We start from the raw sequence: 56,306 nt of genomic DNA on the forward strand, positions 1-56,306 counted from the left end.
ATGGTGCCGTGGTGCCTGCCACGCGACCACGCCGATATATCCAAAAACGATCCCTAACCAACCGGATAGGCAGGCATTTCGCCCGGATTAAGGCGAACGTGCCGCGATGCTAGCCGATCATGGTTACCAGGAGCTTCCCGGGGCAAGTCGCCGTCAAAGGCCAGCGACAGCAGATCCCTTCAGGACACGTCCGGCCCGTAGGCGGCCGCAATCCGGCCGCCGACAATGCCGCGACCGACCTCGCCCACCGGACGGGTGCTGCGACGCACCGCCTCACCCACGACCACACGCCAGGCAGTACGCTCGGCAAGCAGCGCGGTCAGGACGGCGTGGTTAAGCTTGTGGCCGCCGCGGACCGAACGGTAGGCGCCGAGCAGCGGCAGCCCGGCCAGCGCGAGGTCGCCGATCACGTCCAGCACCTTGTGACGGGCACATTCGTCGGCGTAGCGCAGGCCCTCGGTGTTGAGCAGCCGCTCCTCGTCGAACACGACGGTGTTGTCGAAGGAAGCGCCGAGGGCATAGCCCGCGCTCCAGAGCCGGGCCACATCGCACATCAGGCCGAAGGTCCGGGCACGGCCGATTTCGCGGCGGAAGCGCTCCGGATTGAGGTCGAGGGCGTAGCTTTGCTGACCAATGACGGGATTGGTGAAGTCGATCTCGATCTCGGCGCGGAACCCGTTGGCATAGGGCCGGATTTCGCCGAAGGAGTCGCCGATCTTGACCGAGACCGGCTTCAAGACCTGGATGAAGCGGCGCTGTGCGGACTGGGTGACGATGCCGGCCTGGTCGATGGCGGCAATGAACGCTGCGGCGCTGCCGTCCATGATCGGTACTTCGGGCCCGTCGAGCTCGATCGTGGCGTTGTCCACACCCATGCCCCGCAGTGCAGCAAGCACATGCTCGGCGGTGGAAACCAGCGGGCCGTTACGATCGCCGAGGACGGTGGCAAGGTCGGTCGCGATCACCTGCTCGGCGGTCGCCTGAACTTCGCGGTCGCTTCCCTCGAGGCCGGTACGGACAAAAACAAAACCCGCATCGATCGGTGCAGGCCCAAGTGTGAGAGTGACGGGAAGACCGGAGTGAACGCCGACGCCGGCCACGGTGGCTTGCGCACGAAGCGTTGTTTGCCGGCTAAATTTCATCAGGAACCCGCCCCACTACGACCCGTTGCGACTTATACTCGACCCGACCGATCGGCTGAGACCGTCGTGCGAATCCGTATCCCCAAGTCACGGCAAACCATAGTTGCTGCCTGAAACAGCGCCAACTCACGGTTTTTTACCGATTGTTACCCCAAACCTGCCGTATTCGCGCCAAGGCTTAACCAAATTGCCCCGGGGTTTTGGGCCGCTGCCGGCGGTTTTAGTGAATCACGTGGCCTAATCGCACGCGCGAGACTGAGGCAGAATGTTCTCCTCAGTGCAAAAGAGGAGCATGTGATGACGCTTTATGTTGGTTTGGACGTATCGCAAAAGGAAACGGAGATTTGTGTCATCGACGGTGACGGTCGGCGCACTTGGCGGGGCAAATGCTCCTCGGAACCGGAGTGCATCGCAATGGCGCTGCGCGAGCACGCTCCAGACGCAGTTCGGGTCGGCATGGAAACCGGGCCGCTGGCGATCTGGCTTTGGCATGGGCTGCGCGCTGTCGACGTTCCAATCGACTGCATCCACGCGCGCCATGTCGCGGCGGCGCTCTCGCTACAAGTTAACAAGACGGACGTGAACGATGCATTTGGGATCGCGCAAGTGGTGCGCTCCGGTTGGTACCGGCCCGTCGCCATCAAGAGCCTGCAGAGCTGTCGTATCCGAGCCCTGCTCTCAGCCAGAAGCGAACTCGTTGCGATTCGTACGACGCTTTACAATCAAATTCGTGGTCTACTGAAGACCTTCGGCGTGGTGCTCGCAGCCGGTAAGGGCGGAACGTTCGAGCGCGCAGTGCTCACGCGATGTCCGGCGGACCCCTTGATCCGAAGCGCCATTGACGCGCTGCTTGAGGCTTGGCGTGTTGCGGGAGAGCGCAGGCAGAGGCTCGATTCGCAACTTCTACGTCTCGCGCGCTCCCATGAGGCCTGCCAGCGCATGATAACGATCCCCGGTGTAGGCGCGATTACTGCATTGACGTTCACGACGGCCATCGACGATCCTAACCGCTTCTCCCGATCCACCGATGTCGGAGCGTTTCTCGGCCTGACACCTCGGCGCTATCAATCCGGCGAGGTCGATATCTCTGGCCGGATATCCAAGTCAGGCGACCGCATGGCCCGAAGCCTTCTGTTCGAGGCGGCCAACGCGCTCATGACGCGCGTGCGCAAAGATAGTGCACTCCGCCGTTGGGGGCAGCAATTGATGGCTCGGATCGGGTCGCGAAAGGCGAAGGTCGCCGTGGCGCGCAAACTCTCCATCATCCTGCATCGTATCTGGCTGGATGGCACGGAGTTCGCAGCTGCGCCGGCTACCTGAGCCTAGCTAGCTAAGCCAATATCTCTGTAGATCGTCCTGGAAGGACGCTGGCTGGATTATCCCGTAACTTCTTGGGCGGCTTCAGACCGCGGGAATCACATGGGGAGATCCACTGGCGAGGGCCATGATGAGGCGGCACATTCTTCCGACCTCGAAGACGACAAGGTCCGGTACCCAGGGCAGTTGACAGCCGTGTGCTCCCGGGAGAAAAGGAAAGGTCCCGGCAAGCGTGTCGCCGGGACCTTTTTTCGTCTGCCTTGTTGTAACAATCCTCAGGTCGCCTGCCGCCGCAGGAAGGCCGGGATGTCAAGATGGTCGTCACCCTGTGGCGCCGGTGCAACAGGTGCGGGGCGGCCATGCATGTCGAGGCCCTGCGGCGCGGGACGGCGGGCATACTCCGATACCGGCTCGCTGGCCGCGATCTGCTGCGCCACGGTCTTCTGCGGCCGGCGCTCGGGCAGTGGCGGCATGGCCGCGCTGGCGGTGCGGGTGGCCACCGGCGGCTCGCTCTCCTCCTCGCGGCGGCCAAGGCCGACATTGGCGAGGCGCTGCAGCAGCGACAGGCGGGTCTTCTGCGGGGCCTCTTCCTCCACCTCGCCGCGGGCCTGGCGAATCTCGGCCTGGGCGGGCATCGGCAGCTCCTCGATTCGCGGCATCCTGGGCGCACGGACCGGCGGGCGCTCAGCCTGTGGCGGGATGAAGTTTTCCGGCGTCATGGGCTCCTGCATTGCGACGGCACCCATATCAGGCTCCGGGAACAGGGTCGGCTTCTGCGCGATCGGCCGCACGGTGACGTCGCCATAGGTCTGCGGCGCGGGCGCCTGAGGGACTTCGGCAACGGCGGCCGCGATGGCGGCGAGCGCCGCGCGCTCGACGTTCGGCCGCGGCGCGACCGGAGCGGCCGTAACCGGCGCTGGCGCGCCAGCCGGGATCTGGGCTTCCAGCTTCTGGGCGCGCTCGGCCAGGCGCTGGTTGTCGGCGCGCAGGCGCGCGGTGAGGTCCGCCAGACGGCTTTCGGCAGCGGCGGCTGGAGCTGCAGGAGCCTGCTGCACCTGGGGCGCGGCGTTCGCGACCGGCGCGGAGGTCGCCTGGCTGTTGCGGGCGATCGCGGCCTGCTCGATGCCGGTGGCGACGACCGAGACGCGGATCAGGCCATCGAGGGCTTCGTCGAAGGTGGCGCCGACGATGATGTTGGCGTCCTGGTCGACTTCCTCGCGGATGCGGGTCGCAGCCTCGTCGACCTCGAACAGGGTGAGGTCCTTGCCGCCGGTGATGGAGATGAGGAGGCCCTTGGCGCCCTTCATCGACGAGTCGTCGATCAGCGGGTTGGCGATTGCAGCTTCCGCGGCGGTCAGCGCGCGCTTGTCGCCGGAGGCCTCGCCAGTGCCCATCATCGCCTTGCCCATCTCGCGCATGACGGCGCGGACGTCGGCGAAGTCGAGGTTGATCAGGCCTTCCTTGACCATCAGGTCGGTGATGCAGGCGACGCCCGAATAAAGCACCTGGTCGGCCATCGCGAAGGCATCGGCGAAAGTGGTCTTCTCGTTGGCGACCCGGAACAGGTTCTGGTTCGGGATGATCAGGAGCGTATCGACCACCTTGTGCAGCTCGGCGATGCCGGCTTCAGCGGTGCGCATGCGGCGGCCGCCTTCGAAGTGGAACGGCTTGGTCACGACGCCGACGGTGAGGATGCCCATGTCGCGCGCGGTCTTGGCGATGACCGGGGCAGCGCCGGTGCCGGTGCCGCCGCCCATGCCGGCGGTGACGAACACCATGTTGGCGCCCGAGAGATGGTCGCGCAGTTCGTCGATCACCTCTTCTGCCGCCGCGGCGCCGACGTTCGGCTGCGAACCTGCGCCCAACCCTTGCGTGACCGCCGTGCCCATCTGCACGATGCGCTGTGCCTTCGACATCGTCAGCGCCTGTGCGTCGGTGTTGGCGACCACGAAGTCGACGCCCTGGAGGCCCGCCGTGATCATGTTGTTGACGGCGTTGCCGCCGGCGCCGCCGACGCCGAACACGGTGATCCGGGGCTTCAGTTCGTGAATATCAGGAACGTTGATGCTGATGGTCATGGTTGCCTCTCGATCACGCGCGTGTGGGTTCGCCCCGGCCGGCGGCCGCGGGAGTTGGTGAAAATGGGAAATTGCGGAAAGGAGTCATCAAAAGCCCTCGCGTAGCCATCGTCCAACCCTTCCGAAATAACCGCCGGTCCCTGTTCTGATCTGCTGCCGCGTATGCCGCGGTTCGACATGTTCCTGGTGAACATATTGCGGGTAGACGAGCAGTCCGGTCGGCACCGCGAACGCGGCGTTCTTCGCCTCGTTGGGCAGCCGGCCGAAACCGAGGGGACGTCCAACCCGCACGGGCCGGCCGAGAATTTGCGTTCCGAGTTCGACGAGACCGGTCAGTTGCGAGGCGCCGCCCGACAGCACGACGCGGCCGTTGGGCTCTGACGCGAAGGGCGAATCCTTCAGCCGGTCCCGGACCATTTCGAAGATTTCCTCGGCACGGTGCTTGACGATGTTGGCGATAGTGGCGCGGGAGACGATCTGCGGCAGATCCTGCTCGTCACCGGCTGTCGGTACAGACATCAGCTCACGCGAGTCCGATCCGCCGGTGATGACCGTCCCGTATAAAGTCTTGATTCGCTCGGCGTCGGCAATGGTCGCCGAGAGTCCGCGCGCGAGATCCATCGTGATGTGTTGCCCGCCGACCGCAAAACCCGCCGCATGCACGAAGCGGCCGCCGGAATAGACCGCGATCGTCGTGGTGCCCGCGCCCATCTCGACGACGGCCGCGCCGAGATCGGCCTCGTCGTCGGTCAGCACCGACAAGCCGGCGACATAGGAGCTCGCCGCCATGGCTTCGACATTGATGTGGCAGCGCTCCACCGCGAGCATCAGGTTCCGCGCCACGGTGGCGTCGCAGGTGACGACGTTCATGTCGACGCCGAACTGGTGCGCAACCATGCCGCGGGGATCGCGGATGCCCTTGACGCCGTCGAGCGTGTAGCCGACCGGCAGCGCGTGCAGCACGGTGCGGCCTTCGCCGGTGGCGTGGCGCATGCCGGTGGAGGTGACGCGGCTGACGTCGGCCGGCGTCACGGCGCCGCCGCGGATGTCGGCGGCGGCTTCGACCAGCTGGCCGGAGAGCCGGCCGCCCGACACCGAGAGCAGCACGGACTCGACCCGCACCTTGGCCATCTTCTCCGCCAGCGCGACGGCCTGGCGCACCGCCTGCTCGCATTCACCGAGATCGATCACCGCGCCGGCCTTCATGCCGCGCGCCTGGATCTGGCTGTAGCCGATCAGCTCCACCGCGTGGGTGCGGCCGCGCAAGGCTTCGCTCGGCGCCGACGGCTTCAGCCGCGCGATCATGCAGGCGATCTTGCTGGTGCCGATATCAAGACAGGCGACGAGGCCGCCGCGCTTGTGCGGCATCGGGCGCGTCTTGGGGGTCTGGGTGCGATCGAGACCGGTCATGCGGCGTCCCCGGCCTTCTTTTTCTTCTTGTCCTTGAACTGCTCTTCGCGCGCCTTGGCGGCGTCGTCGGACAGCTGCACCACCAGCCGATCGGGCAGGCGCATGTCGACGGCGACGATGTCGCGGGAGAACAGCTTGTCTTCCTTGTCGAGCCTGGACAGCATCGAAAGCGCGTTGCCGACGTCCTGCTCGGGCAGGCGAATGTCGAGGCCGTCCTTCAGCCTCAGGTTCCAGCGCCGCTCGCCGACATAGACGGCGGCCTTGGTCACCGCATTGACCTGCGGATAGCGCGCCAGCAGCGCCAGGAAATCGCGGGCCTGGGTGTCGGCGCCCTTGCCGACCACGAGCGGCAGCGACAGGAAGCGGCGCGAGACGTAGGGCTCGAGCACAGCGCCGTCGTCGGCGATGACGGAGAGGCGACCCGCCTCCTGCCACAGCGCGAAGGCCTGGCGCTCGGTGATGTCGATCATCAGCCGGCCCGGATAGAGCTTCAGCACGGTCGCATCCGCGATCCAGGGATTGGCCTTGAGCTTCTCGCGCACGACGTCGGCGTCGAGGAACAGCAGCGAGGAGCGGCCGCTGACGCCGCCGATCGCGAGGATCTCGTCCTGGGTGAGCTGCTTGCGGCCGTTGATCACCACGGAGGTGATGCGGAAGCCGGCGGAATTGGCCATGGCGTTGCGGGCATCGCTGACCGCGGTGAGGAAATCCTGGAGATGGCCGCCCTTGACGATGCCGAAGCCGCAGCTTCCGAGCAGCAGCAGCACGGTCATGGTGATTCCGACCCGGCGCGGCGCATAGCGCTCGACCAGGGCGACCACGCGCGGCGGCGGCTCGCGCTCGACGACGGCTTTGGCCCTGGCTTTGGTCCTGATCCTGGCGGCCGCGCGCTTCTCCTCGCGCTTCTCTTGCACCCACTCGCGCAGAAGCACGACCGCTCCGATAGCGGCCGCCTTGAGGTCAGCTTGGGGCCTCAGCGATCTGAAAAGCGACCGGGTGAGGCTTCCTGCTCCATCCATTGCACGAGCTCGTCAACAGTTTGCCCGCGACATTGCGCGGATCCTGGCGAACATGACGTCTCGGTGCCGGGCCGGGTGCTGGTCTTCAGCAGAAGAAGCCTTCCCCCTTCAAAGCGTTCGCTCGGGGGTGACATCACCCGCCACAGCTCACGCGCCGGCAGCCAAAGCGCCATATGCGCCGCCAGCGTTAACCTTCGGATGTCCTGGTAAACAAAAGGTAAAATTCGTTAACACGGGACGCTTTTTGCCCAGCCATGTGAGGCATTTATGCCGCGATGTCCGGCATTTTACCGGATTTGGACCCGAAACCGGGCCGTTTCGCCCGCTCGGCCGTTAACCAGTCCTAACTATTTCCGCACGGCCCGCCCGGCGAGCTCGACCAGCCCGTGCAGGAAGTCGACGAATTCGATGCCCTCGGCTTTCAGCGCCTTGGGGTAGAGCGAGGACTTGGTCAGCCCGGGCAGCGTGTTGGTCTCGAGGTAGACGAGGCCTCTCTCCGAGACGATGAAGTCCGAGCGGGAATAGCCGGTGCAGGACATCGCCCGGTGCGCCAGCATCGCCTGCTCCCTCAGCGCCGCGGTGATCTCCGGCGAAAAGCGGCCGGGACAGATCTCCTGGGTCGACTTCAAAAGATATTTTGCCGCATAATCGAAGCTGCCCTCGCCCGGAATGATCTCGATCGGCGGCAGCGCGATGATCGAGCCATCGGTGCGCTCCAGCACGCCACAGGTTGCCTCGACGCCGGCGATGTAGGGCTCGATCACGTACTCTTCCTGCTTCGCCGCGTTGCGGACCGCGACGAGGTCCTGCTTCGCATTGACGAAAATCAGGCCATAGCTCGATCCGTCGCGCGCCGGTTTTGCGATCAGCCTGCCATATTCGGCGAAGGCCTCGTCGATGTCGTGGAGCGCCACGTTGGCCGGCGGCGTGACGCCGCCGAGCGCGGCGAAACGCTTGGCCGCGATCTTGTCGAAGGCGAGATGGGAGGAGGCCGAGCCCGAGCCGGTAAACGGCACGCCGCGCGCCTCGCACATCACCTGCAATTCGCCGTTCTCCGCGCGCCCGCCATGCAGGCCGAGCACGAGCACGCGATCTTCCGCCTTGGCCCGGTCGAGCGCCTGCGCGAGCGGAATGCCCGATGTACCCGGCTTGAACTCGTCCTCGAACGGACGCGCATGCTCGAGCAGCTGCTTCGACTGCACCACATGCACCTTGTCCTCGACGTCCCACCACCAGAGATCGGCCTCGGGCAGCGCCTGATGCAGCGCCTGCGCCGAGGCGACCGAAACCAGACGCTCGCGGTTCGAGCCGCCGAAGAGGATGGTGATGCGCATGTTCTCTCGTCGCTCGTCCAGGTTAACCGGAAATCCCGATCCGCTTGATTTCCCAGTGCAGCTCAATTCCGGAATTCGCCTTCACGCGTTCGCGCACGGTCTCGCCGAGCGTCTCGATGTCCTGGGCAGTGGCATCGCCGGTGTTGATCAGGAAGTTGCAGTGCATCTCGGACACCTGCGCGCCGCCGACGCGCAAGCCGCGGCAGCCGGCGGCGTCGACGAGCTTCCAGGCGGAATGGCCCGGTGGATTCTTGAAGGTGGAGCCGCCGGTCTTCTCGCGGATCGGCTGCGCGCTCTCGCGATGGCTTTGCACCTCCGCCATGCGCGCGCGGATCGCCTCTGCATCCTTGATCTCGCCGCGAAAGCGCGCGGAGGTGAAGATGATGGAGGGATCGACGCCACTGTTGCGGTACACGAACTTCATGTCGGCATTGGAGAAGACGTGCTTGGTGCCGTCACGATCGACGCCCCTCGCCTCGATCAGCACGTCCTTGGTCTCGCCGCCATTGGCGCCCGCATTCATGCGCAGCGCGCCACCGATCGTGCCGGGAATGCCGAAAAAGAATTCGAGCCCGCCGATATTGGCGCTCGCCGCCACCTCCGCCACGCGCTTGTCCAGCGCGGCCGTGCCTGCGGTGACGATATCACCGCTCGCGGTCGCCTCGCCGAAGGCGCGCGGGGCAAGACGGATCACCACGCCGGCAATGCCGCCATCGCGCACGATGAGATTGGAGCCGACGCCGATGACATAGACGGGAATGTCGGAGCCAAGATGCGCGAGGAAGTAGGCGAGATCGTCCTCGTCCGCCGGTGTGAACAGCACCTGCGCGGGGCCGCCGACGCGAAACCAGGTGAGCTCGGCCAGCGACTGGTTGGCCAGCAGCCGGCCACGCAGGTCAGGCATCGTGGCTTTGAGAGCGGGGGTGATGTCCGGGAAGCTCATGCCTCGTCCTCAAGTGAGGAGAGCACGCTCTCTCCGTTCCCTCCCCCGTTGTGGGGGATCAGGGAGGGGGGTAGCCCCAAGCGAGATTGGAGTTTGTGGCTACCCCTCTCCCCCGCCCTCCGCCACGAGGGGGGAGGGAGCGCAGTTTGCCGTGCGGCTGGCTGCGAGTCTTTCATCAGATTCACCCCAGCGCCTTCAATTCGCCGGGCAGCGCATACGCCCATTGCGTGATGTTGCCGGCACCAAGACACACGACGAGATCGCCGGATTTCGCCAATCCCTTGACGATGCCCGCGAGCTCCGGGGCCGCCGGCAGCGGGATCACCTCGCGATGACCATGCGCGCGCAGGCCGGCGACGAAATGATCGCGGTCGATGCCGTCGATCGGCGCTTCGCCCGCGGCATAGACGTCGGCGACGACGACCGCATCGGCGTCGTTGAAGCAGGTGCAGAATTCCTCGAACAGCGATTGCAGGCGCGTGTAGCGATGCGGCTGCACCACGGCGATCACCTTGCCGGTGTAGGAATCGCGCGCCGCCTTCAGCACCGCTGCAATCTCCACGGGATGATGGCCGTAATCGTCGATCACGGTGACGCCGTTCCACTCGCCGGTCTTGGTGAAGCGGCGCTTGACGCCGCCGAAGCCTGCGATCGCGCTTCGGATCTTGTCGTCGGAAACGCCGAGCGCGTGAGCGACCGCAATTGCAGCCGTCGCATTCGAGGCGTTGTGCCGACCCGGCATCGGCAGCGCGAGGTCGGCGATCTCATGGGTGGCGCCGGTCTTGCGGTCACGGATCACGACCCTGAACTTCGAGCCGCCACCGCCCGCGGTGAGATCGACGAGCCGCGCATCGGCCTGCGGATTCTCGCCATAGGTGATGATGCGGCGATCCTCGATCTTGCCGACGAGGCTCTGCACCACGGGATGGTCGATGCACATCACGGCAAAGCCGTAGAACGGCAGGTTCTCGACGAAATGCCGGAACGCGTCCTGCACGGCATCGAAGGTCTTGAAGTGATCGAGATGCTCGGGATCGACATTGGTGACGATCGCGACATCGGTCGGCAGCTTCAGGAACGTGCCGTCGCTCTCGTCGGCTTCGACTACCATCCAATCCCCAGCCCCCAGACGCGCATTGGAGCCATAGGCGTTGATGATGCCGCCATTGATCACGGTGGGATCGAGCCCGCCGGCATCGAGCAGCGTTGCGACCATCGTGGTCGTCGTGGTCTTGCCATGGGTGCCGGCGATCGCGACGCAGCTCTTCAGCCGCATCAGCTCGGCAAGCATTTCGGCGCGGCGCACCACGGGAATGCGGCGCTCGCGCGCCGCCACCAGTTCCGGGTTGTCGCGCTTGATCGCGGTGGAGACGACGACGACCTCGGCGCCGTCGACATTCTCGGCCTTGTGGCCGACCGAGACTTTCGCGCCCTTCTTGCGCAGGCGGTCGAGATTGTAATTGTCGGACGCGTCCGAGCCCTGCACGGCATAGCCGAGATTGACCAGCACCTCGGCGATGCCGCTCATGCCGATGCCGCCGATCCCGACGAAGTGGATGGGTCCGATCTCGCGCGGCAGTCTCATGCTCTGTTCCCTGACCTTGCCGCCGGAAAGGCGGCATCTGGCGAAGGTCACGGCCAAATCAGCCGCGCGCCCTTCCTACTGGATGCCCCGCTTTGGAAGGCCATGACAAGGGCTTTTTCGCGTCAGATTCCCGCGACCTTGACCACCAGATCGGCCAGCCGCTCGGCGGCATCGAGCCGCCCTGCCCCCTTCGCGGCCGCGGCCATGGCGGCAAGGCGCGCGGGTTCGGCGGCGAAGCCGGAGATTTCGGCGGCGAGGCGGTCGGAGGTGAACTCGGTCTGCGGGATGCGGATGGCGCCGTCGACCTTGGCCAGCACGCCGGCATTGGCGAACTGGTCCTGGTCGATCGAGCCCGGCAGCGGCACCAGGATCGAGGGCCGGCCGATGGCGGCAAGCTCGGCGACGGTGCCGGCGCCGGAGCGCGACACGATCAGATGGTTGGAGGCGAGCCGCGCGGGCAAGTCGGCGAAGAACGGCGCGAGCTCGAACTTGATCTTGAGCTTGTCGTACACGGCGCGGACACGCGCCATGTCCTCTTCGCGCACCTGCTGGGTGAGGATGAGACGGCTCCACAGCGCAGGCTCGAGCTGCTCGATCGCGCCCGGGACGATGTCAGCCATGATGCGCGCGCCCTGGCTGCCGCCGACGACGAGCAGGCGCAGCGGCCCGTTGGTTTCGGGCGCCGTGTATTGCACGGCAGCCGCCGCGAGGATCGCGGGCCGCATCGGCGTGCCGACCGTCGTCGTCTTGGCCGACAGCGCCGGATCGCGATCCAGCACGCCAGGCAAGGACGTCGCGATCGCACGGACCCGGCCCGACAGGAACCGGTTGGCACGACCGAGCACCGCATTGGCGTCGTGGATGATGCCGGGCACGCCGGCGAATTTTGCCGCGACCAGCGGCGGCAGCGTCGGATAGCCGCCGAAGCCGACGACGGCGGCCGGCTTCAATCGCTTGATCAGGCCGTAGGCAGAGAGCGTGCCGACGGCGAGGGTGAGGCCGGCATAGGCGAGCTGGAACGGATTGCGGCCGCGCGCGGTCTCGCTTCTGACGACGTCGATCATGTCCTTGCTGAACAGTCCGCTGTAGCGCAGCGCGCGCTCGTCGGTGACGAGGCGGACGCGAAAGCCGCGCCGGATCAGCTCGACGCCGAGCGCCTCGGCCGGAAACAGATGGCCGCCGGTGCCACCCGCGGCGAGAAGAATCAGGGGGGAAGTGTCCATAAATGCCCTTTTACAAGGCCTTTGCCGTCATTGCGAGCGCAGCGAAGCAAGCCAGAATCCCTCCGCGGGAACAGCCTGGATTGCTTCGCTGCGCTCGCAATGACGGCTTACGCGTAACTGCGCATCGCCTCGGCGTGGCCGCTGGCCTCGACCTCGGTGCGCGGGCGCAGCCGCGTCAGCGCCAGCATCATGCCGACGCCATAGGCGAGCGACACGATCGAGGAGCCGCCATAGGAGATGAACGGCAGCGTCATGCCCTTGGCGGGGATGAGCTGCAGGTTGACCGACATGTTGATCGCCGCCTGCACGCCGAACAGGATCGCAAGGCCGGACGCCGCGAAGCGGGAGAACATGTCCTCATTGGCATAGGCGCGGGAGAGCGTGCGGATGACGACGAAGGCGAACAGCGCCAGCATGGCAAGGCACAGGACGATGCCGAACTCCTCGGCCGCGACCGCGAACACGAAGTCCGTATGGCTGTCCGGCAGGCTGCGCTTGGCAATGCCCTCGCCCGGCCCGAGGCCGAGCCAGCCGCCGTTGTAGAAGGCCTCCATGGCGGTATCGACCTGGAAGGTATCGCCCGAAGCCGGGTTCATGAAGCGCTTGATGCGCCCTGCAACGTGCGGGACGAACAGATAGGCGCTGAACAGGCCGGCGGCGGCGGCGCCGGCAAGACCAAACACCCAGATCATGCGCATGCCCGCGATGAAGAACAGCGAACCCCACACCATCAGGATCAGCATGGTCTGGCCGAAATCCGGCTCCATCACCAGCAGCGAGACCAGCATCAGCAGCAGCACCAGCGCCATCGAGGTCGCCGGCATCTCCGGCCGCTTGGTCGATTCCGCGAACAGCCAGGCGGCGATGACGACGAAGGACGGCTTTGCGATTTCGGAGGCCTGGATGTTGACGCCGAGCAGCGTGATCCAGCGCCGCGAGCCCTTCACCTCGGGGCCGATCGCGAGCGTCACCACGATCAGGATGATGCTGATGGCGAAGATGATCAGCGCGCTCCGGCGGATCGACCGCGGCGACAGGAAGGACACCCCGAGCAGCACCAGGCAGGACGGCAGGAGGAACATCACGTGGCGGCTGAAGAAGTGGAAGGGATCGAGCCCGATGCGGGTCGCAACCGGCGGGCTCGCCGCCAGCGACAGGATCACGCCGGTCAGCATCAGCGCCAGGATGGCGCCCATCAGCGGCTTGTCGACGGTCCACCACCACTCGGAAAAGGGGGTGCGTTCTTCACGGGAGAGCATGGGCGGCCGCCTTCGGACAGAGGTCCGCCCATTGGTCGCCGAGGTTGGTTACCGGAGGGTTAAGGAACTGCGGATGTTTGGAGATGGGAGCGAGCTACCCACCTCACATGCTCGTCATGCCCCGGCTTGACCCGGGCATCCAGTACGCCGCGGCCCATCGGCTCAAGCTCGGTCTCTGGAATTCTGGGCCGCCCGATCAAGCCGGGCGGTGACAGCGGAGAACGACGCGCCGACACGTCTCACACCACCGGCTTCACACCCGGCAGCGCCTGCACGACTTCGCGGAACTTGGCACCGCGGATCTCGAAGTTGCGGTACTGGTCGAAGGAGGCGCAGGCCGGCGACAGCAGCACGACGGCATCGGCAAGTCCTGAGGCTTCCGCATCGCGCGCGGCGTGCTCGACTGCGACGTCCAGGGTCTCGCTGATTTCGTGCGGGACTGAGCCGAGCGTTGCCGAAAACTCCTGCGCGGCTTCGCCGATCAGATAGGCTTTTCGGATGCGCGGGAAGAAGCCGGTCAGGCCAGTGATGCCACCCGCCTTCGGCTTGCCACCGGCGATCCAGAAGATATCGGCGAACGACGACAGCGCGTGCGCGGTGGCGTCCGCGTTGGTGCCCTTGGAATCGTTGACGAACAGCACGTTGCCGCGGCGGCCGACCTGCTCCATGCGGTGCGCAAGGCCGGGAAAGCTGCGCAGGCCGTTTTGCAGGACCTCGAGGCTGATGCCCATCGCGAGCGCGGCAGCTGCCGCGCAAGCCGCGTTCTGCGCATTGTGCAGGCCGCGCAGCGAGCCGATGCCGCCGAGCGCGGCGATCTCGCTGCGGGCGCCGCCCGAGGCGCGCACGATGTTGCCGTGCTCGACATAAATGCCGCTCGCGAGCGGATTCTTGACGGAGATGCGCACCACGTTCTTGCCGGCGCGATCGAGCCGGTCGGCGACATCGCGGCAAAAGCCGTCGTCGACACCGACGATCGAGGTACCGCCGGCTTGCACGCCGGCAACGAGACGTTCCTTCACCGCGGCATAATGCGCGAGCGTGCCGTGACGATCGATATGGTCCTCGCTGACATTGAGCAGGATGCCGACGGAGGGATCGAGTGAAGGCGTGAGGTCGATCTGGTAGGACGACATCTCGATGACGTGGACTCGGCCCATGCGCGGCGGCTCCAGCGACAGGATCGCGGTCCCGATATTGCCGCCCATCTGGGTGTCATATCCTGCGACCTTGGTCAGATGTGCGATCAGCGCGGTCGTGGTCGACTTGCCGTTGGTGCCGGTGATGGCGACGAACGGCGCATCCGGCGCGTGACGCCGGCGCTCCCGGCAGAACAGCTCGATGTCGCCAATGACCTCGACGCCGGCCTCGCGCGCCTTCAGCACGCTCCAGTGCGGCACCGGATGGGTGAGCGGCACGCCGGGCGCGAGCACGAGGGCCGCGAAATTCGTCCAGGAGACGTTGCGCAAGTCCGCGGTGATGAAACCGGCCTGCGCGGCCTTGGCGACATTCTCGGCATTGTCGTCGGCGGCGATCACCTCGGAACCGCCCGCTTTCAAAGCATGGCAGGAGGCGAGCCCCGAGCCGCCGAGGCCGAACACGGCGACCGTCTTGCCGGCGAAGGATGTGACGGGGATCATCGTGGTACCGTCAGCGCAGCTTCAGCGTCGAGAGGCCGGCGAGCGCCAGCATCACCGAGATGATCCAGAACCGGATCACGATCTGCGGCTCGGTCCAGCCGAGCTGCTCGAAATGATGATGGATCGGCGCCATGCGGAAGATGCGCTTGCCCGTCAGCTTGAACGACACCACCTGCACGATGACGGAGACCGCCTCCAGCACGAACAGGCCGCCGATCACCGCAAGCACGATCTCGTGCTTCACCGCGACCGCGATCGCACCCAGCATGCCGCCGAGCGCGAGCGAGCCGGTGTCGCCCATGAAGATCGAGGCCGGCGGCGCGTTGAACCAGAGGAAGCCGAGGCCGGCCCCCAGCAGCGCACCACAGAGCACCGCGAGCTCGCCGGTGCCGGCGACATATTTGATCTGCAGATAATCGGCGAACACGGCGTTGCCGGCGAGATAGGCGATCATCGCAAAGCTCGCGGTCGCGATCATCACGGGCACGATGGCGAGTCCGTCGAGACCATCGGTGAGGTTCACCGCGTTGCCGGCGCCGACGATGACGAAGGCACCGAAGATGACGAAGAACCAGCCGAAATGCAGCACCGTGTCCTTCAGGAACGGAATCGTCAGCGCGGTCGACGCGGGATCGCGGTTCAGCCGCACCAGCGCGTAGCAGGCGACCAGCGCGATCGCCGCCTCGATCAGCAGGCGCAGCTTGCCGCCGAACCCGGTCGTGGTCTGCTTGGTCACCTTGAGGTAATCGTCATAGAAGCCGACGAAGCCGAAGCCGAGTGTCACGGCGAGCACGATCCAGACGTAAGGGTTGAGCGGATTGGCCCACAACACGGTGCCGACCGTCAGGCCCGAGAGGATCATCAGGCCGCCCATGGTGGGCGTGCCCTTCTTGCTGAGATGCGATTGCGGTCCGTCGGTGCGGATCGGCTGGCCCTTGCCCTGGCGGATGCGCAAGTGGTCGATGATCCACGGCCCGAACAGGAACACGAACAGCGCGCCGGTGACGACCGCACCGCCCGTGCGAAAGGTGATATAGCGGAAAACGTTCAGGAGGGTGCGAAACGCACCCAGGCTCGGAAATGTATTGGAGAGCTCGATCAGCCAGTAAAACATTCAGACGGTCCTATGGCGTCTTTCGCACGCGGCCTTGTTCCTGACCCCGACGTGCCTCAAGCGAATTCGCTTCATCATGGGTCGGGCGACCTCCGGGACAACGGTGCCGCAAACGAGGGAATTGGGAACTGCGCCTTCCAAGCAGTTTACGCCTTTGCCTGCAAGGCGGCCACTAGGCCCGGCACAAACTTGTTGACCCAGAACATCTTCTTGCTGCCCTTGACAACCACGACATCGCCTGCCTGCAGCAGGCTTGCGACCTCATCCGGCTTCAGCGTGGCGGGATCGTCGTGCCAGCCGAGGCCCTTTCCCGATGGCAGCGCGTCATAGAGGTGGCGCATCAGGGGGCCGACGCAATAGACGCCGTCGATGCCTTCGAGATACCTGGTGAGGCCGGTGTGGTAGCTTGGTGCGTCATCGCCCAGTTCCAGCATGTCGCCGAGCACCGCGATGCGGCGACCGCCGGTCATGTGGCGCGCGTGAAGGCTCTGCAGTGCCGCGGCGACGCTGGCCGGGTTGCCGTTGAAACTGTCGTCGATCACGGTGATGCCGCCGACCGCCTGCTCGACGCCGCGGCCGGTCATGATGCCGACGCGGTCGAGCTTGATCGCGAGCGTCGCCGGATCGAGGTTGGCGGCACGGATCGAGGCGAGCGCGGCAAGCGCATTCTGGACGCGGTGCGGCGCGCCCGGCGTCAGGCTGAAGGCGATCTCCTTCTTGCCGATCATGGCCACGACCTGCCAGCTCTCGCCGTGCGGCGCGTGCGCGACCTCGTGCACCTCGGAATGCTCGCCGAAGCGCACCACCTTGCCCTTCCATTCCGACGCCTTGATCCCTGCGGGCAGCACCAGCACGCCGTCCTCGGGCAGGCCGAGGGCGATCGACACCTTCTCGCGCCTGATGGCTTCGAGCGAGCCGAGCTTTTCCAGATGCACCGGCTGAACGTTGACGACCAGCGCGACCGTCGGCCGCGTGAGTTCGCTGAGCCGCGCGATTTCACCTGGCTGGTTCATGCCCATCTCGACGACCCACAGGCTGGCGTCTGCCTTCGCATTGCACAGCGTCAGCGGCACGCCCCAGAAATTGTTGAAGCTGGACGGGCTGGCATAGGCGTTCGGATAGGCCGCCAGGAATTCCTTGGTGCTGGTCTTGCCGGCGCTGCCGGTGAGGCCGATCACCGGCCCCTTAAAGCGCACGCGTGCGGCGCGCGCGAGGCCCCAGAGACCGTCGATCAGCGTGTCCTTCACGACGATCTGGGGAATGCGGATGCCCGCGAGCTCGTGCGGCACGATCATCGCGACCGCGCCTGCGGCTTCCGCCTTGTCGGCGAACTCCCAGCCGTCGCGCGCGCTGGCGAAGGCCGAGATGAAGCCGCCGCTCGGCGTGCCGCTGAGGGCGACGAAGAGGCTGCCCGGCTTCACCAGCCGGCTGTCCTGGGTGACGAAGTCGATCGGCGTGTCCGGAAACGATCCGGCGGCGCCCAGCGCACGCGCGACCTCGGCAACCGTCCATATTGGCGCGCTCATGCAACCCTCGACGCTAGTGCGGCGGCGACCGCCTCGTGATCACTGAAGGGCAGCACTTCGCTGCCGACGATCTGTCCGGTCTCGTGTCCCTTGCCGGCGATGAGCAACGCATCGCCCTCTTCCAGCTCCTCGATCGCGACGCGAATGGCCTCGGCGCGGTCGCCGATCTCGCGCGCGCCCTTCGCTGTGGCAAGGATCGCGGCGCGGATCGCTTCCGGCTTCTCGCTGCGCGGATTGTCGTCGGTGATGATGACGCCGTCGGCGTTCTCCGCCGCGATCTCGCCCATGATCGGACGCTTGCCGACATCGCGGTCGCCGCCGGCGCCGAACACGACGACCAGCCTGCGCTTCGCATAGGGCCGCAGCGCCTGCAGCGCCTTCGCCAGCGCATCGGGCTTGTGCGCATAGTCGACGAAGATCGGCGCGCCGTTGCGCTCGCCGACGCGCTCGAGCCGGCCCTTGGCGCCTTCCAGATGCTCGAGGCTGGCAAACACGTTTGCGGCATCGCTGCCGGTGCCGATGGCCAGACCGGCCGAGACCAACGCGTTCTCGATCTGGAACTCACCGACCAGCGGCAGCCGGATCGCGTATCCCTTGCCGCGATGCTCGACCGTCAGCTTTTGCGAGAACCCCTCGACCACGGCCGCGGTGAGACGAATGCCCTCGCCTGTCCCATCGCCGTTGCGCCCGACCGCCATCACGCGCAGCCCGCGCGAGGTCGCGGCATCGATCGCCTCCGCCGAACAACCATGATCCGCCGAGATCACGGCAGCACCATCAGGCGGCACCAGTTCGCGGAACAGGCGGAGCTTTGCGGCGAGGTAATGCGCGACGGTCGGATGATAATCCATGTGGTCGCGCGAGAGATTGGTGAAGCCGCCGGCGGAGACGCGCACGCCGTCGAGGCGATATTGGTCGAGCCCGTGCGAGGACGCCTCGAAGGCGAGATGCGTGACGCCTTCGCGCGCGATCTCATCTAACTGCCGGTGCAGCGCGATCGGATCCGGCGTCGTCAGCGAGCCATAGACGGTGCGTTTCGGGGAGACGAGACCAATGGTTCCGATGCTGGCCGAGGCTTGCCCGAGCCGCTCCCAGATCTGACGGGTGAACGCCGCGACCGAGGTCTTGCCGCTGGTGCCGGTCACCGCGGCAATGGTCGCAGGCTGCGCCGGGAACAACTTTGCGGCCGCCAGCGCAAGCCCACGGCGCGGATTGGCGAGGGCGACGAATGGCACCTTGCAGGTATCAGGCGCGTGCTCGCCGACCACCGCGACCGCACCTGCGCCAATTGCGGCATCGATGAAGCGGGCGCCATCGGTCTTGCTGCCCGCGAGCGCGAAGAAGAGGTCGCCGGGCTTGACCGCGCGGCTGTCGAGCGCAACGCCGGTCACCTCGAGCGCCGCGACAGCGGGCTCGATCGCGGCATCATTGCTGAGAAGTTCGCGCAGCTTCATGGTCTTCCAGTCGACATGCCGTGCCGGAAAGCCGAATCGCAGCGGCAGCGGCCCACCCGGTTGATTACTGGGTTGTCCTGGATGCCGCAAGAATAAGGCGCTCCGCAGGCGAAAGGTCGAACCGCGGCTCGAGGCCCAAAAGTGGGGCGATCCGCTCGATCACCTTGCCGCCGGTCGGCACGGCGTTCCAACCCGACGTGATGAAACCGTGGGTCTCGGGCAGCGCCTGCGGCTCATCGAGCATCACCAGAACCTGGTATTTCGGATCGTCGCAGGGCATGATCGCGGTGAAGGAGTTCAGCACGCGCTTCTTGGCGTATCGGCCGTTGATGACCTTCTCGGATGTGCCGGTTTTGCCGCCCACATAATAGCCCTTCACGTCGGCCTGCCGCGCCGACCCGACCTCGGCATTGAGCCGCATCAGGAACCGCATCTTGTCGCTGGTCTCTTGCTTGATGACGCGCCTGGCCATCGCAGCCGCTTCCTCCGGGCTGCGCTTCATGAAGGTCGGCGGAATCAGATAGCCCCCGTTCACCAGCGCGTTGATGCCCATCACGGCCTGCAGCGGCGCGACCGACATGCCCTGGCCGAACGCGATGGTCACCGTGTTCAGTTCGCCCCAGCGGCGCGGGATCAGCGGCGCCGCGCTCTCCGGCAGCTCGGTGCGCAGCCGCGTCAGCTGGCCCATCTTGGCGAGGAACGCCTTGTGCGCCTCGACGCCCTGGCCGAGCGCGATCCGCGCGGCGCCGATGTTCGACGAGTAGGTGAACACTTCCTTGGTGTTGATGAAGCGCCCGAGCGGGTGGCTGTCATGGATGGTGAACTTGCCGTAGTGCAGGTTTCCGCGTGCATCCCACGACGAGTTCAAATTGATCTTGCCGGAGTCGAGCGCCATCGCCAGCGTGAACGCCTTGAAGGTCGAGCCCATCTCGTAGACGCCTGTGGTGAGGCGGTTGATGCGGTCGGGATCGTGCGCTTCCTTCGGGTTGTTGGGATCGAAGTCCGGCAGCGAGACCATCGCCACGATCTCGCCGGTCTTGACGTTGGAGACGATGCCGGAGGCGGCCTTGGCGTGGAACTTGTCCTTGGCCTTGAGCAGTTCGTCGCGCAGCGCGTGCTCGACGCGCAGATCGATCGAGAGCTCGATCGGCTTCTGCAGCCGGTCGGTGGCAAATCCCGCGCGGTGGAGATCGGCGAGGCCCTGATTGTCGAGCCACTTCTCCATGCCGGCGATGCCCTGGTTGTCGATGTTGACGAGACCGATGAGGTGGGCGACCTCGTTGCCGGTCGGATAGACGCGCTTGTTCTCGCGCAGGAAGCCGATGCCGGGAATGCCGAGCTTGTGGATGTCCTGCTGCTGCTTTGCCGTGACCTCGCGCTTCAGCCAGACGAAGCCCTTGCGCGTCTTCAGGCGCTCGCGCACCTCGGCCTCGTCGAGGTCGGGCACGGTCGCAGTCAGAAGCTCGATCGCCTCGTCCTTGTCGATGATGCGGCGCGGCTCGCCGAACAGGCTCGAGGCCTTGACGTCGGTGGCGAGGATCGCGCCGTTGCGGTCGACGATGTCGGGCCGCGCGGTCGCGACCACCTCCTGCGACGCCGCGCGGCGCGCGCTGTGCGCGTCGGCACCGATCGCGAACATCACGAGCCGGCCGCCGATCAGGACGTAGACCGAGGCGAAGGCGAGCATCGCAAGGCCGACTCGCGCCCGCGCCTTGGCGGCGCGATCCACGTTGCGCCCGTAGAGCAGGCTGCGGATCAGCCGCTGCCGCCACGGTTCGGTCGGTTTCGCAGGCGTTGCCGGTCTCATTGCTTGCCCTCGGACTGAGGCACGGAGCCCGTCACGGTGTCAGGATCGCTCGCAGCTTCGATGGTGTTGAGCATGGCCCCGATCGGGTCGGGCTCGCCGGGCCTGAACATCCGCGGCGGACGCTCGGGCAGGTTCTTCAGCGAGTCATATTGCGTGCCGTTGACCGGCTTGAGCGGCAGATGGCGCTCGGCGAGCCCTTGCAGGCGCTGCGGCGCATCGAGCTTGGCCCATTCGGAGCGGAGCGAAGCGATCGCGTCGCGCTGCTCGCGGATCTCCGCATGCAGCCGCAGCACTTTCTCGGTGCGCGCGGTGGAGTCCATCTTGATCCGGTAGACATAGGCCGCCGCGAAGATCAGCGCGCCGATGACGAGGAGGTGGATGATGCGCATGCTCTAGCCTCCTCTCATCACGTCGGAGAGTCTTGGCCAGGACGATTGCTCGCCCTCATCATGCGCGGGCGCATTCGTGCGCTCCGCGGCACGCAGCTTTGCGGAACGCGCGCGCGGATTGTTCGCCACTTCTTCTTCGCCCGCAACCACGGGGCGTCGGGTCAGCAACTGGAAGCTCGGCGCAGCTTGCGCCAGCTCGGGCAGATGCCGCGAGCCGCCGCCGCTCTTCGAGCGTTCGCCGAGCAAATTCTTGACGATGCGGTCTTCCAGCGAATGGAACGAAACGACGACGAGACGGCCGCCGGGCTTGAGCACGCGCTCCGCGGCGGCGAGCGCGGCCCGAAGCTCGTCCAGCTCCTCGTTGACGAAGATGCGCAGGGCCTGGAACGTCCGCGTCGCGGGATGGATGTCGCCGGGCTTGGAACGCACGATCCTGCCGATGAGATCGGCGAGCGCGCGCGTGGTCGTGAACGGGGTCTCCTGCCGGTCGGCGACGATGGCACGGGCGATGCGGCGCGACTGCCGCTCCTCACCCAGCTGATAGATGATGTCGGCGAGGTCGCCTTCGGAGGCACGCGCGACCACGTCGGCCGCGGTCGGACCCGTCTGCGCCATGCGCATGTCGAGCGGACCGTCGAGACGGAACGAGAAGCCGCGGCCGGCCTGATCGAGCTGCATCGAGGACACCCCGACATCCATCACGACGCCGTCCACGCCATCGACGCCTTGCGCGGCACAAACTTCGGCGAGGTTGGAGAAGCGGTCCTCGACCAGCGTCAGCCGTCCCGCGGCGCGCGCGACAAGCTCGGCGCCGCCTGCGATCGCGGTGCGATCACGATCGATCGCGATCAGCCGGGTTCCCGGGATGTCGAGGATGGCGCGGCTGTAGCCCCCGGCGCCGAAGGTGGCGTCGACATAGATGCCGCCTGCGCGCGGCGCGAGATGTTCGATCGCTTCGCGGCCAAGCACGGGAATGTGAGGAGCGGAACTCATGCGCCGCACCTGCCGAACGACCGTGACAGATCGGTGGCGAACCAGCCCATAACGCCTCGAATGATTCCGCGTCGCGGCGGTTCCACGACCAGGCCCCAGTCCAACATGGTTAACGAGCCCGGTGGTCCCAAGCGACAAACCCAGAGTTCCCAGCGGAATTTGTCGGGCAGCCATGGGATTTCGAGCCAAATACGCTTTGGCCGCCTCCGGACGCGGGTCGGCTCTTTCATCCCTCAGTAACGGCCCTTAGCGTTAAGAAAGCGTTGATCGGCTCGTGACAAGTCGAAATGGCGAGGCGGTGGTGATGCCTCATCCACACACCCTGTTCAAAATGCATCCGTTAACCGCGTCGCGCGATTGCGCTCGGCGGAGGGTAAAGGAATAGTAAAGAGACGGGCCCCGCCCACTCTCCTGTTCCGACTTGAGCTGCTTATGTCGCCCGGTTCGCCGTCTGGATCTGATTCGAAGCGTCAGCGCGTCCTCCCGGTTCCCAAGGCCGCGGCCAACATGCGCACGTTCGAGCCGGATTCCTCGATCGTCTCCGACATCATCCCCTCGCCGAATTATGGCGAGCGCAACGAGGGTCGGCAGCCGGACATGATCGTGCTGCACTACACCGGCATGCCCGACGTCGAAGGCGCGCTGGCGCGGCTGTGCACGGCGGGCACGGAAGTGTCGGCGCATTATGTCGTGCTGGAGGACGGCCGCATCGTGCAATGCGTACCCGAGGCCAAGCGCGCCTGGCACGCCGGCGTCTCGTCCTGGGCCGGCGAGGACGACGTCAATTCCTGCTCGATCGGCATCGAGATCGTCAATCGCGGTCACGACTGGGGCTATCCGGAGTTTCCGCTGCGCCAGATCGCGGCCGTGATCGCGCTGTGCCGTGGCATCATGCTTCGCCGCAAGGTACCGGCGCACCGGGTGCTCGGCCATTCCGACGTCGCCCCCGCGCGCAAGAAGGATCCCGGCGAAAAGTTTCCGTGGCATTCGCTGGCCAATTCCGGCGTCGGTCACTGGGTCACGCCCGCACCGGTCATGCGCGGCGAGACCCTGATGCTCGGCACCATCAGCGATGCGGTGCTGAGCATGCAGCAGGCGCTCGCAAAGTACGGCTATGGCGTTCCCCTCAACGGCAAATACGACGCCGCGACCATGGAGGTCGTCACCGCCTTCCAGCGCCATTTCCGTCCGGCGCGGCTCGACGGTGTTGCGGATCATTCCACGCTGTCGACCTTGCAGGCGCTGCTGGCGAGCCTGCCGCAGGACGGGACGACAATCGCGTCGAAGTGACGGCGTGTCTGCCACATCCTCCGTCATTGCGAGGAGCTCTTGCGACGAAGCAATCCAGACTGTCTCTGCAGAGGCAGTCTGGATTGCTTCGCTGCGCTCGCAATGACGGAGTGTGTGGCGACAGCTACCCCATCTCCCTCATTCGCCGCGCGTAGAGCCTCCGCAACGGCTCCAGCTGCGTCGCAGCCGTAGCCGCGACATACGCGGCCATCGCCTCCTCTGTCCGCCCTAACCGCCGCAACAGATCCGCGCGCACCGCGGGCAGCAGCTCATACCCATTGAGTCCGCCGCGCGCCGTGATCGCATCGACGAGATCGAGCGCACGCTCAGGACCGTCGACCATGGACACGGCCGCGGCGTGGTTCAGCTCGATCACCGGCGACGGATTGATGCGCAGCAGCACCTCGTACAGCCCGGCAATCTGCGGCCAGTCGGTCGACTCGAAACTCGGCGCGCGCGCATGCAGCGCCGCGATCGCGGCCTGCACCGCATAGGCTTGCGGCCGGCCGGGCATGCGCAGCGCCTCATCGACCAGACTCAACCCTTCCTCGATCTGCGCGCGATCCCAGAGCGTGCGATCCTGCTCTTCGAGCAGCACGATGTCGCCGGCCGACGTCTCGCGCCCGGCGCGGCGCGCATCATGCAGCAGCATCAGGGCGAGCAGGCCCTTCACGCCGCCGCGACCGGGCATCAGCCGGTCGAGCAGGCGGCCGAGCCGGATGGCTTCGACGGCGAGATCCGGCCGCATCAGATCCGCGCCTGAAGTTGCGACATAGCCTTCAGTGAAGACGAGATAGATCACGGCGAGCACGCCATCGAGCCGCGGCGCCAGCGCCTCACGCTCGGGCACCTCGTAGGGAATGCCGGCGAGCCTGATCTTCTGCTTGGCGCGGACCAGGCGCTGCGCCATCGCCTCCTCGCCGACGAGGAAGGCGCGCGCGACCTGCGCCGTCGAGAGCCCACAGACGGTGCGCAGCGTCAGCGCGACCTGGACCTCGGGTGCGAAGGCGGGATGGCAGCAGGTGAAGATCAGGCGCAGCATGTCGTCGTCGAGCGTTGCCGGCGGCTCGTCCGGGCCCAGCGCGTTCAGCTCGAGCTCATGCACCAGCGCCGGCTGCTTGCCGCGGAAGACAGCCCGGCGGCGGATGCGATCGATCGCCTTGTTGCGGGCGACATTGACCAGCCAAGCGCGGGGATTGTCAGGGATCTCGCACGCCGACCAGCGCTCCAGCGCCACCGCAAACGCGTCCTGCAGCGCGTCCTCGGCAAGATCGAAATCGCCGACGAGGCGGATCAGCGTTGCCAGCGCCCGCCCCGCCTCGTCCCGGAAGATGATTTCGATCTCGCTCGGAGTCATGCGTCGATGCGCGGCTTCGCCTTCACTTGTCGTACACCCAGATCGGCCGCACCTCGATCGAGCCGATGCGCGCGCTGGGAATCCGCGCCGCGATCTCGATCGCCGCATCGAGGTCCTTCGCCTCGATCAGATAGTAGCCGCCGAGCTGCTCGCGCGTTTCCGCAAACGGACCGTCGGTCGTCAGCGTCTTGCCGTCGCGCACGCGGACGGTCGTCGCGGTCGTGGTCGGCCGCAGGCGGTCACCGGCCTTGAAATTGCCACTCTGGATGATGCTTTGGGTGAAGGCCTGATATTCGGCCAGCATCTTCTGGCTGGTCGCCGCGTCGTTCTTCGCGTACTCGGCCTCGTTCTGGTAGATCATCAGCAGATACTGCATCGCTTCACTCCTGTTGTTCGGCTGCGTCGCCGACTTCCAGTCGAACGGGGCGCGCTCCAAACGACGTCTTCAGGATAAATTATTTTCGAGAACGCGTGCGCGGCGATCCCGGCTTGACGGAACCGTCACAAATGCTCCATGCGTTATCAGTCAGTCGGCCGGACGGCCGCTCCGGCAGGCGCCGAAAGGCCGCCGGGGAGGAAAGTCCGGGCTCCCTTGACATGCGGTGCCGGATAACGTCCGGCGGGGGTGACCCCAGGGAAAGTGCCACAGAGAACGAACCGCCCGCCTTCGCCCTTTGGGCTTCGGCGCGACAAGCCCGCGGGCCTGCCGTGCCGTAGCAGCGCAAGCTGCGTAGGCAGGTAAGGGTGAAAAGGTGCGGTAAGAGCGCACCGCGGCGCCGGCAACGGGGCCGGCATGGTAAACCCCACCGGGAGCAAAACCGAATAGGGACGGCGTAGCGGGCTGTTCGCGAAAGCGATAACGCCGCGGGGCGATGTCAGGCCCGCCGTCCGGGTAGGTTGCTCGAGGCCATGTGCAAACATGGTCCCAGAGGAATGGCCGTCACGTATCGTTCGCGCAAGCGGGCGGTGCCCTACAGAACCCGGCTTACAGGCCGGCTGATATTCTAAAGCGTTTTCGAGCGAAGTGTTTTCGGTTCGCGTGAAGAAAACGCATCTTTGCCAAGGAAGCAACGAGGGGTTCGATGCTAGCGCATCGGGCCCCTCACCATTTCGGCCCGGCTGTCGTTCCGGGGCTCGCGAAGCGAGAGCCCGAATCCATCGGGCCGCGGAGACGGAGGAGAAATGGATTCCGTGCTGCGCACGCCCTGGAATGACGGCCTGTGTAGCGGCCTCGCGCGCGATGTAAACGCTGCGGCGGCTTCAGGCGGCACGCGTATTCACTTTTGCGAGGACGAGCGCCCCGGCCTCGCGCCGCAGCTTGCTCGCCTCGAATCCGTGCATGCCGAGCTGCCATTGCAACCCGACGATGGCGCCTTTGGTCGGCTGCAGCAGCGCGAGCGACGAGAACAGCGTCACGGGCAGCCACACGGCCAATTGCAGCCAGATCGGCGGCGCGTAGGCGGTCTCGATTGCGAGGATCGCAGGCACGACGAGGTGGCCGACCACAACCATCACCAGATAGGCGGGAAAATCATCCGCGCGCTGGTGGAACAACTCTTCGCCGCAATGATCGCAAGCCTCGGCCACCTTCAGGAATCGACCGAACATATGCCCTTCGCCGCAGTTCGGGCACCTGCCCAAGAAGCCGCGCCACATTGCCTTCGTGAGAGAGACTGAACCGGTTGCCACGACCGCACCTCTTCCGTTTTGCTGATCCATACAATAATATACTGTATCCATACATTCAAAGAATATGGGCCTAAATTGCATGGATTGGACCCCTACAATCTCGGAGCTGAGCGGACCGCGGTACCAGCGCATCGTCGACGCCATGGAGGCCGACATCGCCGCAGGAAGGCTGGTGCGCGGCCAGCAGCTGCCGACGCAACGCGCGCTTGCCAAGGCCCTCGGCATCGACCTCACCACCGTGACGCGCGCCTACACCGAGGCGCGGCGCCGCGGCATCATGGAGGCCCGGGTCGGGCAGGGTTCGTTCGTTTCGGAGACCAGCGCGCGGCGCGCGGTCGACCTGCCGCATCCGGTGGCGATCGACCTCTCGATGAACGTGCCGCCGCATCCGCTCGAGGCACAGCTCGACGAACGGATCATCGCAGGGCTGGACGTCCTCCGTGGGCAATCGGGCCTGACCGCCTTCCTGAACTATCAACCGCCCGGCGGCAGCGCGCATGAGCGCGAGGTCGCGGCACGCTGGATGCGTGCACGCGTCCCGCATGCGCATGCCGACAGGCTGGTGATCTTTCCGGGCGCGCAGACCATCCTGTTCAACCTGCTCGCACACCTTGCACGGCCCGGAGACATCGTGCTGACGGAAGCGCTCACCTTCCCCGGCATCAAGGCCGCCGCTGCGCGGCTCGGCGTCAAGGTCGTCGGCGTCGCCATGGATGATGGCGGCATCCTGCCTGATGCGCTTGCAGAGGCCTGCCGCACGCACAGGCCGAAGGCCGTCTACCTCATTCCGACGCTGCACAATCCGACCACCGCGACGCTTCTTCCCGAGCGGCGCAGCGCCATCGCCAGGATCATCCGCGATGCCGACACGATCCTGATCGAGGACGACGCCTACGGGCTGCTCGATCGCGCGGCTTCGCCGATCGCGAACCTCATTCCGGAACGGACCCATCTCGCGACCACGCTGTCAAAATGCATCGCGCCGGCGCTGCGTGTCGCCTATCTGATGACGCCCGACAACGCTGCGCAGCAGGAGATGCGCGCCTCCCTGCAAGCGACGGTGCAGATGCCGGCGCCGCTGATGGTCGCGCTGGTGACGCACTGGATCGAGAGCGGCATTGCCGATCGCATCATCACCGCCATTCGCAACGAGGCGGTCGGCCGCCAGCAACTCGCGCAGCGGGCACTGAAGGGATTTGAGTTCCGGGCCAAACCCGCCGCCCACCATCTGTGGCTACGATTGCCGGAGAACCGGCCCGATGTCGCAGCGTATCTGCTGCGCAATGGCCTCGCGATCGTCGCCGGCGATGCCTTCGCCGTGGACGGAGCACCGCCGCACGCGGCGCGCGTCTCGCTGGGCGCGGCACGCAACAGGGCGGAGTTGACGGAAGCGCTACGCATCCTGGTCGGCGCGCTGCACAAGCCCGCCGACACCAGGCAGATCGTCTAACGACAATCTATTGATGATGGCGGCGATGGCGCGGGCGCACGACCGGCGCAACGGCTGACGGATAGGCCGCATAGGCCTCCCTCGGGATCACTGCCTCGCCACGGGCCGCGCGCCCCGCGGGCGTGAGCTGGCCGCCATTGAGCACATCGCGGTCGGGATGCGCGGCCTGATAGGCCGCAGGCTCGGAAAACTGCGCCTGCGCCAATGTCGGCGTCAGAGCGGCGGCCGATAACAATGCGGCCGCAACGGCAATGCTCAGGCGGGTCATGATCATGCTCCATCATCTCATCAGGGACGATGCGGCGTGACGCCCGGCAGGCCCCCAGGATTAAAGACAGGCGTGATGTAGGCGCCGCTTCGGCGAATGCCCGCCCCTGAGGATCACGCTTGCGTGCGGTTTTGCAATTGACCTTCCGGGCCGCATCTGTGCTATGCGCCGGATGACGATCAACCGTTCGAGATCGCCGCTAACGACAGGAAATGACAAAGGTGGAAACGTCCACTTACGCGCTGCTGCTGTTCGGCGCGCTGGCCGGCGGCTTCGTCTCGGGCCTTGCCGGATTCGGCACCGCGCTGATGGCGCTCGGGATCTGGCTCTACGTCCTGCCGCCCTCGCTCGCGGTGCCGCTGGTGCTGATCTGCTCGGTGATCGCGCAGACCTCGACGCTGCCGTCGATGTGGAAGAGTTTTGATCTCTCGCTGGTGTGGCCGTTCCTGATCGGCGGACTGATCGGCGTGCCGCTAGGAACCATGATGGTCGCCTCCGCGGATCCCAAAGTTTTCAAGCTCAGCGTCGGCGTGCTGATCCTGGTCTTTTCGAGCGCGCTCTACCTGAACAAGAGGCCGCTCGCCTTCAAGTTCGGCGGCCGCATCGCCGACGGGGCGATCGGTTTTGCCGGCGGCATTCTGGGCGGGCTGGCCGGACTGTCCGGGCCGCTGCCGATCCTGTGGGCGAACATCCGCGGCTGGAACAAGCACGAGCGGCGCGGCATCTTCCAGCTCTTCAACTTCACGGTGCTCGCCACCGCGCTGGTGTTGCAGACGGCGTCGGGCCTCGTGGCGTTCAAGGTGGTCTGGCTCGCTGCTGTCGCCTTTCCGGGCACGCTGATCGGAGCCTGGGCCGGCGCGCGCGTCTACCACGCGCTGAACGACAAGCATTTTGGCGATGTCGTGCTCGGACTGCTGTTTATGTCGGGCCTCACACTCGTTTGGAATAGTGTTGGCGCACACTGACGCGCACGCGAACACAACAATCAGCCGTCGCTATGCCGGTGCGCGCGCGTGAGGCGCTTCAGGCTCAGCCTCCATCTGCACGGGAACCTCAGCGTGCCGCAGCGGAGCCAGGCGCTTGCCGAACTCGCGGTGTAGCAACAACACGCTCAGCGCGGCCTGAAGCGTCGTTGTCGCGATCGACAAATACCAGACATGCTCCATCCGAAAGCCCGGCCACGTCGAGAGCCAGATCGACGGCAGGGAATAGGTGAGGACCCGCATTGCCGAGGTCACCAGCACGGGCTTGGTGTTGCCCAGCCCCTGGAACATGCTGGAGGTGGTGAAGATCAGCCCCTGCGCCACCATGTTGAACGAGACGATGCGCAGAAAGAGCGACGCAACTGCCATCGTCTCTCGATCATTCGAGAACCCGGCAAGCAACAGACCTGGCGCGAGCTGCGCGAACGTCAGGAGGACAGTCATCACCGCGGTCGCGACGAGCGCCGCCTTGACAAAGGTCTCCCGCACGCGCGCGCCATTGCCGGCGCCGAAGTTCTGGCCGGCGATGGGCCCCGCAGCCAGCGCGACGGCGAGCGCAGGCATCTGGATTAGGCCGAGGAGACGCGTGCCGATACCAAATCCGGCCTGCGCCGCCGGGCCGAAAACGCTGAGCACATAATAGCCCACAGCCATGATAATGAAGACCATAACGAACTCACCGCCAGCGGGCAGGCCGACATTGAGGATTCTCTTCCACTGCCGAAGCTGGGGCCGCCATTGCGCGGGATGAAAGGCGACGTAACGCTCCAGCTTCAGGAAATACGCGAGCAGCATCAGCACGCCGATGAAAACGGCAATCGAGCTTGCAAGGCCGGCCCCGGCGACACCGAGCGGATGCCCGGTGCCCCAGCCCGAGATCAGGATCGGCGCCAGCGCGATGTTGATGCCCACCGCGAGCGCCTGCACCAGCATGCTCGGCCGCACGATGCCGGTCGCCCGCAACGCGGACGCCATCACTTGCGTCGCGAATTGCAGCGCCAGTGCCGGCGTGAACCAGAGCAGGTAGATGGTGCCGGCTTTGACTGTTGCCTCGTCGGCCGCAACCGCGCGCATGTAGGGACGCGACAGCGCGAAACCCGCCACCAGTGTCAGCAGCCCGAACAGCACCGAAAGGACGGCCGACTGGTTGAACACCAGATTAGCATCGTCACGGTCCTTGCGGCCCACGGCATGCGCCATCAAGGCTACTGTACCGACGCCGAGCACCTGCATCAGGGCATTGACGAGAAAGCCGGCGTTGCCGGCCGCGGCCACGCCCGCGATCGCAGCCTCGCCCAGGCTCGAGACGAAATAGAGATCGACCAGCTGGCAGATCATGATCGAGATCATGCCGACCATGATTGGCGGGGCCATGGCCAGGACGTGTCGCACGATGGAGCCGTGTGTCAGGTCTTTCATCTCATTCCATCCTCAGGCCTCGTGACAGCGGGACATTCGCCCCGCCGGCGCGTGGCTCACTCCGCTGCCGCGATCTGTCCGAGCTCCACAACCTGGCGCTCGAACAGGCCGCGATAGATGCCCCCCGGCTTGCCCGCGAGCAGAGCATGCGTGCCCTGCTCGACGATCTCGCCGCGGTCGAACACCAGGATGCGATCGAGGCTCTTCACGGTCGACAGCCGGTGCGCGATCACGATCGAGGTACGGCCTTTCATCAGCCGTTCCATCGCCTGCTGGATCAGCGCCTCCGATTCCGAATCGAGGCTCGACGTCGCCTCGTCCAGGATCAGCACCGGCGCATCCGCCAGGAAGGCGCGCGCCAGCGCCACGCGCTGCCGTTCGCCGCCGGACAATTTCACGCCGCGCTCGCCGACAAGGGTGCCGTACCCCTTGGGCAGACGCAGGATGAAGTCGTGCGCATTGGCGAGGCGCGCCGCCTGCTCGATCGCCTCGAGGCTGGCGCCGGGCCGGCCATAGGCGATGTTCTCGGCGAGCGAGCGGTGAAACAGGATCGGCTCCTGCTGCACGATCGCGATCTGGCTGCGCAGCGATTGCTGCGTCGCCAGCGCGATGTCCTGCCCGTCGATCAGCACGCGACCGCCGGTGACGTCGTACAGACGCTGCACCAGCTTGACGAAGGTCGTCTTGCCGGAGCCGGAGCGGCCGACCAGGCCGACGCGTTCGCCGGCGCGGATCGTCAGCGACAGTCCGTCGTACAGCGGCGCGCGATGGCCGCCATAATGGAACGTGACGTCGTCGAACACGATCTCGCCGCCCTCGATCGCGATCGGACGGGCGCCCGCGGCATCGACGATCCCGATCGGCTCGTCATGGATCGCCACCAGCTCGTCCATGTCGTTCACCGCGCGCTGCAGATTGTTGATGTGCATGCCCACGTCGCGCAAATAGGCGTGGATGACGTAGTAGCTCGTCAGCACATAGGTGACGTCGCCGGGCGAGGCGTGCCCCGAGATCCACAGCAGCACCGAGCCGCCGACCACCGAGGCGCGCAAGGCCAGCAGCAGCGCGAGCTGCGCCATGGCCGTGTAGTTGTAGCGGAACCAGGTCCGCCGCACCCGCACGCGCCAGCGGTTGACGACGCGGGCGAGCCGCGCATCTTCCCGCGCCTCCGCGCCGAAGGATTTCACCACCGCGTTGCAGGTCAGCGCGTCCGCCAGCGTACCGCCGACCTTGGTGTCCCAGGCATTGGAGACGCGCGCGGCCGGCGCGATGTAGCGCGTCGAGAACAGCACCGTCATCGTGACATAGACAAGCGCGCCGAGCGCGATCACCGCGCCGAGCGAGGCCCAGTGCACGCCGAGCAGAATCATCGACCCGATCAGCACGACCAGCGACGGCAGCAGTGCCAGCAGGATGGTGTCGTTGAGGAGGTCGAGCGCCCACATGCCGCGCGTGATCTTGCGCACGGTCGAGCCGGCAAAGGAATTGGCGTGCCAGTCGGTCGAGAAGCGCTGCACGCGCGTGAAGGCGTCCTGCGCGATCTCGGACATGAGCTTGAGCGTGAAAGGCACGATCGCCTGCAGCCCTGCGAGCCGCAGGACCATCGAGGCCGCGCCCAGCGCCACGATGGCGGCGAACGCAACCAATGCGGCGTGGCGCGCATCGGCATCTGACGGCCCGCGCGTCAGCGCATCGACCAGATGGCCCGAGAACACCGGCATGAACAGGTCGGCGGCCGTCGCCCCCAGCAGGCCGGTGACGATGGCGAGGGTTCGCGCCGGTTGCTTCAGCCAGTGCCTGAACACGAAGGGTAGCACCACGCGTATCGCCGCGGGCTTCTTTGACAGAGCGGTCATGACATCATCCGGCCGCTTCGCGCGGGCCGGCTCCATCGATGGACGCAAATCGGCCGCGAGGGCCCGGACGGCGTCACTTGAGACTGGTTTTGACTTGGGAAGCGGAGCGATCGGGAGGCAAAACCCAATCGAAGCTGGCGGAAGAGGCCTCTAGCAGGCCGCGTACATACCGAGCCAGGAGATCATCGAGCGGGGGCGTACGATCTGCGAATGCGACGAAATCATGCAAATCTCTCCCCGGTTCGAATGAATGAGGTGCGCTTTATAGATGTGCCGTGGGCGATTTGCAACGGGGCCCGCGCGAGATCACGGATGAGTGTTGCAATTTGGTGCGGGGCATCACCTCAAGCTCGCTGTCATGCCCGGCTTGCCGCCTTCGCTAAAGCTCCGGCGGGCCGAGCACCCTTGTGGCCCGGCGTAGCGTTGGCGGAGACGGGACCGGGGCATCCAGTACGCCGCGGCGGATGTGGTGAGAGCGAGCTTGCCAATGCCGCCTCTGGAATACTGGGTCGCCCGGTCAAGCCGGGCGACGACACCCGTTGTGGCTCGCCTAATGCGCGTCGCCGCCGCCGGCCAGCGCGGCCGGCTTGTTCAGCAATGTGACCAGGAGGCTGAGACCGAGATAGAACACCGTCAGCACGAAGAAGGCATCGCCAAAGCTCATCACCACGGCCTGGCGGTGCACGATCTGGCTGAGCTGCTTCATCGCCATCAGCGTGGAATCGCCGAGCCCCTGGAACTTCTGCTGGAGCATGGTCAGGGTCTCGGTCGCGGTGGCGTTGCCCCAGGTCACGCGCTCCTGCAGGCGCGTGATGTGCAGGTCGGTGCGGTCGTTGAGCACGGTATTGATGACCGCAAGTCCGACCGCGCCGCCGAGATTGCGCATCAGGTTGAACAGGCCGCTGGCGTTCTTGACGCGGTCTGGCGCCAGCGTGCCGAGTGCGATGTTGTTGGTCGGCACCATCGCGAACATCATGCCGATGCCGCGCAGGATCTGCGGCACCAGCAGCTCGTAGAAATCGTAGTCGCGCGTGATCCAGGTCATCTGGTACGAGCCGATCGCGAACACGATGAGGCCGAAGGCAATCATGTAGCGCATGTCGATCTTGACCATGAGCCGGCCGACCAAGGGCGCGACCAGGAACATGGTGATGCCCGAGACGAACATGGTCTCGCCGATCATCAGCGCGCTGTAGCCGCGCACCTCGGCGAGATAGCGCGGATAGATATAGGTCAGGCCATAGAGGCCGATGCCGATGCAGAACTGCAGGAGGCAGCCGATCGCGAAATTGCGGTTGGAGAAGGTGCGCAAGTTGACGATCGGCTCGGCCGCCGTGAAGACGCGCCAGAAGAAGGCGATCGCCGAGATGGCGCAGATCCAGGCGCAGATCGCCACCGAGGTATCCTGCATCCATTCATATTGCGGGCCTTCCTCCAGCACATATTCCAGCGTGCCGAGGAAGCCGGCCATGAACAGCAGGCCCCACCAGTCGAAGCGGTCGAGCAATTCGAAATGCGGTTCGTCGAAATCGACCAGCGCCAGCACACCGAGCGTGATGCCGATGCCGGGCACGACGTTGATGAAGAACAGCCAGTTCCACGACATCGCATCGGTGATGTAGCCGCCGACGGTCGGCCCGATCGTGGGAGCCAAGGTCGCGACAAGCCCGATGATGGGACCGACGATATGGAATTTCGTGCGCGGAAAGACGGTGTAGGCCGAGGCGAAGACGGTCGGGATCATGCCGGCGCCGAGAAAGCCCTGCAGCGCGCGCCAGAGGATCATCTCCTCGATGGTGGTGGCGAAGCCGCAGAGCAGGCTCGAGAAGGTGAAGCCCGCCGCCGAGATCGCGAACAAGAGCCGCGTGCCGAAGGCGCGCGACAGGAAGCCCGAGAGCGGGATCGCGATCACCTCGGCAATCAGATAGGCGGTCTGGACCCAGGAGACCTCGCTGGAGCTCGCCGACAGGCCGGCCTGGATTTCGCTTAATGAAGCCGAGACGATCTGGATGTCCAGGATCGACATGAACATCCCGAACACCATGATGATGAACGCGAACAGCCGCTTCGGCGCGATGCGCTCCGAAGCCGGGGTCGCCATCATGGTGGGTGAAGCGGTGGTGGCGTTGGCCATGGCGTGTCAACTCGGACCGGAGCAGGCTGCGAGTTGCGGACACCTCTCCCGCTTGCGGGAGAGCATAGGCCGCCTTCGGCGGCCGTCGTCCGAGAACGCCGAGGTGGACCCTCGGCTTTGCCGAGGGTGCGGGTGAGGGTTCTCTCCTGTGGGGGATTGTCCCGTTGCGGAGACACCCTCTCCCCGACCCTCTCCCGCAAGCGGGAGAGGGAGCGCACCTGCGTTCAGGGCTGCAGCGCGTCTCATGTCACCGCGCACCTACTGCGGATGGATCATGGTGGGATCGTCGAGATCGACCTCGCTGTCGGCGTCGGCCGCACCCTCGTTGGTGTCGACTGTGGCGTAGACCGACATGCCGGCACGCAGCAGGTTCTGCTTCGCGACCGATTTCGGCACGCGGATGCGGACCGGTACCCGCTGCACGATCTTGGTGAAATTGCCAGTGGCGTTGTCTGGCGGCAGCAGCGTGAACACCGAGCCTGCGCCCGCCGCGATGCTGTCGACCACGCCGGAGAACTTGCGCATGCCATAGGCATCGACCTTGATCGTCACCGGCTGGCCGGGACGGATGCGCTTGAGCTGCGTCTCCTTGAAGTTGGCGTCGATGTAGACCTCGTCGAGCGGCACGACGTTGCCGAGCCGCTGGCCGACCGCGACGAAGTCGCCGGCATTGACCAGGCGGTTGGAGAATGTGCCATTGACCGGCGCTCGCACCGCGGTGAAGGCGAGATCGCGCTCGGCCCTGGCGAGCGAGGTCTTCAGCTCGGCGAGCTGCGCCTGCGCTTCGGCCTGCTGCGCCTTGGCGACATCGACATTGCTGACCGCGACGTCATAGGCGGCCTGCGCAGCCTTGACCGCGGCGGCGCCCTGGTCGCGTCCGGCTTCCGAGCTCTCGAAGGTGGCGCGCGAGGCAAAGCCCTTGCTGCTCAGCGCCTGTTGGCGCTCGTAATCGAGGTCGGCGCGCTTGAGGCCGGCTTCCGCGGAGACGAGCTGCGCCTTGGCCTGCGCGACCTGGCTGTCGAGGGCTGCGACCTGGCGGCCGATGCGATCGATGGTGGCCTGCTGGGTCGCTATCTTCGTCGCTGCGGCATCGACCGCGATCTTGTAGTCGCCGTCGTCGATGCGGAGAATGATGTCGCCGGCGCGCACGATGGTGTTGTCGCCGGCAAGGATCGAGGAGATGTGGCCGGCCACGCGCGCGCCCAGCATGGTGTTGTTGGCGCGGACATAGGCGTCGTCGGTCGAGATATAGAAGCGGCCGACCAGCGTGTAATAGCCGGCATAGCTCGCGGCCGCGAGCGCCAGCACGAGGCCGGCGCCCATCAAGACGAATTTGCGCTTGCCGGATTTCGGCGCGCCGCCGGCGGCGGGCGCGTCCGGGGCAGGCCCGGCCGGCTTGTCGGTCACGGGCTTCTCCGGCGCCTCGCCGCGGCGCTTGGTTTCCTCGGCCACGTGGGAGCGCAACTGCTCGGCAAGGGCCGCAGGCGCCCCGGTCCCAGCCTCATCAGTCGCCGCCATCGTCTCCACCTTTTCCTGGCGAATGACGCGCGCAGCCCGGTCTCTCGATACGGCCATCAAGGCCTCCCCAAAAATAGCGCGACCAGGGACCGCCGCGTCGCGGCCTGTTCCCTCGTTCATCTCAGATATCATTGACCGAACCGTTCGGTCAATATATATAATGTCCCGGCCCGGGACCCTTCTGGCCCGAATCCTTTATTTCCGTTGCATAGGTTGGCACCTCGTCCAGAAACCTTCCGAGACCCTGAACCAATGGTTGTAGCTGCCGGCGAACATCTGCACGTCATCCAGGAGGAGGACAGCTCCAAGCGCCGCCAGATTCTCGATGGCGCCCGAAAGGTGTTCATGGATCTCGGCTTCGACGGCGCCAGCATGGGCGAGATCGCGCGCGCCGCGCAGGTGTCCAAGGGCACGCTCTACGTCTACTTCGCCGACAAATGCGCGCTGTTCGAAGCCATACTCGAGCAGGAAGCGCTCCAGCACGGCCAGGTCGTGTTCAATTTCGATCCCGCACGCGACGCCGAGACCACGCTGAACGAGTTCGGCCGGGCCTATATCCATCTGCTGTGCCGGCCCGGCGGCGGATCAGCGATCCGCACCGTGATGGCGATCGCCGAGCGCATGCCCGATGTCGGCCGCCGCTACTATGCGCGTGTGCTGGACAAGACCATCAACCGCCTCTCCGATTATCTCAAGATCCATGTCGGTTCCGGCGATCTCAAGATCGACGATTGCGAGCTTGCGGCGTCGCAGTTCATGGAGCTGTGCAAGGCCTCGCTGTTCCTCCCCTTCGTCTTCCAGGCCGCGCCCGCGCCCTCCGAAGAGCGCATGACCGAGGTGGTCGACAGCGCGACGCGGATGTTCCTGGCGGCCTACCGGGCGAAGTAGCGCGCGTTGCGCGGGGCGGTCTGGCGGTTATATTCAGACCATGTCCCGTGATCTTCGCCCGCCTGTCGATATCCTCCATTACGAGATCGTCCAGGAACAAGCTTCGGCGCTTGGACGGATGGGCCGCACGCTCGAACAGGCGCTGGCGCGCTTGCGCGAGTTCGACGCCGCTCGTGCGGCCACGGACACACCGGCCTCGATGCAGCAGGCGAGGCGCAAGCTGGTAGTGGAAGCCGGCGAGGCGCTCTGGATGTTCGTGGTGCAACGTGAGGCGACGGGCCTCCGCGACAGCCGCCACATCATGCGCACCTACAACGTCCCGGCCGAGGTGCAGCGCTGCATGGGGCTGGCCCCTGCAGCGTCGAAGCCCGGCGCGAAGTGAGCTGCTAATTCCGCCGCCCCTCTCCACTGTCGTCTCGCTCACGACGTTCGCCTTTCTCAATCGTCAGCGTAGTCGTCCTCTTCCTGCTTGCGCATGCTCTTGCGCGTTCCGAGCGAGCCGGTGACATAGGGATCGCGCCGGCCGGCGTAAGGGTTGCGCTGCTGGGCGCGGCCGGCGACCTCTTCACCCGACACCGCGGCAGGCTGGCAGATCAGGCGGCGGCTGGCGCGGCGCATCAGATCGACGTGGATGTGGTCGTAGTGATAGACGTTCGAGCCCGGCGCCAGCACCGTGGTGAAATGCGCGCAGGCACCAGATTGCACGTCGCGCAAAAAGCCCTGCTCTTCCGGCATGCCGCGCCAGCCGTCCTTCACCGTGACGCGACGGCCGTCGGCGAGCATGAAGGCGGAGATGTCGAGCGCGTTGCCGAAGGCGTGCTCGGAGATGTGGGCATGTGGATTGCCGTTCATGCCGCGGCAGGAATAGGCGGAGATCTGCTTGATCTCGGCCACGCGAGTGCCGAACCATCGCATCGCCGAGGGCTGCACGGTGTCGGCGAGCCAGCGGTCGAGCTCGGACACGATCGGGCAGGCCAGCGTCGCGGTCGGCTTGATCGCGACGGGGCCGACGGCGGTGACGGGATTGCCCTGCGCGGGACCAAGGCGCGGCGGCGGCTGCTGCGCCGGCGGCTGCGAATAAGGCGCTGCCGATCGCGCCGGATAGCTCGGCGCATTCATATAGCGCGCCGCGCCCGCGGCATCGGTGCCCTCGGGCGGCAGATCGATCTCGTCCTCCTGCGGTTCGACGCCGGGCGCGTTGAGCGACATCGGCCCGGACGGCGCACCATAGCCCGTGGGCTGACGCACCGCGCTCTCGGGATAGTTCGACCGCTGCGGATAGGACGATGCCGGATAATTCTGGCTCTGCGGATAGTTCGGCTGCGGCTGCACCGGCCAGCGCGGCTGGTTGCCGATGCTGCCGGGCGGGCGCAGCACCTCGTCGGCGAACCCATAGGTGCTGGAAGCTTCGCCAATGGCAGCAACCTTCAGCGGATACTCGGCGCCGCACATGCCGGGCCCCGAGATCGGGTCGATGCGGACGATGTCCGCACTCTCCTTGACCGCGCCCGATTTCAGGCATGCGGCTTCCGCCTCGGCCCGCCATGGTTCACGTTCGGCCTGGAAGAAGCCGCGTCCGCAACCCGCTAGCGAAACAAGGACGATGGAGCCGACGAGATACAAACGAACTCCGCGCGTCATGCACGCACGTTCGGTGAATTTACTTAAAGACTCTTCAACACGTTGATTTCAGTGTTCTTTAACCATGCCGGGGGGATCGCCGCCGATTGCTGCCGACGCGAGCGACAGCAAGGCTCACTTTTTCGAAAAGAGACTTTCCGTTAACCATAACGTCTGTGCGCCAAACGGCGCGCACGGAGGAAGCGACCTCATGACGTTCGCCGGGAGACTGAGCGTTATCACCGCGTACCTCGCCATCGCCTTCGTCGGCGCCATCGTGCTCGGCATGATCTAGAGGGCATCGATCAACCACATTGCGGCCGCTTAGCGCTTGGCGACGCCTGAACGCACGCTCGTCCTTCGAGACGACCGCCTGCGCAGAAGCACCCATCGCTACGACCTTGCGCCACCCCACTGCTGCGAGGTCGTGACAATCCTCTCCTGCCGCTCCTCGACGCGTGTCCAGTCGTTGCCGGTGCACCAGAAGCGGCCGAGTGCGCAGGCCTCGACGTAAAGCCTGCCGGAGCTCTTCAGCGTCATCCTCGCATAATAGGTGTTGCCGCTGGAGCGGCTGTAGATGCTGCCCGTCCATACATTGTGCGTCTTCGGCTTCATGTTGACGAGCACGCTTTCGCCGCGGCTCGATGTCTCGGTGCGCGCAAAGCCGCACAGCGCGGGGCCGCAGCGCTCGATGCTGACCGTGCTCTTGGCGCCGGTGCTCTCCCATTCGCCGAGCGGCAAATAGGTCGCCTCGTCGTCGCTGCCATGTGCGATCGCCGTGCCCTGGATGCTCTCTGGCCTCGGGATAACCACCGGCGGCTCGAGGCGCGGCGGATCGAGCGCGACGATCTTCGGCGGATCCGGCGGCTGCAGATCAACCCGTGGCGGATTGGGACTCGCTGCCTCAACTCTTGCTGCCTCGAGTCGCGGCGCAGGCGGCACAACGGGCTGCGACGTCGTCGAGGCAAGGACAGGCATCGTCGATGCGGGTGATCGTGCGACCACAGCTGGCTGCGGCCGGACCGGAGCGGCCGGGGTGACCGGCGGGGGCGCCTGGACAATCGGCGGGGGCGCAGGCGGCGGAGCCGGTCTCGTGTTGACCTCTTCCGTCGCCCGAACGCTGCGACTGAAAATCGAGACACAGGAGGCGGATCGGCAATTCCTGGGCGCCTCGACATGGAACCGGTGGCCGCCGATGGAGAAGGCGTAGGAACCGGCCTGGGCCGCAGGCGCAATCGCCGTGAATGCGATCAATAAACCAAGCGAAGTCGCAAGCTGCTGCATCGGCGCCATCCTGTCGTGTCGCGGCGAGGTTACGCCGGACGAGCCGGGGCTGAATGTGCGCCGCCTCACCCAAGCGCGCGCGAGCCGTTGTGACGTCCGTCACAGAACGTCCGGGACGCCCGACATATTGTCGAACCACGCTTTATCCACCAGCGACTTCAGTCCATCTCGGGACCGCGCCATTTCGGAGGTTGTCATGAACAAGCTCACCATCGCCGCCGCGCTCTTCCTGGCTTCGACCGCCGCCGCGCACGCCGGCAGTTCGATCTCGTTCCAGATCCAGGGCCAGCACATCCGCATCGAGACGCCGCGCAACTGCGCCTCGCTCAACTGCGTGACCATCGTCGCCCCGGGCCTGTCGGACAAGCCGATCAAGCTGAACAACATCAATCTCAACGGCCCCGGCGGCTCCAAGGACGATGACGTCGACACCACGCCGGCTCCGGCCCCGGCCGCGCAGCCTGCACCGGCTTTGGTGCAGCAGCAGACCGTGCAGCAGGCGCCGGTTCAGGCGACCGCTCCGGCCGCCCCCGTTGTTGCTCCCGCCGCACCGACGCCGACCGTTGCCACCGCGCCGTCCATCGATACGACGGCGCAGCCTGTGCCTGTCGCAGCTCCCGCTGCGGTCGCGGCCCCGCCCGCTCCCGCTTATGTGCCCGCTCCTGCTCCGGCTCCGGCTGCCGCCGCGCCCGTGGCGGCCCCGAACTCGCCGATCGGCGTCTGGGCGACCGAACAGAACAAGGGCAATGTCCGCGTCGAGCAGTGCGGCGCCAATCTCTGCGGCTATGCCGAGAAGACCAACGAGCGCATCCTGATCAACATGAAGCCCGACGGCGCCAAGTGGAGCGGCCGCATCCACGATCCCGACTCCGGCCGCAACTACGACTCCACGATCGCCATGAAGGGCCCGAATGCGTTGCGTGTGCAGGGCTGCGCCTTCGGCGGCATGTTTTGCGGCGGCCAGACCTGGAAGCGGGTGAGCTGACACCGAACGCATCGCGACTGACAAGCCTTCTCGTTCTTATGATGGCGCCACGTCTCGGACACCGGGACGTGGCGTTTGAACCTTCGCCGGCCGCATGCGATAGATGTTCATCTGCCATTCAGCCTGATGTGGCTGATATCGGCGGACCTCGCCTCGCGTTCTCACCGGGACTTCATTCGTGGCTTTGATGGTGGCTTGGCGCCGCTTCGTGTTTGCTGTCCCGCTGCTGGCTTTGCCGCTGGCCGGCGCAAACTCCGCATGTGCGTCCGACACGATCGAGCTTGCGCAAGCACCGCCGCAGGCCCAGCCGACGCCTGCTCCTTCACCGGCGCCGTCAGCTTCACCAACACCGGCCGGGGACGCACAAGCCACTGCCGTCGAGCCGATCGGCAACGTTGCCACGGTCGCGGGGATCGCGACCGTGATCCGCGACAGGAATTCCTATCCGCTGCGGGTGCGCGACGACATCTATCTCAACGACATCGTGCAGACCTCGTCGAACTCCGCGCTCGGCATCACCTTCAACGATGCGACCACGTTCAACCTCTCCGCCAGCGCGAAGATCACCATCGACAATTACGTCTATGAGGAGGGCGGCAAGCAGAATTCGGCGATCTTCGACATCGGCAAGGGGACCGTCGCCTTCGTCGCCGCGGCTGTGGCGAAGAGCGGTGACATGAAGATCGCGACGCCGACCGCGACGCTCGGCATCCGCGGCACCACCGGCGTGGTCGACGTGCCCGAGAACGCTGCAGCCAGCGCTGCGAACCACGTCAACATCAAACTCTATCCCGACGCCGACGGCCGGGTCGGCCACATCGAGGTCAACGACCGCTCGAGCGGCGCGCGGCTCGGCGCGCTGACGCAGGCCGCGAGCGGCTTTGCCATTCGTCCAGGCGCAGCCGGCGCCGGCATGCGCTTTGCGGCCGTGCCGATCACGATTCCAGCGCAGCAGATCGCACGCGATCGCGGCTTCGTCAGCCAGGTGCATCTGGCCCAGACCACGGGCCGGCAGATCGTGACCGAGCAGCGCGACTTCCGCCGCGCCAATCCGGCCGCGATCAGCCGCCTTCCGCGGCCGGCGCAACCGCAGCAGCAGCAACAATTGCGGCCGACGACCGCGCCGGGCCAACAGCCGCAGCGGCCCAACGGCCAGCCGGGCCAGAACAACCGTCCCGGCCAGCAGCAGCCTGGCGCGCCGGGCCGGCAAGGGGCGCAACCACCGCAGCGGCAGGGACAAGGCGGCGCCGTGCAGCCGGGTGGCCAGCGCGCGGGCCAGGGGCAGCAGCAACAGGGCCAGCCGCAGGGGACTGGACGTCCGGGTGCACCGCGCCCTGGACAGGGCAGAGCGCCCAACGGCACGCCGCAAACGCAGCCAAAGCGCGACGGCCGAATTCAGCCTGGAGGAGTCGTGCCGCCAGAGCCGGGCGCAACGCCGCAACCCGGCCCGCAGCCGCAACAGCCGCACACCGGCGTGCAGCCCGGCCCGCCCCCTGCGGCTCAGCAGCCCGGCGGCATCCGGCGCCAAGGCGGATTCCAGCAGGGCCTTCCCGCCGCACAGCGACCCGCAGCCACGCGCAAACCGTCGCCCGCTTCGAAGGAGAAGGAGCGGCGGTGACCTTTGAGCAACCGGCGACATCGGCAACAGTTCAGCGCGGCGGCTGCCTCCGCAACGATGGTGCGAGTGAAGCGCTTCTCTGTCTCCTCTCCGTCATTGCGAGCGCAGCGAAGCAGTCCAGAATCTTTCCGCGGAGGGGATCTGGATTGCTTCGCTTTGCTCGCAATGACGGCTTGAGGGAGCTGAAGCTCCTGCGGACATGGCAACTCGCGGGGACCGGCTCACCGCAAGCTACCTGGTGTGAAAAGGCCTCACGCCTCGCCGCGCAGCCAGGCCTTCACCTTCTGCAACAGGCCGTGCCGCAGCTCCTCGACCGATGCGGCTTCCGCCGGTGTCAACGTCTGCAAGGCGGCATCGATATCGTCCGCCGCAAGCGGCGGCTCGGGTGCCGGCGATGGCACCACTCCCGCCGCCGCAAGCGCGATCGGGCCGATCTGCGTCAGGAAAGCGCGCTCGTATTCACGCGACAGGCGGGCGATCGCGTGGTCCAGCGTCAGCCAGTCGACCGCCTTGATGTCGTTCATCAGCTTGCGGACCGGACCGCCGCCGGCCTCCATGCGCCAGAAATGCACGACTTTTGAGCGGCCGCCGGACTGGTAGACCAGCGTGCCCAGGAATTCGTGGATGGCGACGTCGTGGCCGGTCTCCTCCAGCACTTCGCGATGCGCGGCTTCCTTCGGCGTTTCGCCGTCGTCGAGCTTGCCTTTGGGCAGGACCCATTCATTGCGCTTGCGCTGACGCACGACTGCGATCAGCGGCACCGCTCCCCGCCGCAGCACAATACCACCCGCCGCCATCACCGGCGTCCGCGCCATCGCTCAATCCGTATCGTCGAATCGTCTCCGAAAGACGATATAGGAAGCGGGGACGGCGGATTGAAGGCTACTTCCTCCCGAGCAGCGCCTCGCCCGCGCGGATCCGCGTGCCCTCGGCGATGCCATCGCAGAAGGTAAAATCGCCGGGCGCGAGGATGATGATGGTCGAGCCATGCTCGAACCAGCCGAGTTCCTCGCCCTTGCTCACCTTGACGTCGCAAGGGAAATTGACCGGCCCGCGCGTCTGCGCGTTCAGCACCATGTCGAGGAAGTGCAGCCGGATGCTCGCGACCAGGATCGCGGCCACCGGCACCAGCGTCACGGCCTCGCCGGTCGACAGATGCGTGCGGATCACCGCGCGCTCGTTCTTGCAGAACAGACGCTCGACCCTCTTCAAGGCAATCGGGTTGACGTTCCAGACATCGCCATGGATCAGCGTGACGCGTTCGATATGCGCGTCATAGGGCGCGTGGAAGCGGTGATACATGCTCGAGGTCAGCCGCAGCGTGACGAAGGAGCCGTTGCGGTGCTGCTCGACCAGCGCGGAATCACCCAGCAAGTCCAATAGCGAATAGGGCGCGCCCTTGACCTGGAACAGTTCGGTGTCGGCGATCTTCCCGTGCGCGCCCACGATGCCGTCCGAGGGGCTGGCGACGATGGATGGATCGGCATCAAAGGGACGCAGGCCCGGCATGAGCTCCCGCGTGAAACAGTCGTGCAGGCTCTTGAAGTGGGGCTTGCGCGCCTCCGACAGGTCGAGGTCGGAGAACAGCCTCCACAGCGCGATCGAGAAGTCCCGCACCAGGGGATTCTCGATCTTGGAGAACCAGCCCATGAAGCGGGTCAGCGCCGCGCGGGGGATGCGGTTGGTCAACAGGAAGTTGAGGTCTTCCTGCTGGGTGAAAGAGGCGATGAGGGCTTTGACTGTCATGAATCTGTCAGCTCGCAGTATTAGCGCTTGTTGTCATGGAAACGACACTCCCGATTCTCTCGATGTCCGTGGCCGCCGCAGCGTCTGCTGCCGCCGTCCTCCCGAAGATCAAGGCGCGGGTCGAGTTGTCCCGCGCCAAGCACCGCTCGCTCGCCGGGCACTCCAAGATGTCGCGCCGTGTGGCGCGGCTGCTCCCGTTCTACGAGTTTAGCGGTGATCAGTATTTCGGCTGCGACGGCGCGCCGGGGAACGTGGTGAAGCAGCGCAAGGAAGCCTTCTTCCGCCTCGCAGCTCTCTACGCCGAGCGCTACCCCAAGGGCCGCGCGATGACGAAGGAAGCGGCGGAGACGATCTCCGACCTCAACTTCACCGAGAGCTACCGCGTGCCGTTCCAGTTCTCGCGACTCGTCCGCGAGCATCTGGGCACCTCGACCTTCATGGAATCGTCCAGCGGCGTCACCGTCACCGATGTCGATGGCAACGCCTCCTACGACCTCACGGGGTCCTACGGCGTCAACATCTTCGGCAACGACTTCTACAAGGAATGCATCGAGGGCTCCGAGAAGCGCGCGCATGCGCTGGGTCCGGTGCTCGGCCCCTATCACCCCGTCATTCTCGAGAACGTGCAGCGGCTCTGCCAGATCTCGGGCCTCGACGAGGTCTCGTTCCACATGTCCGGCACCGAAGCCGTGATGCAGGCGGTGCGGCTGGCGCGCTATCACACCAGGCGCACGCATCTCGTCCGTTTCGCCGGCGCCTATCACGGCTGGTGGGGCGACGTGCAGCCCGGCGCCGGCAATCCGATTCCCGCGCACGAGACCTACACCCTCGCCGAGATGTCGGAGAAGACGCTGCATGTGCTGAAGACGCGCAAGGACATCGCCTGCGTGCTGGTCAATCCGCTGCAGGGCCTGCATCCGAACGCCAACGCGCCCGGCGATTCCTCGCTGGTCGATTCCTCCCGCGGCGGCAACTTTGACCGCGACGCCTACACGGAATGGCTGAAGAAACTGCGCGAGGTCTGCGACCAGCGCGGCATCGTGCTGATCTTCGACGAGGTCTTCGTCGGCTTCCGCCTCGCGGCCGGCGGCGCCCAGGAATATTTCGGCGTCAAGGCCGACATGGTGACCTACGGCAAGAGCCTCGCCGGCGGCCTGCCGGTCGGCGTGGTCTGCGGCAGGAAGGATTTGATGCGCCGCTTCCGCGACGATCATCCCGCCGACATCTGCTTCGCCCGCGGCACTTTCAACTCGCATCCCTACGTCATGACGGCGATGGACGAGTTCCTGAGCCGGCTCGCCAGCCCGAACTTCCGCGCTGTCTATGACGGGCTGGAGGAAACCTGGAACGGCCGCGTCAGGAAACTCAACGAGATGATGGAGGCCGCCGACCTGCCGGTGCGGTTCGCCAACCTCTCGTCGATCTGGACGGTGAAATACACCACGCCCTCCCGCTACAACTGGATGCTGCAATATTACCTGCGCGCCGAAGGCCTGGCGCTGAGCTGGGTCGGCACGGGACGGCTGATCTTCAGCCTGAACTACACCGACGCCGACTTCGCCGAGGTCGCGGAACGCTTCGTCCGCGCCGCCGGGAAGATGAAGGCCGACGGCTTCTGGTGGCACGACGGCGTGCTGACCAACAAGCAGATCAAGCGGCAGATCTTGAAGGAGATGCTGACCAAGCGCTTTGGGCGCTGAGGCTTTCTCACACTTGGCCCCGATCACCGCTCGCCCTTCTCGCTCGCCCCGCTTGCGGGGAGAGGGTCGGGGTGAGGGGGACTCTCCGCACACACGGTGAGAGTTACTGGACACCCCGTTAGCAACGCCCCCGCGGAGAGCCCCCCTCACCCGAATTCGCGCTGCGCGCAAATTCGACCTCTCCCCGCACGCCGGGAGAGGTGAACGAGGCGCCGCGTTCGCAACCCCCAAGACGTGGATGCCCGGGACAAGCCCGGGCATGACGTAACCATCAGACATCGGAGTGTCGTGTGAGGCCAGCGCGCTCAGGCGTGCTGCTCTTCGAGGACGGGCTCGCTGATGAGGCCCAGCGTGTGCTCGGGGTTGAGGTGCAGGCCGGGGTCCATCAGCTCGCCGCGCATCAAAGCGAGCGGAGCGCCGCGATAAAGCATCAGGTCGTGGAACGGATCGGTCAGGATCTTGGTCATCCAGACGAGGCCAGTCTCGACGTCGCGGATGAAGAACAGGTGCACGGTGCGGAACAGAAGACCGCCGCCGCCGACCACGAGCCAGATCTTGGCGACCTGACGCATGAAGTCGGTCGCGCCGGCCCAGGGCGTGAACAGGCCGAACAGCGTGGGATCGACGACCAGCACCAGCGGCGACAGCGCCCAGATCGCCATCAGCACCACCTTGCGCTGCAGGTTGTAGCCGACCTTGATCTCTTCCTTGTACTCGTGCGTGGCCTGGTTGATGTGGTCGTAGGTGTGCGGCTCGAAGAAGAAGTGACCGGCCTGGCGCGAGGTCATCGAGACCAGCCAGCCGACCAGCGCGGAGACCACGGGATCGATGAACAGCCAGACATACGCGAAGAGGAAGCTCAGCGCGCTGACGAAGTGCAGGCTCTGATTGATGCGGCTGTGGTGATAGTAGCGATGGTCGTCCCAGCGCTGGATCCGCAGGTGCTCGAGGTAATTCTTGATCATGCTCTCCCCCAAAATGCTTTCGGGTTCAGGATTTACAGGGATTCGATGTAGGCCGTGTGACATCATCATTTTGTCATGTGACGATGTGCAGCGGCGCGATGACGCACGCATTACTCCAGCTCCTCATCCTGAGGAGCGCGGAACGCGCGTCTCGAAGGATGAAGGCCGAGGTGCAACGGCACGGGCCTTCATGGTTCGAGACGGCGCTTGCGCGCCTCCTCACCGAGGGGCGACAGTCAGGCCGCCTTGGCGATGTCGACCTTGCGGAAGCGCACCAGCGAGAAGTGTCCCAGCGGCGGGATCAGGCGGCGCTCGGCGAGCTCGATGCCGCTCGCACCGGCCAGCCACTTGGCATAGCGCGACCAGGCGAACTCGGCGGTGCGGAAGCCGAGCGGACGCACCACCGGCTGCAGCTTCTGCTCGATGAAGCGGCGCATGCCGGCATCCGCACTGACGCGGGTCAGGATGATCAGCTCGCCGCCCGGACGCAGCACGCGGGCGAATTCGTCGAGCGCCTTCTCCGGGTTCGGCACGGCGGTGACGACGTACTGCGCCATCACCACGTCGAACGAATTGTCGGGGAATTCGAGCTTCTCGGCGTCCATCACGGCGAGGCCCTCGACGTTCTGCAGCTTGCCCTCGGCGACGCGCTGGCGCGCCTTGTCGAGCATCGCTTCCGAAATGTCGGTGCCGAAGATGCGCAGGTGCGGCGCATAGAGCGGCAGCGAGATGCCGGTGCCGACGCCGACCTCGAGCACGCGGCCGCCGATCTTGTTGGTGGCCGCGATCGCCGCCGCCCGGCCCTTGGCGAACACGCCGCCGAACACGAGATCGTAGACCGGCGCCCAGCGATCATAGGCCTGCTCGACCGTGCCGCGGGTGAGGTCGAGCTGCTGGGTGCCGTCAAGGTTCATGATCTTGGCCATCGATGAGGTTCTCGCTGTGGGTCCAATGAAAGGTCAACCGCGCACCGGCCGGCGCGCCATGCGAGGCGAGGCGCGCAGGACGCGGCTGGGCTGAAGTGAGGTGAGATTGCCGACGAACTGCCGCGCGCTGTTTTCCCAGGAACGCTCCAGCGCGAAGTTGCGGCAGGTCTCGCGCGACATGGTGAGTGCCCGCAGGCACGCAGTACGCAAATCGTGGTCGATCGCGCCGATCGGGTGATCGGCGATGACGTCCTTCGGGCCCGTGACCGGAAACGCCGCAACCGGCGTGCCGCAGGCGAGCGCCTCGAGCTGCACCACGCCAAAGGTGTCGGTCAGACTCGGAAACACGAACACGTCCGCGGCGGCGAGATGCGCAGTGAGATCCGCGCCCTTCTTCTCACCGAGGAACACGGCATCAGGATACTTCCTCTCCAGCGCCGCCCTCTGCGGGCCGTCGCCGACAACGACCTTCGTCCCGGGCAGGTCGAGCGAGAGGAACGCTTCGATATTCTTCTCCACCGCGACGCGGCCCATGGTCATGAAGATCGGGCCCGGCAGATCGAGCCTGGCCGGCGCGTCGGGATGGAACAGCTCGGTGTTGACGCCGCGCGTCCAGAAGCCGAGCCGCTTGAAGCCCCGCTCGGACAGTTCCTGCCGCAGCGAGGGCGTCGCCACCATGGTCATGGCGGCAGCATCGTGGAAGTGGCGCAGCACGGCATAGCCGACGGCATCAGGGATGCCGGTCCGCACCGAGACGTATTCCGGAAAACGCGTCGTGTACGAGGTGGTGAAGGCAAGGCCGTTGCGGCGGCAATAGGCCCGTGCGGCCCAGCCGATCGGGCCTTCGGTCGCTATGTGCAGCGCTTCCGGCGCGCACGTCTCGATCCGCCGCGCAAGCTCTTTGCGGCTCGGCAGCGCGAAGCGCAGGCCGGGATAGGTCGGCAGCGGCCAGGACGGAAAGCCGTCCGGCGTCAGGAAGTCGATCTCGACATCGAGGGCCTTGGCCGCATTCGCAAGCGAGGTCAGGGTGCGGACCACACCGTTGACCTGCGGATGCCAGGCGTCAGTCGCGATTAATACCCGCATGGGGAAATCCCGAGAGTTTGATGATTCTCGGCTTTCGACCATCAACCACGGATATTTCAGGCGTGTGACGTCATGGAAGTGTCGGCCCGCTGTTTTGTTCGTTAACGGAGCCCTGCAGCCACGAAACTGTCATGAAACAATCCTTGCAGCGATGAAACCGTTTTCGCTTTTCCGCGCAAACGTCCCGAAACTTGTTTCCCTTAGTGATTTACGCAACGGAGCACCGCAACGGTGCCGGGGTGACCAAACACCCGCGCAAACAGGGGCGACCAATGTTCAATCTGGACACGTTCAAGACGTATTCGCGCGCCGTTGCCTTCGGCGCAGTCGCGATCTCGACAATCGCGTTCTCCGGTCCGGCCAAGGCCGCGCCGGTGCAGCTCTTCCCCTTCTTCCAGCCGCTGCCGCCGATGGCCGCACCGCAGCCGATCCAGCCCTATCAGCCCTACCAGGCGGCGCCCTCTCGGGTCGCACCGTCGGAAGATCAGGACACCGTCGAGATGCCGGCCCGCTTCCGCCGCCAGACGGTTTCCTACGCAACGCGCGAGGCGCCGGGCACCATCATCATCGATACGCCCAACACCTATCTCTATTACGTACTCGGCAACGGCCAGGCGGTGCGCTACGGCATCGGCGTCGGCCGCGACGGCTTCACCTGGTCCGGCATCCAGTCGGTGAGCAGGAAGGCCGAGTGGCCGGACTGGACCCCGCCGCCGGAGATGATTGCCCGCCAGCCCTATCTGCCGCGCCACATGGCCGGCGGCCCCGGCAACCCGTTAGGGGCCCGCGCCATGTATCTCGGCGGCACCATCTACCGCATCCACGGCACCAACGCGCCCGAGACCATCGGCAAGCACGTCTCGTCAGGCTGCATCCGCATGACCAATAACGACGTCACCGACCTCTATTCCCGCGTCAACGTCGGCACCAAGGTGATCGTGCTGCCGATGACGGAACGCCGCGCGGACCTCGGCGCGCCGGCGCGCTGACACGTCAGGACATTGTGACGCGAACGGCCCAGGAACCCACCCGGGCCGTTTTCGTTTGCCCTCGACATTCCGTCACGCGCCCGCTGCGGTGGGCGGTCCCCGATGGAGCCGCCGATGCAACCACGCCAGCAGACATCGCCAAGTACATGGCTGCGCGTGATCACCGCCGCCGGAGCGTTGACGCTGCTCCTCTCCGCGCCCTCCTCGCTCGCACAACAGCTGGCGAGCGATGACGCAGCTCAGCAGGCCTTCAACAATGCGTGCCGCACCTGCCACTCCGTGAAGCAAGGCGACAACCGCCTCGGTCCCAACCTCAACAAGATCGTGGGCCGCAAGGCCGGCTCGCTGCCGGACTACAATTATTCGTCGTCGATGAAAGACGCCGGCTTCGTCTGGGACCAGGACAAGCTCATCCACTTCATGGAGAAGCCCGACGAGGTCGTGTCCGGCAACAAGATGCAGCCCTATGGCGGCGTCTCGGCAGAGGAAGCGGGGAAGATCGTTGCGTATCTTCAGGCTGCCTCGCAGTGAAGACGCCGGGGCCGCCTTCGTTTGCGTCGGCGATTGTGGCACATCCTTCGAGACGCCCGCCTGCGGGGGGGCCCTCAGGATGAGGGTGGATTCGCGCCCGCAATATATCCGCAGTCACTTGCATCAAACCACGGCTGCCAGTTAGCCTCATCCTGAAGGAGCGCGCCCTTGCGCGCGTCTCGAAGGACGAGGCGTGCACAACGGCGGAAGTCGCTCATCGGCCCCACCGCTCCGCGATCAACCTCAGCCACGCGGCAGAATGAAACGCGCTCATCAAGAGATACATCGGCACCATGCCGCCGAGCAGGGAGCCCTGCCCGGCGCCGCACAGCATGTCCGCCGGGCCGCCGCCGGGCGCGGCGGTCAGCACGGCCATGACCGCGAAGGTGGGCGTCGCCGCCAGGGCCAGCCATCCGGCGAGGCGGCGCGCGGCCGTCACGCCATCGCGGCTGGCGTCAGCCGTTGCGCTCGCGGGACTAGTCACGGCCTTCCGCGGCCTCCTTGCGAAACGCCTTCTCGCCGGCGTCCGAGATCTCGACCCATTTCTTGTCCGGCGCGGCGCCTTCCTCGTAGCTGTCGTGCCAGTTCCACCATTTGTAGGTCGGCGTCTGCGGATAACCCTGCGGCGAATCCTCCCAGACCTCCTGGCGTCCGAGCGGGGTGATGTCGAGATAGTTCCAGGTGCCGCCCATCTGCTCGTCGCCGCGGCTCTTGACGAAATAGGTGCGAAAGATGCGATCGCCGTCGCGGTAGAACACGTTGGTGCCGTGCCACTCGTCCACCCCGAAATCGGCATCAAAGCTGTCGGTGATGGTGACCCAGGGCATGGTCCAGCCCATCCGCTTCTTCAGCCTGGCGATGTCGGCCTGCGGCGCGCGCGAGGCGAACACCAGCGTGGTGTCGCGGGCGTTCAAATGCGACACATGGGCGACCTGATCGGCCACCATGGAGCAGCCGCGGCAGGCGTGATCGGGCCAGCCGAACACGCCCGGCTCGAAGAAGGCGCGGTAGACGATCAGCTGCCGCCGGCCCTGGAACAGATCAGCGAGACTGACCTTGCCGCCGGGCCCTTCGAACGCATAGGTTTTGGCAACCTCCATCCATGGCATGCGCCGGCGCTCGGCGGCCAGGGCGTCGCGGGCACGAGTATGCGCCTTTTCCTTCACGAGCAGTTGCTGCCGGGCGGCCTCCCAGTCCTGCGGCGACACCACCGGCGGGGCCTGCATGGTGGTCTGTCCGTTGGTTCCGGCCTTTTCTGCTGATGTCGTCATCATGACTCTCCAAAGCTTGACGTCCTGCCGACGATTTCTGGCACCAAGCGGTCGCGCGGTGGGAGTAACAAGTGTGGCGGGATTGACATGGAGTCGCTGATCACGGCCGCTGCGCGGGCGCTGGAGGCCGGCGATCCGCTCGGCGCGCTGAACCGCGTGGCGCTGCGCAACGATGCACCGTCGCTGGCGCTGCGCGGCATCGCGATGGCGCAGCTCGGCGATCTCGCCAAGGCCAAGACGCTGCTGCGCAGCGCTGCGCGCGCCTTCGGTCCGCGCGAGGCTGTGGCGCGGGCAAGATGCGTGGTGGCCGAAGCCGAGATCGCGCTGGTCTCACGCGACCTGGGCTGGCCGGTGAAAACGCTCGCGGCAGCACGCGCGACACTCGAGATGCACGGCGATCTCGCCAATGCGGCCCATGCGGGCCACATCGAAGCGCGCCGTCTTCTTCTCCTCGGGCGGCTCGACGAGGCCGAGCGCACCTTGGCCGCCCTCGGCATCTCCGCACTCCCGCCGGCATCGCAAGTCGTGCGCGAGCTCGTGGTTGCCGGCATCGCGATCAGGCGGCTGAAAACAGGGGATGCCCGCGCGGCGCTCGAGCGGGCAGCCAGGGCAGCGCGGCAAGCAAAAATTGCGGCGCTCATGGCCGAGGTCGACAATGCAAAGCTGGTCCTCGACACGCCGGCGGCGCGCCTGATCGCGCGCGGCGAGGAACACCCGTTACTGCTCGGAGAGGTCGAACGGCTGGCGAGCTCGACGGCGCTGGTCGTGGACACCTTCCATCATGTCGTGCGCAGGCAAGGCGTCGTCGTGTCGCTCGGAACGCGGCCGGTGCTGTTCGCGCTCGCCCGTATTCTGGCGCAGGCATGGCCGGCGGATGTCTCGCGCGAGAGGTTGATTGCCGCTGCGTTTCAGGCAAGACATGTCGATGAGTCGCACCGCGCGCGATTGCGCGTCGAGATCGGGCGACTCCGCACCCAGCTCAAGCCGCTGGCCGATGTCGGCGCGACCAGGCAGGGTTTCGTGCTGGCGCCGCGCAAGACGCGCGATGTCCTCGTGCTGGCGCGCCCCAATGAGGAGAAGCACGCCGCCCTGCTTGCCTTTCTCACCGACGGCGAGCCGTGGTCGAGCTCCGCGCTAGCCCTTGCACTTGGAATCAGTCCGCGCACCGTCCAGCGAGCGCTCGAGGAGCTGGCGCGGTCGAACAAGATCCAGAGCTTCGGGCACGGGCGTGCGCGCCGCTGGATGACCCCGCCGGTCCCGGGTTTCCCGACAGGCTTGTTACTCCCCACGCCGCTCTTGAAGACGTAAGCTGCGTCATCTCACAGGGACCAGGCAAATGAAGCGTTCAGCCGCCGAGATCGTCAGGGAATACGGACCTTTTGACGGGGTCGAAGCCGTGCATGGCGTCACCTATGACGGCACCCATGTCTGGTTCGCATCCGGCGACAAGCTGAACGCGGTCGATCCCGCGAGCGGCAGGATCGCGCGGTCCATCGACGTCGCCGCGCATGCGGGCACGGCATTCGACGGTCGGCACCTGTTCCAGATCGCCGAAGACCGCATCCAGAAGATCGATGCGGCCACCGGCAAGGTGATTTCCACCATCCCCGCGCCCGGAGGCGGAGGCGATTCCGGCCTCGCCTGGGCGGAGGGCTCGCTGTGGGTCGGTCAATATCGCGAGCGGAAGATCCATCAGATCGATCCGGCCACCGGGAAGGTTCTCCGCACCATCGAGAGCAAGCGCTTCGTCACCGGCGTCACCTGGGTCGACGGCGAGCTCTGGCACGGCACCTGGGAAGGCGAGGACAGCGATATCAGGCGCGTCGACCCTGGCACGGGCAAGGTGCTGGAGCAGCTCGACCTGCCCGCAGGCACCATGGTCTCGGGTCTGGAGTCCGACGGCGGCGACCGTTTCTACTGCGGTGGCGGAGATCGCGGCAATGTGAGAGCGGTCCGCCGTCCGAAGCGCGGCTAGGTGCGCGACAGGCGGCAACGGCGCGTTAGCGACCGTTAACCTGTTCGCCCCAATTCCACCCCACCGGTGCGCTCTAGCGGCCTCCTCGCCCGCCCTGTAAAATCCCGCCGGGGCGGCTTGGGGGATTGATGCGACTGACGTTGAATTTGAAGACTATCCTGATCGCCGTCGCGGTGCTCGCGGCGTCGTTCTTCATCAGCCTGAAGGCGATCGACTTGCTGTCGCCGCGCGCGACGAATTCCGCGCCGCCGGTGGCACAACTGCCGCCGCTGCCGCCGGCCTCGAAGAGCTCGATCGTAGTCGCGCCGGTCGCCATCGCGCTGTCGGCGATCCGCGAGCAAGCCGAGAAGGCCGCGCCGCGCAATTTCGCGGGCAAGGCGGACAATCCGATCCCGCAGATCCTTGAGAACGCCGATATCGGCTGGACCGCCGCGCGCGGCCCGATGGCCGCCGCCGGTGACAAGGACGTGCTGACGATCTCGACGCCGCTCACCGGCAAGCTGAACGTGACGGGCTCCTTGTCGGCGAAGGCCACCGGCGCGCTCGGTGACGCGCTCGGCAGCGTCCTCGGCGCTGATGCGGCGAAGCGCATCGGCGCGATCAACATCAAGAATTTGAACGCCAGTGCCGAGATCAAGGGCAACGTCATCGTCACCTCGCGTCCGAAGCTCGCGGCGAACTGGCATCTCGAACCCAATCTCGGCGCCCAGGTCAATCTCGGCGACACCAACCTCAATGTCTCCGGCGCCAAGGTCAACGTGCCGGCGCAGGTGAAGCCGCTGATCGACAAGAACGTCAGCGAGCAGATCAACCTCGTCTCCGAGCGCATCCGCAACGATCCCTCGCTGCGCGACAACGCCAAGCTGCAATGGTCCAAGGCCTGCCGCTCGATCCCACTGCAAGGCTCGGGCGCCTCGGCGGCGCTGCCGCCGCTCTGGCTGGAGATGAAGCCGGTCCGCGCCATCGCGGCGCAGCCGCGGGTGGATGCGCAGGCGGTGACGCTGCTGCTCGGCCTCGAGGCCGAGACGCGCGTGACCTCGACGCAGACCAAGCCGGAGTGCCCGTTCCCCGACAAGATCTCGATCGTGCCGCCGACCGGCACCGGCGTGAGCATCGGCGTGCCGATCGACGTGCCCTTCACCGAGATCAACAAGCTCGTCGCCGCGCAGATGGTCGGCCACACCTATCCCGAGGACGGTTCGGGCCCGGTCGACGTCACCGTCAAGACCGTCGACGTGATCCCGTCGGGCGACCGGCTGCTGATCTCGCTCCTGCTGCGCGCCAAGGAAAAGAAGAGCTGGCTTGGTCTCGGGGCGGAGGCGACCGTCCACATCTGGGGCCGGCCGATGCTCGACCAGGCGCAGCAGACGCTGCGGCTCGCCGACATTCAGCTCGCGGTCGAGTCCGAGGCGGCCTTCGGACTGCTCGGCGCGGCGGCGCGCGCGGTCGTGCCGCAGATGCAGCAGGTGCTGGTGCAGAAGGCGACGCTCGACCTGAAGCCGATCGCCGCCAATGCTCGCGAGAAGATCGCAGCCGCGATCGCCGATTACCAGAAGAGCGAGGACGGCCTCAAGGTCGACGCCAGGATCGACAGCCTGACGCTCGCCGACATTGCCTTCGACTCCAGGACGCTGCGCGTGGTCGCGGAAGCCGGCGGAACGCTCAACGTGTCGGTGACCAAGCTGTCGGGGATGTAGCGCGCCCACCGCAAGGCTATCGCATTTGAGAGCTTCTCCCTGCGGCCATCCTTGGAGACGTCCCCCTTTTTGCGGCCACCTCGGATGAGGACGGAGCGCGCGGCAGCAGTCTCAACGAGCACCGACCCCGATTAGCCTCATGCCGAGGGCGCGTAAGCGCCGTCTCGAAGGACAAGGCGCGCGCAGGCCTCCACCACGAGTCGTATGCGATGCGCTGCCCACTTACCGGGCCGTCCTCGCCGCTTGCGCCGCTGGCATTCTCGCCGCAGGATGCTAGTCTCACGCGGCATTGTAGGGGACAACGCGAGGACAACATGGAAGCCGGCATGGTCACGCCTGCGCCGGCGCTGGTACGCTTTTCCGGCATTCAGAAAACCTACGATGGCGAGCACCTCGTGGTGAAGAACCTCGATCTCGACATCCGGAAGGGCGAGTTCATCACCCTGCTCGGCCCGTCGGGCTCGGGCAAGACGACCACGCTGATGATGCTGGCCGGCTTCGAGGTTCCGACCCATGGCGAGATCTACCTCGGGGACCGGCCGATCAAGAACGTGCCGCCGCACAGGCGCGACATCGGCATGGTGTTCCAGAACTACGCCCTGTTTCCGCACCTGACGATCGCGGAGAACATCGCCTTCCCGCTCTCCGTTCGCAAGATGAGCAAGGCGGAAGCGCAGGAGCGCGTCAGCGCGGCGCTGCGCATGATCAAGATGGAAACAATGGCGCAGCGGCGGCCCGGGCAGCTGTCCGGCGGTCAGCAGCAGCGCGTCGCGCTGGCCCGCGCGCTGGTCTTCAATCCGCAGCTCGTGCTGATGGACGAGCCCCTCGGCG

At 66.1% G+C, this 56,306-nt stretch carries 49 protein-coding genes and 1 other RNA gene (1 of these 50 only partly in view); 17 read left to right on the forward strand and 33 right to left on the reverse strand.

Annotation, left to right across the window (positions count from 1 at the left end; translation table 11 throughout):
- Positions 1–179: 179 nt before the first annotated feature.
- Positions 180–1,142 carry a UDP-3-O-acyl-N-acetylglucosamine deacetylase gene (gene lpxC, locus ACNJYB_RS29220; protein WP_439370020.1) on the reverse strand — a complete coding sequence of 321 codons (963 nt, stop codon included), beginning with the start codon at positions 1,140–1,142 and terminating at the stop codon, positions 180–182.
- A gap of 297 nt (positions 1,143–1,439) precedes the next feature.
- On the opposite strand from lpxC, the gene ACNJYB_RS29225 reads away from it, so the two are divergent.
- Complete coding sequence (locus tag ACNJYB_RS29225; RefSeq protein WP_439368201.1) at positions 1,440–2,462, forward strand: IS110 family transposase; 1,023 nt, start codon at positions 1,440–1,442, stop codon at positions 2,460–2,462.
- Positions 2,463–2,734: 272 nt separating this feature from the next.
- Here ACNJYB_RS29225 and ftsZ read toward each other — a convergent pair whose 3' ends face one another.
- The 15 genes from ftsZ to rsmH all read right to left on the reverse strand — a co-directional run bounded on the left by ftsZ (position 2,735) and on the right by rsmH (position 22,230).
- Entirely contained in the window at positions 2,735–4,537 is a 1,803-nt protein-coding gene (gene ftsZ / locus ACNJYB_RS29230; protein ID WP_439370021.1) for a cell division protein FtsZ, read from the reverse strand.
- 87 nt (positions 4,538–4,624) lie between these two features.
- Complete coding sequence (gene ftsA, locus ACNJYB_RS29235; RefSeq protein ID WP_439370022.1) at positions 4,625–5,947, reverse strand: cell division protein FtsA; 1,323 nt, start codon at positions 5,945–5,947, stop codon at positions 4,625–4,627.
- Entirely contained in the window at positions 5,944–6,966 is a 1,023-nt protein-coding gene (locus ACNJYB_RS29240; protein WP_439370023.1) for a cell division protein FtsQ/DivIB, read from the reverse strand. The genes ftsA and ACNJYB_RS29240 overlap by 4 nt, the downstream gene beginning before the upstream one ends.
- Before the next feature lie 347 nt (positions 6,967–7,313).
- Positions 7,314–8,300, reverse strand: coding sequence for a D-alanine--D-alanine ligase family protein (locus ACNJYB_RS29245; RefSeq protein WP_439370024.1), 987 nt, complete (start codon positions 8,298–8,300; stop codon positions 7,314–7,316).
- Between the two features lie 22 nt (positions 8,301–8,322).
- Entirely contained in the window at positions 8,323–9,243 is a 921-nt protein-coding gene (murB, locus tag ACNJYB_RS29250) for a UDP-N-acetylmuramate dehydrogenase (RefSeq protein ID WP_439370025.1), read from the reverse strand.
- A gap of 181 nt (positions 9,244–9,424) precedes the next feature.
- Positions 9,425–10,828, reverse strand: coding sequence for a UDP-N-acetylmuramate--L-alanine ligase (murC, locus tag ACNJYB_RS29255; protein ID WP_439370027.1), 1,404 nt, complete (start codon positions 10,826–10,828; stop codon positions 9,425–9,427).
- Positions 10,829–10,950: 122 nt separating this feature from the next.
- Positions 10,951–12,051, reverse strand: coding sequence for an undecaprenyldiphospho-muramoylpentapeptide beta-N-acetylglucosaminyltransferase (gene murG / locus ACNJYB_RS29260; protein ID WP_439370029.1), 1,101 nt, complete (start codon positions 12,049–12,051; stop codon positions 10,951–10,953).
- Positions 12,052–12,158: 107 nt separating this feature from the next.
- Positions 12,159–13,310 carry a putative lipid II flippase FtsW gene (gene ftsW / locus ACNJYB_RS29265; protein ID WP_439370031.1) on the reverse strand — a complete coding sequence of 384 codons (1,152 nt, stop codon included), beginning with the start codon at positions 13,308–13,310 and terminating at the stop codon, positions 12,159–12,161.
- A 239-nt stretch (positions 13,311–13,549) separates the two neighbouring features.
- The gene (gene murD, locus ACNJYB_RS29270; RefSeq protein ID WP_439370033.1) at positions 13,550–14,947 is read right to left on the reverse strand and encodes a UDP-N-acetylmuramoyl-L-alanine--D-glutamate ligase; all 1,398 of its coding nucleotides are present in this window, start codon (positions 14,945–14,947) and stop codon (positions 13,550–13,552) included.
- 10 nt (positions 14,948–14,957) lie between these two features.
- Entirely contained in the window at positions 14,958–16,061 is a 1,104-nt protein-coding gene (gene mraY / locus ACNJYB_RS29275; RefSeq protein ID WP_130365024.1) for a phospho-N-acetylmuramoyl-pentapeptide-transferase, read from the reverse strand.
- A 146-nt stretch (positions 16,062–16,207) separates the two neighbouring features.
- Entirely contained in the window at positions 16,208–17,587 is a 1,380-nt protein-coding gene (locus ACNJYB_RS29280; protein WP_439370036.1) for a UDP-N-acetylmuramoyl-tripeptide--D-alanyl-D-alanine ligase, read from the reverse strand.
- Positions 17,584–19,041 (reverse strand): UDP-N-acetylmuramoyl-L-alanyl-D-glutamate--2,6-diaminopimelate ligase, encoded by a 1,458-nt coding sequence (locus tag ACNJYB_RS29285; RefSeq protein WP_439370037.1) that lies wholly within the window; start codon positions 19,039–19,041, stop codon positions 17,584–17,586. Before ACNJYB_RS29285 ends, ACNJYB_RS29280 begins: the two co-directional genes overlap by 4 nt.
- A gap of 64 nt (positions 19,042–19,105) precedes the next feature.
- Positions 19,106–20,848: a peptidoglycan D,D-transpeptidase FtsI family protein gene (locus ACNJYB_RS29290; protein ID WP_439370038.1), complete on the reverse strand. Its 1,743-nt coding sequence runs from the start codon at positions 20,846–20,848 to the stop codon at positions 19,106–19,108.
- The gene (gene ftsL, locus ACNJYB_RS29295) at positions 20,845–21,237 is read right to left on the reverse strand and encodes a cell division protein FtsL (protein WP_439370039.1); all 393 of its coding nucleotides are present in this window, start codon (positions 21,235–21,237) and stop codon (positions 20,845–20,847) included. The genes ACNJYB_RS29290 and ftsL overlap by 4 nt, the downstream gene beginning before the upstream one ends.
- A 3-nt stretch (positions 21,238–21,240) precedes the next feature.
- Positions 21,241–22,230, reverse strand: a complete 990-nt coding sequence (rsmH, locus tag ACNJYB_RS29300) for a 16S rRNA (cytosine(1402)-N(4))-methyltransferase RsmH (RefSeq protein ID WP_439370040.1) — start codon at positions 22,228–22,230, stop codon at positions 21,241–21,243.
- A gap of 507 nt (positions 22,231–22,737) precedes the next feature.
- On the opposite strand from rsmH, the gene ACNJYB_RS29305 reads away from it, so the two are divergent.
- Positions 22,738–23,520, forward strand: a complete 783-nt coding sequence (locus tag ACNJYB_RS29305) for an N-acetylmuramoyl-L-alanine amidase (RefSeq protein WP_439370041.1) — start codon at positions 22,738–22,740, stop codon at positions 23,518–23,520.
- 124 nt (positions 23,521–23,644) lie between these two features.
- Here the strand turns inward: ACNJYB_RS29305 and ACNJYB_RS29310 are convergent, their stop codons facing one another.
- Both ACNJYB_RS29310 and ACNJYB_RS29315 read right to left on the reverse strand, forming a co-directional pair.
- On the reverse strand, positions 23,645–24,877 hold the full coding sequence (locus tag ACNJYB_RS29310) for an RNA polymerase sigma factor (RefSeq protein WP_439370042.1): 1,233 nt from the start codon (positions 24,875–24,877) through the stop codon (positions 23,645–23,647).
- Positions 24,878–24,899: 22 nt separating this feature from the next.
- Positions 24,900–25,253 carry a YciI family protein gene (locus tag ACNJYB_RS29315; RefSeq protein ID WP_439375673.1) on the reverse strand — a complete coding sequence of 118 codons (354 nt, stop codon included), beginning with the start codon at positions 25,251–25,253 and terminating at the stop codon, positions 24,900–24,902.
- 150 nt (positions 25,254–25,403) lie between these two features.
- Here ACNJYB_RS29315 and rnpB point away from each other — a divergent pair.
- Positions 25,404–25,881: RNase P RNA component class A (gene rnpB / locus ACNJYB_RS29320), an RNA gene on the forward strand.
- A gap of 256 nt (positions 25,882–26,137) precedes the next feature.
- Here rnpB and ACNJYB_RS29325 read toward each other — a convergent pair.
- Positions 26,138–26,596, reverse strand: a complete 459-nt coding sequence (locus ACNJYB_RS29325; protein ID WP_439370043.1) for a DUF983 domain-containing protein — start codon at positions 26,594–26,596, stop codon at positions 26,138–26,140.
- A 49-nt stretch (positions 26,597–26,645) separates the two neighbouring features.
- Here ACNJYB_RS29325 and ACNJYB_RS29330 point away from each other — a divergent pair, with 49 nt between their 5' ends.
- The gene (locus tag ACNJYB_RS29330; protein ID WP_439370044.1) at positions 26,646–28,016 is read left to right on the forward strand and encodes a PLP-dependent aminotransferase family protein; all 1,371 of its coding nucleotides are present in this window, start codon (positions 26,646–26,648) and stop codon (positions 28,014–28,016) included.
- A gap of 7 nt (positions 28,017–28,023) precedes the next feature.
- Here ACNJYB_RS29330 and ACNJYB_RS29335 read toward each other — a convergent pair whose 3' ends face one another.
- Positions 28,024–28,284 carry a hypothetical protein gene (locus ACNJYB_RS29335; RefSeq protein ID WP_439370045.1) on the reverse strand — a complete coding sequence of 87 codons (261 nt, stop codon included), beginning with the start codon at positions 28,282–28,284 and terminating at the stop codon, positions 28,024–28,026.
- Between the two features lie 221 nt (positions 28,285–28,505).
- On the opposite strand from ACNJYB_RS29335, the gene ACNJYB_RS29340 reads away from it, so the two are divergent.
- Complete coding sequence (locus ACNJYB_RS29340; protein WP_439370046.1) at positions 28,506–29,249, forward strand: sulfite exporter TauE/SafE family protein; 744 nt, start codon at positions 28,506–28,508, stop codon at positions 29,247–29,249.
- Positions 29,250–29,279: 30 nt separating this feature from the next.
- Here ACNJYB_RS29340 and ACNJYB_RS29345 read toward each other — a convergent pair whose 3' ends face one another.
- The 4 genes from ACNJYB_RS29345 to ACNJYB_RS29360 form a co-directional block, all read right to left on the reverse strand.
- Positions 29,280–30,686, reverse strand: a complete 1,407-nt coding sequence (locus ACNJYB_RS29345; protein ID WP_439370047.1) for an MATE family efflux transporter — start codon at positions 30,684–30,686, stop codon at positions 29,280–29,282.
- A gap of 56 nt (positions 30,687–30,742) precedes the next feature.
- The gene (locus ACNJYB_RS29350) at positions 30,743–32,542 is read right to left on the reverse strand and encodes an ABC transporter ATP-binding protein (protein WP_439370048.1); all 1,800 of its coding nucleotides are present in this window, start codon (positions 32,540–32,542) and stop codon (positions 30,743–30,745) included.
- Positions 32,543–33,092: 550 nt separating this feature from the next.
- Entirely contained in the window at positions 33,093–34,676 is a 1,584-nt protein-coding gene (locus ACNJYB_RS29355; protein ID WP_439370049.1) for a DHA2 family efflux MFS transporter permease subunit, read from the reverse strand.
- Between the two features lie 258 nt (positions 34,677–34,934).
- Positions 34,935–36,251, reverse strand: coding sequence for an HlyD family efflux transporter periplasmic adaptor subunit (locus ACNJYB_RS29360; protein ID WP_439370050.1), 1,317 nt, complete (start codon positions 36,249–36,251; stop codon positions 34,935–34,937).
- A 195-nt stretch (positions 36,252–36,446) separates the two neighbouring features.
- On the opposite strand from ACNJYB_RS29360, the gene ACNJYB_RS29365 reads away from it, so the two are divergent.
- Together ACNJYB_RS29365 and ACNJYB_RS29370 are read left to right on the forward strand one after the other, a co-directional pair.
- The gene (locus ACNJYB_RS29365) at positions 36,447–37,082 is read left to right on the forward strand and encodes a TetR/AcrR family transcriptional regulator (RefSeq protein WP_439370051.1); all 636 of its coding nucleotides are present in this window, start codon (positions 36,447–36,449) and stop codon (positions 37,080–37,082) included.
- A gap of 40 nt (positions 37,083–37,122) precedes the next feature.
- Positions 37,123–37,464 (forward strand): DUF6665 family protein, encoded by a 342-nt coding sequence (locus tag ACNJYB_RS29370; RefSeq protein WP_439370052.1) that lies wholly within the window; start codon positions 37,123–37,125, stop codon positions 37,462–37,464.
- Positions 37,465–37,520: 56 nt separating this feature from the next.
- Here ACNJYB_RS29370 and ACNJYB_RS29375 read toward each other — a convergent pair whose 3' ends face one another.
- Entirely contained in the window at positions 37,521–38,723 is a 1,203-nt protein-coding gene (locus ACNJYB_RS29375) for an extensin-like domain-containing protein (RefSeq protein ID WP_439370053.1), read from the reverse strand.
- Positions 38,724–38,787: 64 nt separating this feature from the next.
- Between ACNJYB_RS29375 and ACNJYB_RS29380 the strand changes: the two genes are divergently transcribed.
- On the forward strand, positions 38,788–38,997 hold the full coding sequence (locus ACNJYB_RS29380) for a hypothetical protein (protein WP_439370054.1): 210 nt from the start codon (positions 38,788–38,790) through the stop codon (positions 38,995–38,997).
- Positions 38,998–39,095: 98 nt separating this feature from the next.
- Here the strand turns inward: ACNJYB_RS29380 and ACNJYB_RS29385 are convergent, their stop codons facing one another.
- Positions 39,096–39,680, reverse strand: coding sequence for a DUF2147 domain-containing protein (locus ACNJYB_RS29385; RefSeq protein ID WP_439370055.1), 585 nt, complete (start codon positions 39,678–39,680; stop codon positions 39,096–39,098).
- Positions 39,681–40,182: 502 nt separating this feature from the next.
- Between ACNJYB_RS29385 and ACNJYB_RS29390 the strand changes: the two genes are divergently transcribed.
- Together ACNJYB_RS29390 and ACNJYB_RS29395 are read left to right on the forward strand one after the other, a co-directional pair.
- Positions 40,183–40,971 carry a DUF2147 domain-containing protein gene (locus tag ACNJYB_RS29390; RefSeq protein WP_439370056.1) on the forward strand — a complete coding sequence of 263 codons (789 nt, stop codon included), beginning with the start codon at positions 40,183–40,185 and terminating at the stop codon, positions 40,969–40,971.
- A 187-nt stretch (positions 40,972–41,158) separates the two neighbouring features.
- Complete coding sequence (locus ACNJYB_RS29395) at positions 41,159–42,589, forward strand: FecR domain-containing protein (RefSeq protein ID WP_439375674.1); 1,431 nt, start codon at positions 41,159–41,161, stop codon at positions 42,587–42,589.
- A 251-nt stretch (positions 42,590–42,840) separates the two neighbouring features.
- Here the strand turns inward: ACNJYB_RS29395 and ACNJYB_RS29400 are convergent, their stop codons facing one another.
- A complete protein-coding gene (locus ACNJYB_RS29400; protein WP_439370057.1) occupies positions 42,841–43,404 on the reverse strand; it encodes an NUDIX hydrolase in 564 nt (187 codons plus the stop codon).
- Positions 43,405–43,471: 67 nt separating this feature from the next.
- Complete coding sequence (asd, locus tag ACNJYB_RS29405) at positions 43,472–44,335, reverse strand: archaetidylserine decarboxylase (RefSeq protein ID WP_439370058.1); 864 nt, start codon at positions 44,333–44,335, stop codon at positions 43,472–43,474.
- Positions 44,336–44,370: 35 nt separating this feature from the next.
- Here asd and ACNJYB_RS29410 point away from each other — a divergent pair, with 35 nt between their 5' ends.
- A complete protein-coding gene (locus ACNJYB_RS29410; RefSeq protein ID WP_439370059.1) occupies positions 44,371–46,035 on the forward strand; it encodes an aminotransferase class III-fold pyridoxal phosphate-dependent enzyme in 1,665 nt (554 codons plus the stop codon).
- Between the two features lie 305 nt (positions 46,036–46,340).
- Here ACNJYB_RS29410 and ACNJYB_RS29415 read toward each other — a convergent pair whose 3' ends face one another.
- From ACNJYB_RS29415 to ACNJYB_RS29425, 3 genes are all read right to left on the reverse strand, one after another.
- The gene (locus ACNJYB_RS29415; RefSeq protein ID WP_439370060.1) at positions 46,341–47,000 is read right to left on the reverse strand and encodes a hypothetical protein; all 660 of its coding nucleotides are present in this window, start codon (positions 46,998–47,000) and stop codon (positions 46,341–46,343) included.
- Positions 47,001–47,236: 236 nt separating this feature from the next.
- Positions 47,237–47,926, reverse strand: coding sequence for a methyltransferase domain-containing protein (locus ACNJYB_RS29420; protein ID WP_439370061.1), 690 nt, complete (start codon positions 47,924–47,926; stop codon positions 47,237–47,239).
- Positions 47,927–47,959: 33 nt separating this feature from the next.
- Entirely contained in the window at positions 47,960–49,012 is a 1,053-nt protein-coding gene (locus tag ACNJYB_RS29425; RefSeq protein WP_439370062.1) for a glycosyltransferase family 4 protein, read from the reverse strand.
- A 272-nt stretch (positions 49,013–49,284) separates the two neighbouring features.
- Between ACNJYB_RS29425 and ACNJYB_RS29430 the strand changes: the two genes are divergently transcribed.
- A complete protein-coding gene (locus ACNJYB_RS29430; protein ID WP_439370063.1) occupies positions 49,285–50,001 on the forward strand; it encodes a L,D-transpeptidase in 717 nt (238 codons plus the stop codon).
- A 114-nt stretch (positions 50,002–50,115) separates the two neighbouring features.
- Positions 50,116–50,532, forward strand: a complete 417-nt coding sequence (locus tag ACNJYB_RS29435; protein WP_439370064.1) for a c-type cytochrome — start codon at positions 50,116–50,118, stop codon at positions 50,530–50,532.
- 214 nt (positions 50,533–50,746) lie between these two features.
- Here the strand turns inward: ACNJYB_RS29435 and ACNJYB_RS29440 are convergent, their stop codons facing one another.
- Together ACNJYB_RS29440 and ACNJYB_RS29445 are read right to left on the reverse strand one after the other, a co-directional pair.
- The gene (locus ACNJYB_RS29440; protein ID WP_439370065.1) at positions 50,747–51,016 is read right to left on the reverse strand and encodes a hypothetical protein; all 270 of its coding nucleotides are present in this window, start codon (positions 51,014–51,016) and stop codon (positions 50,747–50,749) included.
- Positions 51,009–51,803 (reverse strand): DUF899 domain-containing protein, encoded by a 795-nt coding sequence (locus ACNJYB_RS29445; protein WP_439370066.1) that lies wholly within the window; start codon positions 51,801–51,803, stop codon positions 51,009–51,011. The genes ACNJYB_RS29440 and ACNJYB_RS29445 overlap by 8 nt, the downstream gene beginning before the upstream one ends.
- 87 nt (positions 51,804–51,890) lie before the next feature.
- On the opposite strand from ACNJYB_RS29445, the gene ACNJYB_RS29450 reads away from it, so the two are divergent.
- From ACNJYB_RS29450 to ACNJYB_RS29465, 4 genes are all read left to right on the forward strand, one after another.
- Positions 51,891–53,111, forward strand: coding sequence for a helix-turn-helix domain-containing protein (locus tag ACNJYB_RS29450; RefSeq protein ID WP_439370067.1), 1,221 nt, complete (start codon positions 51,891–51,893; stop codon positions 53,109–53,111).
- A 28-nt stretch (positions 53,112–53,139) separates the two neighbouring features.
- Complete coding sequence (locus ACNJYB_RS29455) at positions 53,140–53,778, forward strand: Vgb family protein (RefSeq protein ID WP_439370068.1); 639 nt, start codon at positions 53,140–53,142, stop codon at positions 53,776–53,778.
- Between the two features lie 128 nt (positions 53,779–53,906).
- On the forward strand, positions 53,907–55,475 hold the full coding sequence (locus ACNJYB_RS29460; protein ID WP_439370069.1) for a DUF4403 family protein: 1,569 nt from the start codon (positions 53,907–53,909) through the stop codon (positions 55,473–55,475).
- 314 nt (positions 55,476–55,789) lie between these two features.
- Positions 55,790–56,306 carry the beginning of an ABC transporter ATP-binding protein gene (locus ACNJYB_RS29465; RefSeq protein ID WP_439375675.1) on the forward strand. The gene runs 593 nt beyond the window's last position, so the window shows 517 of its 1,110 coding nt (coding positions 1–517); it begins with the start codon at positions 55,790–55,792; its stop codon lies off the right edge, out of view.

Origin of the sequence: Bradyrhizobium sp. SMVTL-02 (assembly GCF_051853005.1) — a bacterium.
In the GTDB taxonomy this organism is placed as follows: domain Bacteria; phylum Pseudomonadota; class Alphaproteobacteria; order Rhizobiales; family Xanthobacteraceae; genus Bradyrhizobium.

Excerpts from the sequence above, each read along its gene's own strand:
- lpxC (WP_439370020.1), bottom strand. The coding sequence starts at position 1,142 with ATGAAATTTAGCCGGCAAACAACGCTTCGTGCGCAAGCCACCGTGGCC.
- ACNJYB_RS29225 (WP_439368201.1), top strand. The coding sequence starts at position 1,440 with ATGACGCTTTATGTTGGTTTGGACGTATCGCAAAAGGAAACGGAGATT.
- ftsZ (WP_439370021.1), bottom strand. The coding sequence starts at position 4,537 with ATGACCATCAGCATCAACGTTCCTGATATTCACGAACTGAAGCCCCGG.
- ftsA (WP_439370022.1), bottom strand. The coding sequence starts at position 5,947 with ATGACCGGTCTCGATCGCACCCAGACCCCCAAGACGCGCCCGATGCCG.
- ACNJYB_RS29240 (WP_439370023.1), bottom strand. The coding sequence starts at position 6,966 with ATGGATGGAGCAGGAAGCCTCACCCGGTCGCTTTTCAGATCGCTGAGG.
- ACNJYB_RS29245 (WP_439370024.1), bottom strand. The coding sequence starts at position 8,300 with ATGCGCATCACCATCCTCTTCGGCGGCTCGAACCGCGAGCGTCTGGTT.
- murB (WP_439370025.1), bottom strand. The coding sequence starts at position 9,243 with ATGAGCTTCCCGGACATCACCCCCGCTCTCAAAGCCACGATGCCTGAC.
- murC (WP_439370027.1), bottom strand. The coding sequence starts at position 10,828 with ATGAGACTGCCGCGCGAGATCGGACCCATCCACTTCGTCGGGATCGGC.
- murG (WP_439370029.1), bottom strand. The coding sequence starts at position 12,051 with ATGGACACTTCCCCCCTGATTCTTCTCGCCGCGGGTGGCACCGGCGGC.
- ftsW (WP_439370031.1), bottom strand. The coding sequence starts at position 13,310 with ATGCTCTCCCGTGAAGAACGCACCCCCTTTTCCGAGTGGTGGTGGACC.
- murD (WP_439370033.1), bottom strand. The coding sequence starts at position 14,947 with ATGATCCCCGTCACATCCTTCGCCGGCAAGACGGTCGCCGTGTTCGGC.
- mraY (WP_130365024.1), bottom strand. The coding sequence starts at position 16,061 with ATGTTTTACTGGCTGATCGAGCTCTCCAATACATTTCCGAGCCTGGGT.
- ACNJYB_RS29280 (WP_439370036.1), bottom strand. The coding sequence starts at position 17,587 with ATGAGCGCGCCAATATGGACGGTTGCCGAGGTCGCGCGTGCGCTGGGC.
- ACNJYB_RS29285 (WP_439370037.1), bottom strand. The coding sequence starts at position 19,041 with ATGAAGCTGCGCGAACTTCTCAGCAATGATGCCGCGATCGAGCCCGCT.
- ACNJYB_RS29290 (WP_439370038.1), bottom strand. The coding sequence starts at position 20,848 with ATGAGACCGGCAACGCCTGCGAAACCGACCGAACCGTGGCGGCAGCGG.
- ftsL (WP_439370039.1), bottom strand. The coding sequence starts at position 21,237 with ATGCGCATCATCCACCTCCTCGTCATCGGCGCGCTGATCTTCGCGGCG.
- rsmH (WP_439370040.1), bottom strand. The coding sequence starts at position 22,230 with ATGAGTTCCGCTCCTCACATTCCCGTGCTTGGCCGCGAAGCGATCGAA.
- ACNJYB_RS29305 (WP_439370041.1), top strand. The coding sequence starts at position 22,738 with ATGCGCACGTTCGAGCCGGATTCCTCGATCGTCTCCGACATCATCCCC.
- ACNJYB_RS29310 (WP_439370042.1), bottom strand. The coding sequence starts at position 24,877 with ATGACTCCGAGCGAGATCGAAATCATCTTCCGGGACGAGGCGGGGCGG.
- ACNJYB_RS29315 (WP_439375673.1), bottom strand. The coding sequence starts at position 25,253 with ATGCAGTATCTGCTGATGATCTACCAGAACGAGGCCGAGTACGCGAAG.
- ACNJYB_RS29325 (WP_439370043.1), bottom strand. The coding sequence starts at position 26,596 with ATGGATCAGCAAAACGGAAGAGGTGCGGTCGTGGCAACCGGTTCAGTC.
- ACNJYB_RS29330 (WP_439370044.1), top strand. The coding sequence starts at position 26,646 with ATGGATTGGACCCCTACAATCTCGGAGCTGAGCGGACCGCGGTACCAG.
- ACNJYB_RS29335 (WP_439370045.1), bottom strand. The coding sequence starts at position 28,284 with ATGACCCGCCTGAGCATTGCCGTTGCGGCCGCATTGTTATCGGCCGCC.
- ACNJYB_RS29345 (WP_439370047.1), bottom strand. The coding sequence starts at position 30,686 with ATGAAAGACCTGACACACGGCTCCATCGTGCGACACGTCCTGGCCATG.
- ACNJYB_RS29350 (WP_439370048.1), bottom strand. The coding sequence starts at position 32,542 with ATGACCGCTCTGTCAAAGAAGCCCGCGGCGATACGCGTGGTGCTACCC.
- ACNJYB_RS29355 (WP_439370049.1), bottom strand. The coding sequence starts at position 34,676 with ATGGCCAACGCCACCACCGCTTCACCCACCATGATGGCGACCCCGGCT.
- ACNJYB_RS29360 (WP_439370050.1), bottom strand. The coding sequence starts at position 36,251 with ATGGCCGTATCGAGAGACCGGGCTGCGCGCGTCATTCGCCAGGAAAAG.
- ACNJYB_RS29365 (WP_439370051.1), top strand. The coding sequence starts at position 36,447 with ATGGTTGTAGCTGCCGGCGAACATCTGCACGTCATCCAGGAGGAGGAC.
- ACNJYB_RS29370 (WP_439370052.1), top strand. The coding sequence starts at position 37,123 with ATGTCCCGTGATCTTCGCCCGCCTGTCGATATCCTCCATTACGAGATC.
- ACNJYB_RS29375 (WP_439370053.1), bottom strand. The coding sequence starts at position 38,723 with ATGACGCGCGGAGTTCGTTTGTATCTCGTCGGCTCCATCGTCCTTGTT.
- ACNJYB_RS29380 (WP_439370054.1), top strand. The coding sequence starts at position 38,788 with ATGCCGGGGGGATCGCCGCCGATTGCTGCCGACGCGAGCGACAGCAAG.
- ACNJYB_RS29385 (WP_439370055.1), bottom strand. The coding sequence starts at position 39,680 with ATGCCTGTCCTTGCCTCGACGACGTCGCAGCCCGTTGTGCCGCCTGCG.
- ACNJYB_RS29390 (WP_439370056.1), top strand. The coding sequence starts at position 40,183 with ATGAACAAGCTCACCATCGCCGCCGCGCTCTTCCTGGCTTCGACCGCC.
- ACNJYB_RS29395 (WP_439375674.1), top strand. The coding sequence starts at position 41,159 with ATGGTGGCTTGGCGCCGCTTCGTGTTTGCTGTCCCGCTGCTGGCTTTG.
- ACNJYB_RS29400 (WP_439370057.1), bottom strand. The coding sequence starts at position 43,404 with ATGGCGCGGACGCCGGTGATGGCGGCGGGTGGTATTGTGCTGCGGCGG.
- asd (WP_439370058.1), bottom strand. The coding sequence starts at position 44,335 with ATGACAGTCAAAGCCCTCATCGCCTCTTTCACCCAGCAGGAAGACCTC.
- ACNJYB_RS29410 (WP_439370059.1), top strand. The coding sequence starts at position 44,371 with ATGGAAACGACACTCCCGATTCTCTCGATGTCCGTGGCCGCCGCAGCG.
- ACNJYB_RS29415 (WP_439370060.1), bottom strand. The coding sequence starts at position 47,000 with ATGATCAAGAATTACCTCGAGCACCTGCGGATCCAGCGCTGGGACGAC.
- ACNJYB_RS29420 (WP_439370061.1), bottom strand. The coding sequence starts at position 47,926 with ATGGCCAAGATCATGAACCTTGACGGCACCCAGCAGCTCGACCTCACC.
- ACNJYB_RS29425 (WP_439370062.1), bottom strand. The coding sequence starts at position 49,012 with ATGCGGGTATTAATCGCGACTGACGCCTGGCATCCGCAGGTCAACGGT.
- ACNJYB_RS29430 (WP_439370063.1), top strand. The coding sequence starts at position 49,285 with ATGTTCAATCTGGACACGTTCAAGACGTATTCGCGCGCCGTTGCCTTC.
- ACNJYB_RS29435 (WP_439370064.1), top strand. The coding sequence starts at position 50,116 with ATGCAACCACGCCAGCAGACATCGCCAAGTACATGGCTGCGCGTGATC.
- ACNJYB_RS29445 (WP_439370066.1), bottom strand. The coding sequence starts at position 51,803 with ATGACGACATCAGCAGAAAAGGCCGGAACCAACGGACAGACCACCATG.
- ACNJYB_RS29450 (WP_439370067.1), top strand. The coding sequence starts at position 51,891 with ATGGAGTCGCTGATCACGGCCGCTGCGCGGGCGCTGGAGGCCGGCGAT.
- ACNJYB_RS29455 (WP_439370068.1), top strand. The coding sequence starts at position 53,140 with ATGAAGCGTTCAGCCGCCGAGATCGTCAGGGAATACGGACCTTTTGAC.
- ACNJYB_RS29460 (WP_439370069.1), top strand. The coding sequence starts at position 53,907 with ATGCGACTGACGTTGAATTTGAAGACTATCCTGATCGCCGTCGCGGTG.